54 protein-coding genes are annotated in these 41,051 nt (G+C 72.4%); 5 read left to right on the top strand and 49 right to left on the bottom strand.

Annotation, left to right across the window (positions count from 1 at the left end; all coding sequences use genetic code 11):
* Positions 1–322 precede the first annotated feature (322 nt).
* Both ABZ385_RS31985 and ABZ385_RS31980 read right to left on the bottom strand, forming a co-directional pair.
* Positions 323–787 carry a hypothetical protein gene (locus tag ABZ385_RS31985; RefSeq protein ID WP_358914082.1) on the bottom strand — a complete coding sequence of 155 codons (465 nt, stop codon included), beginning with the start codon at positions 785–787 and terminating at the stop codon, positions 323–325.
* Entirely contained in the window at positions 784–1,227 is a 444-nt protein-coding gene (locus ABZ385_RS31980) for an ATP-binding protein (protein WP_358914084.1), read from the bottom strand. Before ABZ385_RS31980 ends, ABZ385_RS31985 begins: the two co-directional genes overlap by 4 nt.
* Before the next feature lie 244 nt (positions 1,228–1,471).
* Here ABZ385_RS31980 and ABZ385_RS31975 point away from each other — a divergent pair, with 244 nt between their 5' ends.
* Complete coding sequence (locus ABZ385_RS31975) at positions 1,472–2,335, top strand: Scr1 family TA system antitoxin-like transcriptional regulator (protein ID WP_358914083.1); 864 nt, start codon at positions 1,472–1,474, stop codon at positions 2,333–2,335.
* Positions 2,332–2,550: a DUF397 domain-containing protein gene (locus ABZ385_RS31970; RefSeq protein WP_358914081.1), complete on the top strand. Its 219-nt coding sequence runs from the start codon at positions 2,332–2,334 to the stop codon at positions 2,548–2,550. The genes ABZ385_RS31975 and ABZ385_RS31970 overlap by 4 nt, the downstream gene beginning before the upstream one ends.
* Positions 2,551–2,706: 156 nt before the next feature.
* Here ABZ385_RS31970 and ABZ385_RS31965 read toward each other — a convergent pair whose 3' ends face one another.
* From ABZ385_RS31965 to ABZ385_RS31735, 47 genes are all read right to left on the bottom strand, one after another.
* On the bottom strand, positions 2,707–3,048 hold the full coding sequence (locus tag ABZ385_RS31965) for a hypothetical protein (RefSeq protein WP_358914080.1): 342 nt from the start codon (positions 3,046–3,048) through the stop codon (positions 2,707–2,709).
* Positions 3,045–3,290 (bottom strand): hypothetical protein, encoded by a 246-nt coding sequence (locus tag ABZ385_RS31960; protein ID WP_358914079.1) that lies wholly within the window; start codon positions 3,288–3,290, stop codon positions 3,045–3,047. The genes ABZ385_RS31965 and ABZ385_RS31960 overlap by 4 nt, the downstream gene beginning before the upstream one ends.
* A gap of 68 nt (positions 3,291–3,358) precedes the next feature.
* Positions 3,359–4,435, bottom strand: coding sequence for a peptidoglycan-binding protein (locus ABZ385_RS31955; RefSeq protein WP_358914078.1), 1,077 nt, complete (start codon positions 4,433–4,435; stop codon positions 3,359–3,361).
* Between the two features lie 81 nt (positions 4,436–4,516).
* On the bottom strand, positions 4,517–6,298 hold the full coding sequence (locus tag ABZ385_RS31950; protein WP_358914077.1) for a hypothetical protein: 1,782 nt from the start codon (positions 6,296–6,298) through the stop codon (positions 4,517–4,519).
* Positions 6,298–7,131, bottom strand: coding sequence for a hypothetical protein (locus ABZ385_RS31945; RefSeq protein WP_358914076.1), 834 nt, complete (start codon positions 7,129–7,131; stop codon positions 6,298–6,300). Before ABZ385_RS31945 ends, ABZ385_RS31950 begins: the two co-directional genes overlap by 1 nt.
* Positions 7,131–8,246 (bottom strand): hypothetical protein, encoded by a 1,116-nt coding sequence (locus tag ABZ385_RS31940; RefSeq protein ID WP_358914075.1) that lies wholly within the window; start codon positions 8,244–8,246, stop codon positions 7,131–7,133. The genes ABZ385_RS31945 and ABZ385_RS31940 overlap by 1 nt, the downstream gene beginning before the upstream one ends.
* Entirely contained in the window at positions 8,243–9,244 is a 1,002-nt protein-coding gene (locus ABZ385_RS31935; RefSeq protein ID WP_358914074.1) for a hypothetical protein, read from the bottom strand. Before ABZ385_RS31935 ends, ABZ385_RS31940 begins: the two co-directional genes overlap by 4 nt.
* A 13-nt stretch (positions 9,245–9,257) precedes the next feature.
* Positions 9,258–10,568 carry a hypothetical protein gene (locus ABZ385_RS31930; protein ID WP_358914073.1) on the bottom strand — a complete coding sequence of 437 codons (1,311 nt, stop codon included), beginning with the start codon at positions 10,566–10,568 and terminating at the stop codon, positions 9,258–9,260.
* Positions 10,569–10,570: 2 nt separating this feature from the next.
* Positions 10,571–12,793: a hypothetical protein gene (locus ABZ385_RS31925; RefSeq protein WP_358914072.1), complete on the bottom strand. Its 2,223-nt coding sequence runs from the start codon at positions 12,791–12,793 to the stop codon at positions 10,571–10,573.
* A gap of 249 nt (positions 12,794–13,042) precedes the next feature.
* Entirely contained in the window at positions 13,043–13,513 is a 471-nt protein-coding gene (locus tag ABZ385_RS31920) for a hypothetical protein (RefSeq protein ID WP_358914071.1), read from the bottom strand.
* A complete protein-coding gene (locus ABZ385_RS31915) occupies positions 13,510–13,965 on the bottom strand; it encodes a hypothetical protein (protein ID WP_358914070.1) in 456 nt (151 codons plus the stop codon). Before ABZ385_RS31915 ends, ABZ385_RS31920 begins: the two co-directional genes overlap by 4 nt.
* An 11-nt stretch (positions 13,966–13,976) precedes the next feature.
* Positions 13,977–14,405: a minor capsid protein gene (locus ABZ385_RS31910; RefSeq protein ID WP_358914069.1), complete on the bottom strand. Its 429-nt coding sequence runs from the start codon at positions 14,403–14,405 to the stop codon at positions 13,977–13,979.
* Positions 14,398–14,751, bottom strand: coding sequence for a hypothetical protein (locus ABZ385_RS31905; protein WP_358914068.1), 354 nt, complete (start codon positions 14,749–14,751; stop codon positions 14,398–14,400). The genes ABZ385_RS31910 and ABZ385_RS31905 overlap by 8 nt, the downstream gene beginning before the upstream one ends.
* Positions 14,748–15,065 carry a hypothetical protein gene (locus tag ABZ385_RS31900; RefSeq protein ID WP_358914067.1) on the bottom strand — a complete coding sequence of 106 codons (318 nt, stop codon included), beginning with the start codon at positions 15,063–15,065 and terminating at the stop codon, positions 14,748–14,750. Before ABZ385_RS31900 ends, ABZ385_RS31905 begins: the two co-directional genes overlap by 4 nt.
* On the bottom strand, positions 15,062–15,451 hold the full coding sequence (locus tag ABZ385_RS31895; protein ID WP_358914066.1) for a hypothetical protein: 390 nt from the start codon (positions 15,449–15,451) through the stop codon (positions 15,062–15,064). The genes ABZ385_RS31900 and ABZ385_RS31895 overlap by 4 nt, the downstream gene beginning before the upstream one ends.
* A gap of 3 nt (positions 15,452–15,454) precedes the next feature.
* Entirely contained in the window at positions 15,455–15,853 is a 399-nt protein-coding gene (locus tag ABZ385_RS31890) for a hypothetical protein (protein ID WP_358914065.1), read from the bottom strand.
* A gap of 2 nt (positions 15,854–15,855) precedes the next feature.
* Positions 15,856–16,818 carry a major capsid protein gene (locus tag ABZ385_RS31885; protein ID WP_358914064.1) on the bottom strand — a complete coding sequence of 321 codons (963 nt, stop codon included), beginning with the start codon at positions 16,816–16,818 and terminating at the stop codon, positions 15,856–15,858.
* A gap of 20 nt (positions 16,819–16,838) precedes the next feature.
* Positions 16,839–17,594, bottom strand: coding sequence for a hypothetical protein (locus ABZ385_RS31880; RefSeq protein ID WP_358914063.1), 756 nt, complete (start codon positions 17,592–17,594; stop codon positions 16,839–16,841).
* A 106-nt stretch (positions 17,595–17,700) separates the two neighbouring features.
* Complete coding sequence (locus ABZ385_RS31875) at positions 17,701–17,871, bottom strand: Rmf/CrpP fold protein (protein WP_358914062.1); 171 nt, start codon at positions 17,869–17,871, stop codon at positions 17,701–17,703.
* A gap of 9 nt (positions 17,872–17,880) precedes the next feature.
* Positions 17,881–20,124, bottom strand: a complete 2,244-nt coding sequence (locus ABZ385_RS31870; protein ID WP_358914061.1) for a phage minor capsid protein — start codon at positions 20,122–20,124, stop codon at positions 17,881–17,883.
* A gap of 18 nt (positions 20,125–20,142) precedes the next feature.
* Positions 20,143–21,630, bottom strand: a complete 1,488-nt coding sequence (locus tag ABZ385_RS31865) for a phage portal protein (RefSeq protein WP_358914060.1) — start codon at positions 21,628–21,630, stop codon at positions 20,143–20,145.
* Positions 21,617–21,793: a hypothetical protein gene (locus ABZ385_RS31860; RefSeq protein WP_358914059.1), complete on the bottom strand. Its 177-nt coding sequence runs from the start codon at positions 21,791–21,793 to the stop codon at positions 21,617–21,619. The genes ABZ385_RS31865 and ABZ385_RS31860 overlap by 14 nt, the downstream gene beginning before the upstream one ends.
* Positions 21,790–23,043 (bottom strand): PBSX family phage terminase large subunit, encoded by a 1,254-nt coding sequence (locus tag ABZ385_RS31855; RefSeq protein WP_358914058.1) that lies wholly within the window; start codon positions 23,041–23,043, stop codon positions 21,790–21,792. The genes ABZ385_RS31860 and ABZ385_RS31855 overlap by 4 nt, the downstream gene beginning before the upstream one ends.
* Before the next feature lie 4 nt (positions 23,044–23,047).
* Entirely contained in the window at positions 23,048–23,578 is a 531-nt protein-coding gene (locus ABZ385_RS31850) for a helix-turn-helix domain-containing protein (RefSeq protein ID WP_358914057.1), read from the bottom strand.
* A 148-nt stretch (positions 23,579–23,726) separates the two neighbouring features.
* A complete protein-coding gene (locus ABZ385_RS31845) occupies positions 23,727–24,131 on the bottom strand; it encodes a hypothetical protein (protein WP_358914056.1) in 405 nt (134 codons plus the stop codon).
* 83 nt (positions 24,132–24,214) lie between these two features.
* Positions 24,215–24,934 carry a hypothetical protein gene (locus tag ABZ385_RS31840; RefSeq protein ID WP_358914055.1) on the bottom strand — a complete coding sequence of 240 codons (720 nt, stop codon included), beginning with the start codon at positions 24,932–24,934 and terminating at the stop codon, positions 24,215–24,217.
* 57 nt (positions 24,935–24,991) lie between these two features.
* Positions 24,992–25,318, bottom strand: a complete 327-nt coding sequence (locus tag ABZ385_RS31835) for a hypothetical protein (RefSeq protein ID WP_358914054.1) — start codon at positions 25,316–25,318, stop codon at positions 24,992–24,994.
* Between the two features lie 56 nt (positions 25,319–25,374).
* The gene (locus tag ABZ385_RS31830; RefSeq protein WP_358914053.1) at positions 25,375–25,728 is read right to left on the bottom strand and encodes a hypothetical protein; all 354 of its coding nucleotides are present in this window, start codon (positions 25,726–25,728) and stop codon (positions 25,375–25,377) included.
* Between the two features lie 55 nt (positions 25,729–25,783).
* Entirely contained in the window at positions 25,784–26,644 is an 861-nt protein-coding gene (locus tag ABZ385_RS31825) for a hypothetical protein (protein ID WP_358914052.1), read from the bottom strand.
* Between the two features lie 165 nt (positions 26,645–26,809).
* The gene (locus tag ABZ385_RS31820; RefSeq protein ID WP_358914051.1) at positions 26,810–27,628 is read right to left on the bottom strand and encodes a hypothetical protein; all 819 of its coding nucleotides are present in this window, start codon (positions 27,626–27,628) and stop codon (positions 26,810–26,812) included.
* A 17-nt stretch (positions 27,629–27,645) separates the two neighbouring features.
* Positions 27,646–27,918 (bottom strand): hypothetical protein, encoded by a 273-nt coding sequence (locus ABZ385_RS31815; protein WP_358914050.1) that lies wholly within the window; start codon positions 27,916–27,918, stop codon positions 27,646–27,648.
* Positions 27,915–28,709 carry a hypothetical protein gene (locus ABZ385_RS31810; RefSeq protein ID WP_358914049.1) on the bottom strand — a complete coding sequence of 265 codons (795 nt, stop codon included), beginning with the start codon at positions 28,707–28,709 and terminating at the stop codon, positions 27,915–27,917. The genes ABZ385_RS31815 and ABZ385_RS31810 overlap by 4 nt, the downstream gene beginning before the upstream one ends.
* Entirely contained in the window at positions 28,706–29,035 is a 330-nt protein-coding gene (locus tag ABZ385_RS31805) for a hypothetical protein (RefSeq protein ID WP_358914048.1), read from the bottom strand. The genes ABZ385_RS31810 and ABZ385_RS31805 overlap by 4 nt, the downstream gene beginning before the upstream one ends.
* A complete protein-coding gene (locus tag ABZ385_RS31800; protein ID WP_358914047.1) occupies positions 29,032–29,691 on the bottom strand; it encodes a hypothetical protein in 660 nt (219 codons plus the stop codon). Before ABZ385_RS31800 ends, ABZ385_RS31805 begins: the two co-directional genes overlap by 4 nt.
* Positions 29,692–29,786: 95 nt before the next feature.
* Positions 29,787–30,284, bottom strand: coding sequence for a single-stranded DNA-binding protein (locus ABZ385_RS31795; RefSeq protein WP_358914046.1), 498 nt, complete (start codon positions 30,282–30,284; stop codon positions 29,787–29,789).
* Positions 30,285–30,286: 2 nt separating this feature from the next.
* Positions 30,287–30,802 carry an HNH endonuclease signature motif containing protein gene (locus tag ABZ385_RS31790; protein ID WP_358914045.1) on the bottom strand — a complete coding sequence of 172 codons (516 nt, stop codon included), beginning with the start codon at positions 30,800–30,802 and terminating at the stop codon, positions 30,287–30,289.
* 118 nt (positions 30,803–30,920) lie between these two features.
* Positions 30,921–31,091, bottom strand: coding sequence for a hypothetical protein (locus ABZ385_RS31785; protein ID WP_358914044.1), 171 nt, complete (start codon positions 31,089–31,091; stop codon positions 30,921–30,923).
* Complete coding sequence (locus ABZ385_RS31780; RefSeq protein ID WP_358914043.1) at positions 31,088–31,567, bottom strand: hypothetical protein; 480 nt, start codon at positions 31,565–31,567, stop codon at positions 31,088–31,090. The genes ABZ385_RS31785 and ABZ385_RS31780 overlap by 4 nt, the downstream gene beginning before the upstream one ends.
* The gene (locus ABZ385_RS31775; protein WP_358914042.1) at positions 31,564–32,271 is read right to left on the bottom strand and encodes a cell surface glycoprotein; all 708 of its coding nucleotides are present in this window, start codon (positions 32,269–32,271) and stop codon (positions 31,564–31,566) included. Before ABZ385_RS31775 ends, ABZ385_RS31780 begins: the two co-directional genes overlap by 4 nt.
* Positions 32,268–33,218 (bottom strand): mucin-2, encoded by a 951-nt coding sequence (locus tag ABZ385_RS31770; protein ID WP_358914041.1) that lies wholly within the window; start codon positions 33,216–33,218, stop codon positions 32,268–32,270. The genes ABZ385_RS31775 and ABZ385_RS31770 overlap by 4 nt, the downstream gene beginning before the upstream one ends.
* Positions 33,219–33,443: 225 nt before the next feature.
* Positions 33,444–35,138 (bottom strand): DNA cytosine methyltransferase, encoded by a 1,695-nt coding sequence (locus ABZ385_RS31765; protein ID WP_358914040.1) that lies wholly within the window; start codon positions 35,136–35,138, stop codon positions 33,444–33,446.
* Positions 35,135–35,839: a hypothetical protein gene (locus ABZ385_RS31760; RefSeq protein WP_358914039.1), complete on the bottom strand. Its 705-nt coding sequence runs from the start codon at positions 35,837–35,839 to the stop codon at positions 35,135–35,137. Before ABZ385_RS31760 ends, ABZ385_RS31765 begins: the two co-directional genes overlap by 4 nt.
* On the bottom strand, positions 35,836–36,909 hold the full coding sequence (locus ABZ385_RS31755) for an ERF family protein (RefSeq protein ID WP_358914038.1): 1,074 nt from the start codon (positions 36,907–36,909) through the stop codon (positions 35,836–35,838). The genes ABZ385_RS31760 and ABZ385_RS31755 overlap by 4 nt, the downstream gene beginning before the upstream one ends.
* On the bottom strand, positions 36,906–37,280 hold the full coding sequence (locus tag ABZ385_RS31750; RefSeq protein WP_358914037.1) for a hypothetical protein: 375 nt from the start codon (positions 37,278–37,280) through the stop codon (positions 36,906–36,908). The genes ABZ385_RS31755 and ABZ385_RS31750 overlap by 4 nt, the downstream gene beginning before the upstream one ends.
* On the bottom strand, positions 37,277–37,651 hold the full coding sequence (locus ABZ385_RS31745) for a hypothetical protein (RefSeq protein ID WP_358914036.1): 375 nt from the start codon (positions 37,649–37,651) through the stop codon (positions 37,277–37,279). Before ABZ385_RS31745 ends, ABZ385_RS31750 begins: the two co-directional genes overlap by 4 nt.
* A gap of 67 nt (positions 37,652–37,718) precedes the next feature.
* Positions 37,719–37,922 (bottom strand): hypothetical protein, encoded by a 204-nt coding sequence (locus tag ABZ385_RS31740; RefSeq protein ID WP_358914035.1) that lies wholly within the window; start codon positions 37,920–37,922, stop codon positions 37,719–37,721.
* Positions 37,919–38,143, bottom strand: a complete 225-nt coding sequence (locus tag ABZ385_RS31735; RefSeq protein WP_358914034.1) for an XRE family transcriptional regulator — start codon at positions 38,141–38,143, stop codon at positions 37,919–37,921. Before ABZ385_RS31735 ends, ABZ385_RS31740 begins: the two co-directional genes overlap by 4 nt.
* A 276-nt stretch (positions 38,144–38,419) precedes the next feature.
* On the opposite strand from ABZ385_RS31735, the gene ABZ385_RS31730 reads away from it, so the two are divergent.
* From ABZ385_RS31730 to ABZ385_RS31720, 3 genes are read left to right on the top strand one after another with little or no spacing between them, the layout of a single operon-like run.
* Entirely contained in the window at positions 38,420–38,866 is a 447-nt protein-coding gene (locus tag ABZ385_RS31730) for a helix-turn-helix transcriptional regulator (protein WP_358914033.1), read from the top strand.
* 16 nt (positions 38,867–38,882) lie between these two features.
* Positions 38,883–39,302, top strand: a complete 420-nt coding sequence (locus ABZ385_RS31725; protein WP_358914032.1) for a hypothetical protein — start codon at positions 38,883–38,885, stop codon at positions 39,300–39,302.
* Entirely contained in the window at positions 39,299–41,011 is a 1,713-nt protein-coding gene (locus tag ABZ385_RS31720) for a recombinase family protein (protein WP_358914031.1), read from the top strand. The genes ABZ385_RS31725 and ABZ385_RS31720 overlap by 4 nt, the downstream gene beginning before the upstream one ends.
* Positions 41,012–41,051 lie beyond the last annotated feature (40 nt).

Raw genomic sequence — 41,051 nt, 5'->3', positions numbered from 1 at the left:
TTCCACGACTGTGAGCCTAAAGGGGCATCCCCACCCGGAAGGCGGCGACGACCTCGCCGAGCAGGACGCGGCCCCGGTACCTGACTAGGTACCGGGGCCGTTCTGGTTCCGGCCCGCCGCGCCGCTCGGGGGAAACGGCGACGGCGGGCCTCCCCGCTACCGTCTCACCGGGTCCGGTAGCGGGGGGCGTCGGACGCGCGCCACGGGACGCGCGCCGCAGGTGGCTGAACCCCTATGGAGGGCCGGGGGGTGCCTTGTACGCTCGGCGGGATGGGTCGGCCCGGGGTATGCATCACTCCGGGACGGCCCATCTTCCCGCCGGTCATACGTGGTACGTCGTGCCCCAGCGCATCGCGCCGCGGTTGTAGCAGTCGGTCGCGTGCGCGGCGGTCGCGGCCTGGTCGGCCCCGGCGTCGAGCGGGTCGAACAGCACGTACACGCGGACCGGCGTACCGGCGGCGACCAGGCGCACCCAGTCGTACGACGCGACCACGCGTACCCGGTACTCGTCGTCGCCGTAGTCGAGCCACGGGGCACCGGCCCGTATGCGGATGCGGTGCCCGATGTACGGGGCGTGGGCGTCGTGGGGGCCGAGGTGCATCGCGCCGGCGAGCGCGCGCATTCCCTCGCCGATGCGCTCGACGCTCTCGTGTGGGAGCCGCGGCGGGACGTGGTAGGCGAGCAGCTGCGCGACCGTGAACGCCTCGGTGCGCTGTAGGCCGGTCGCGAACCGAACGCCCGCGATGAAGCCGGGGCCGGGCGGGGCGATCGTCTCGGGTGTGGTCACGACCCCTTCACCTCCGCCCACACCGACTTGCCCATCGGGATGTCGTCGACTCCCCACGCGCCGGGGCAAAGGGCGTTGAGGATGATCAACCCTCGCCCGCGGTCGCGGTGTTCGGACTCGGGCCGGGTCCGGGGCATCCGGCGCACGGGGTCGTGTACCTCGATCCGTGTCCGGCTGTCGTCGGCGTCGAGTACGACGCGTACGGAGTCCTCGGGTTCGGTGCCGTACCGGATGGAGTTGGTGACCAGTTCGCACGTGACCAGTACGGCGGTGTCGAGGTAGTCCTCGGATGCGCCCGGAACGTGGTACGTCACGAACTCGCGTACGAACTCACGGGCCGCTTTGGCAGATTGCGGCTCGCCGGCCAGTAACAGAATCGGCGGCGGGCCGACAGCGGGTGTGCAGCAAGCGGGCAGTCCGGCCCGCCGTTGTTCGATCATGCTTGTCCCCTCACGGGTGAGCGCCACAGCGCGCAAGGTATTTCGTAGCACGCTCCGGGCAGCTTTGACCTTTCGTCACACAACATTGCTCCCCCAACTCTCCCTAGTGCAAGCCCTAACGTGGGACGGTAGAAATTTGCATATGCCGGTAGGAGGGGAGCGCGGTGTGTTAAGTACGCAGGTGACAGCCGATGACGGGGCCGGGCAGACTGTCGAGCAAGCCACCGAAGGGGAGGGCAAGGGAATGAGTGCGCCTACAGTGCGCCGTCGGCGCCTCGGGACGAAGCTGCGCGCGCTGCGTGCCGAACTCACCCTCGAAGAGGTAGCCGAGCGGTCCGAGGGCCGGTTCGTGTACTCGAAGCTGTCGAGGATCGAGACGGCGAAGAGTCCGGCCAAGGCAAAGGACATCGACGCCCTGCTCGATCTGTACGTCGCGCTTGGCCGGGAGGTGAGCGACGAACTGCGCGCGGCGCTGCTCACGCTCACCAAGGAAGGCGCGCAGCGTGGTTGGTGGCATTCGTACCGGGGCGTCCTCACGCCCGTGTACGAGGATCTGATCAGCCTTGAGGCCGAGGCCGAATCGGTCTCGTCGTGGCAGCTGGGCGTGATCCCTGGCCTGCTCCAGACCGGCGAGTACGCCCGCGAGATCATCCGAGCAACGGCTATGTCAGAGGCGGTCGAGGCTCGCGTCGATGCCCTGGTCGAGGTGCGCCTCGCGCGTCAAGCGGTGTTGAGCCGCGAGGACCCGCTCACCCTGTGGGCCATCGTTGCCGAGCAGGCCCTACGCTCGACATCCGAGGGCGACGGCGTGATGCATGAACAGCTGGGCCGGTTGCTGTCCATGGGGAAGCGGCCGAACGTGAACGTACAGGTGCTGCCTGCCAACGCGCCGTTGCACGTCGGACAGCTGGGCAGCTTCACCATTCTGGGCTTCGGCCCCCATGCTGACCTCGACGTGGTCCACACGGAGGGGTTGACCTCGGCTCTCTACGTCGAGGAACGCGAGCAGGTCGCCGCTCATCGCGATGCCTGGCAACGGCTCACGTCCGCCGCGCTCTCGGTCGAGGCGTCGGCGGAACTGATCACAGAGATAAGGAAGAACGCATGACACATGTTGACGACGCCTCCACCCTGCCTGTCACGTGGTGGAAGTCCACGTACAGCGACAGCGGGGCGCAGTGCGTCGAGTGCGGCATCGTGAATGCCGAGACGGTGGCCGTTCGGGACAGCAAGGACCCGCACGGGCCCGCGCTGCTCGTCGGCCGCGCCGCGCTGTCGTCGTTCGCCGCGGCGGCGGCGGCCGGTCAGTTCGGCCAGATGTAAGGGAGCCAGACACGCAACGACGGCCCGCCCCCGCGGCATTCGGGGGCGGGCCGTCCGTCGTGTGGAACCTGGGCGCGAGCCTACGGCGAGCAGGCCGCCGGGGGAACAAGACAATGCCCCCCGCACGGCCATACGCGGCCGTACGGGGGGCGTTGCTCATGTGCGGGTGGCGAACTGCCACAGGGTGAGTGCGAGGCCGACCAGGCCGACCAGGGCGGCGATGCTCGGCAGGGGCCACCGGGCGCGTTCGAGGGCGTCGAGCCGGGCAAGGTCGCGCTTTTGGCGCTCGGTCTCGCCGCGCTCGACGATGTCGAGGCGTACGTCGTGGTCGTCGAGTCGCCGGGTGTGTTCCTTGATCTGCTCGTCGGTCTGGTCGTGGCGCTGCATGAGCAGCGCGAGGGCGCCGTCGGTGCGGGTGAATCCGACCTCGATCGTGCGTCTGATCCTCTCCAGCTCGACGGCTACCGCTGCGGGGTCGGACGGCGAGGGGCTGGTCACTTCGGGGTGCCCCCGGCGTCCGGCGCGGTGTCGACCAGGCCGAGGCCGAACCGGTCGAGCAGGGCCTCGACGGACGGCAGGGCCATGACGCGGGCGAGGCCGCCGGCTGCGGCGAGACCGGCGGCGACCCACGGCAGGGACTCGGGCACGCCGGACGCGTCCACGATGGCGGGCAGGGCGACGGCGAACCCGACGATGCCCTGTATGACGGTCCGTACGGTGCGCTTGTTGGCGTCGGTCATGGGGTGGTGCTCCTGTTCGGAGAGGGCCCGCCCCGCGCGTGGCGGGGCGGGCGGGGGGAGGGGGCCGGTCAGGCGGTGACGGTGAACCCGTGCCGCTTCGCGAGGGCGTCGAGCGAGGCGCGGCCGGGCAGGCCGTCGGCGGCGGCACCGGAGTACCCGCAACGGCGCTGCCACGCGGCGTACGCGGCCTTGGTCTGGGTGCCGAAATGACCGTCGGCGTACTTCTTGGCGAGCAGTCCCTCGGCGGCGAGGGCGTCCTCGACGATCCGGGCGCCCGCGTAGGAGACCGGCGTACCGGCCTTGGCCGGGTCGGTCCGGGCGGCGGCGAGCAGCTTGGACAGGTCGACGACCTTCGCCGCCGGCGTCGGCGCGGTGGGCAGGGTGCCGAGCAGCTTCCGCAGAGTCGTTTCCCCCGGCACGCCGTCGGCGTCCGACCCGCTGTACCCCAACGACCGCTGGTAGTCGGCGTAGTTCTCGGTATCGGCGTCCGACCAGGTCGGGCCGGGCCCCTCGGCGTAGTGCTTCCCGAACCCCTTCGCGACCAGGGCGCGGCCGACCTTGGTCACGTGGTCGCCCTTGGCGCCGTACCCGTAGGCGAGGCCGCCGATCGTGACCCGGTAGCGGGCGACGCCGGTCGGCTCGCTCGGCGCGGTGCTGCCGGTGAGCTTCTTCGCGCGGCGGACGATCTCGGGCAGCTGCGCGACGATCCGGGAGCCGGGGCACGACGTGTGCCCGCCCCACGCGCTACCGCCGAGGCCGTGGTACGCGAGGCCGCGGTCGCTGGTCGACGTGGCGACCTTGAGCGGCACGCCGTAGGTCACGTGGGCCCACGCCAGTACCTCGGCGTTCCGGTCGAGCTGGTCGTCGGTGAGGGTGTCGCCGCCCTGTCCCTCGTTCTCGACGGACAGCCACGCGGAGTTGCCCGCGGCCTGGGCCCACGCGCGGTCGCTCGTGTCGACCCACTGATACAGGGCGCCGCCCTTGCCGGTGCCGAAGTGACTCGACGCCTGGGCCTTGCTGTTCCTGAACCACGAGTCGGTGCCGCTGAGTGTTCCGGCCATGATGTGCACGACGACGCCGCGTACCTCGGCCTGTCCGCCGTCGGTGTAGTTGATCGGGATCGGGCGCCATGTGGCGCCGGGCATACGTGCCACGGTGGGTGTCTCCAGACATGAAAAAACGCCCGGCGCGGTGCGCGCGGGCGTGCGGTGAGTGAGGGGTGCGGGTTACACCAGGGCGACCCAAAAGCGGTTGGCGCCGTTCTCCATGGACGCGAGGGTGATCGAGGCGGGGGCCGTGGTGCCGCCGGTCGCGTAGACGCCGAACCGGCGCACCATCGAGTAGCCGAACTGGTTGGGCGGCGCGCCGGCTCCGGACTCGGCGGCGAGCAACATCGGGCCGTCACCAGTCGTCGCGTTGTAGACCATGCGCCACGCCACGTAGTAGACGCCGGCCGCTGCGGAGTACGCGGCCGTGAGCGGGCTCGTGATCGTGCCGCCCCCGGCGTCGTGCTCCTCGGGCGGCTCGTAGGTGGCCGTCGACAGGTCGCCGGTCGCTGCAACACGCGTGCCGCTGCTGTTGTAGATGGCGGCCCACGACCCCGATTGCAGCCCTCCCGCGTAGCCGGTGGCGAACCACGCAATGCGCGTGATGCTCGTCGTGGCGCGGAGGATCACGGCCGTTACGCGGATCGGGCCCGACCCCGGGTAGAGCGCGGTCGACTGGCCGAGGGCGGGGTCGAACGCCCACGCGGCGAAACCGTGGTCGCCGGGCGCCCACTGGCCGGGCGGGGGGACGGCGTCAACGTAGGACTTGCGGGCGAGGTGGTTCGCCGTAGTCGGCGCGACGCTGCTCGACGGCACGGCGCTGAACGTCTTCGTTCCGGTGATCGTCTGCGTTCCGGCGAGCAGGACGGCCGAACCGGCGGCCTCGGCTCCCACGTCGGTTGCCGTGAGCACTACGTCGCCGGTCTTGGTGTTGACCGAGGACACGGCGCCCCCGCCGCTGCTGGTCGGCAGCTGGGCGGCGGGTACCTTCCCGTCCGTGCCCAGCTGCGCGACGCCGTTCACGGCACCGGCGGCGGTCGCCGGGATGGCGCCCACGTCGGCGGCGGAGAGGACGACCGCGGCGACGGACTGCCCGTTGACGGACTGCACGACGCCCGGTGCGCCGGCTGCGCCCGCTGTACCGGCCGCGCCCTGGTCGCCCTTGTCTCCCTTGGGCCCCTTGAGGTTGCCGACGGCCGTCCCCCACCCGCTCGCGTTGCGCTGCCACACGTCGCCCGTGTCGGTCCTGAGCAGCAGGTCGCCGGGCTTGGTGTCGGCGCTCGGCGTCGAGGTCGTGTTCACGTACCAGGCGGCGCCGCGCACGTTCGGCACCCGCTGCGCCCACGCCCCGGCGGTCTTCTGCCACATGGTCACGGTCTGGCTGGTGACGCCGAGGACCGTTGTCGACTCGCTCTGTACGTACAGGTCGTTGTCGACGCCGAGGGCGGCCGTCGGCGCGGTGGTGCCGGTGTAGATGCGGCTTCCGACTGGGCCTGTGTCGCCCTTGACGCCCTGGGGGCCGACCAGCGATGCGAGCCACTGGGACACGGTGCCGGTGAACCCCTGCTCGACGGCGACCTCGTACGCGCTGTCGCCGCGTACGGCGACGTAGGACGGTGTCGAGGGGTCGGTCGGCGCGATGTCGGCGAGGTCGACCTCGGGCGTCTCGGCGGGCAACAGGACTTGATAGACGCGGTTCACCGCGACGCCCGCGAGCTGTTCGGCGACCATGTACGACCAGTCGCTCGGGTTCATGCCGGGCGCGTCGTTGGCCGGTAGGACGACCTCGATCGCCCCCGTGGCGTCGAGCGGCGCGGTGACCGGCCCGCCGAGGATCACGTCGAACTCTCCGAAGGTGACCATGCCCGGCGCGCGGAAGATGACTTGCCCGGACAGGGGCTTGCCCTCGGGCGTGAGGAACCGGCCGGTTACCCGGACGGTCGGGATTCCCTCGGGCAGCATCACGCCTCCTGATCCGGCTTGTTGGGGTCGCCGGGCACGGCGCGGGCCTCGGCGGTCGCCGAGGCGGCGGCGAGGTTGGCGGGCGGGTCGGGGACTTCCGAGGCGCTGAACGTGTTCCGCGTGTAGCTGGTGAACACGCGGGTTTCGATCGCGCCTGTGCCGCTGTTGTTGCGGTGCTCAATCTGGAACGTGACCTCGTCGCCCCAGTCGGCGCCGTCGAGCGGTTGGGTGATGGTGCGGTTGACCCATGTCGAGCCGCTGGGGATGGACCAGGTGCCGAGGGTGCGGGCGTTCCCGTTCGGCGGTACGTAGTTGACGCGGACCTGTCCGCCGTTCGAGCTGATCGTCGAGAAGCTGATCACGGCTACGGGGTTCTGTACCGGGCCCCGGCCCACCCACGCGTAGTTCCAGTTCGAGTTGGCTTCCTGGCCTTGCATCATGGTCGGGTACAGGGGGAACGGAATCCACGGGCGGCCGAGCATCCAGTCGCACCACGCGTCATCCATGACGATCACTTCGCCGGACCGCGACCATGTGCGGATCATCTGGCCGGCGCCCGACCCGTTGTACTCGTCGCCGACGGTGAGGGCGGCCGTACCGGACACCGAGCGGGCCATGCCGACGGCCCAATCGCCTTCCGTGTCCTGGCCGGTCATGAAGACGCGGTTGCCGTTCGCGGCCTCGGCGATCAGCCGGCCCCCCTCGCCGATCCGCACGTCGCCGTTGAGGATCTGGTTAAGGGCGGGGCGCATCTGCGCGCGCCCGCGCAGCTGCCGTACCTCGCGTTCAAGGGCGGCGATGCGGTCGAGTACGTCCTGTGGGACGAACGGCATTACGGGGCCTCCAGGAAGAGTTGGGCGGTCTCGGGGCGCCCGCGCTCGGGCGGGCTCACGCTGATGCCGACCACGCGGTACCGGGCGTCGAGCGCGTCCAGGTGCCACAGGTCGCGGATGCGTAGGCGGATGGTCGAGCCGACCAGGCCGGGCGTGATCGCGCCGCCGAGCCGGACCGTGATTTCCGGGATGGTCACCGGGTTGCGGGCGGCGGTGTGGTCGGCGCGGGCGTAGGCGTCGAGGGTGTCCTGTCGCTCTACGGTGGTGTAGTCGCTCGATCCGTCGAGGCGCGGCCACCCGGCGGCGAGGTCGTCGTCGGCGATCAGGACCGGCGAGGTAAGCGGGTAGGAGTCGGCGGCCTGGTTGTCGTTGATGGACGCGCCGCGCGTCTGCCACGCGTTCGCCTTCCGGGTGGCGTCGACTGGCCACGTGTAGGACATGACCGGCCCCGGATGGTCGAGGACGACCTCGGACGCGCCCGTACGGATCGTGGGGTGTCCCAGCTGCAACCGCTTGATCCGGCGGCCGTCGCTGTCGCGGAAGCTCGCGATGCGCCACTCGAACCCGTTCTCGACGGCGGCGAGGTCGTCGAGCAGGTCGCCGATGCTGGGCAGGTCGTACCGCAGGAACGTACGGTCACGCGCGACGCCGGACGGGTCGCCGTCGTACGTGATGCCGATGTCGCCGCCGGTCGCGCTCTGCGCGTAGTCGACCAGGCCGCGCGCTATGTCGAACTGGTCGACCTGCTGCGCGATCTGCGTGTCGTACAGAAGCCGGCGGTACAGGTAGCTTTCCCACCCGCCGGCCTGAATCTGGGCCCCGAGGCGCCCGCGGTCGTCCGAGTCGAGGGCGAGCGTCCACAGGACGCCGCCCCACCACAGGTCGCGCCCGCGCTCGACCCATATCCCCGTACGGCCCGGCAGGATCGCCCGGCGGGCCCGCTCGGCCATGGCCCGGTTGGGGATCGGCACGGTGCCGGTGAACCTGCCGGTCTTGCCGATGTAGTCATCGAGGGCGACGCCCTGTACGGGCAGGGCGTCGAGCAGCTGGTCGCTGCGTAGGTCGCAGAACAGGACCCGGTACGGGGGCGCGGCGCGCACGGCACCCCCCGTCACGGCAGCAGGAACGTGTGAGAGACCCTGATGTTCCGGTCGCTGCGCAGCGCGCCGTTTCCGGTCCACGTGCGCAGCGTGAGCACACCGGACGCGGACACGCGGGCGGACCCCTCGCCGTATCCGTCGGACACGGATATGTCGGCGTCGATGCTCGGGCGCCACCCGCTCGGCAGGGTGCCGATCGTCTCGTCGTTGATGTTGCCCGCGGCCGGTACGTCCAGCTGCGCGCCCTTGCGGCTCACCTCGGCCACGAACGAGCACACGCCCGCATCCGGGTTGCGGCGGGCGGCGAAGCTGCTCAGCGTGTACCCGGACGAGACGACGAACCCGGTCGCGGTCGACTCGGTCCGGCGCGGTGCGCGGTAGACCTGCCACTCACCGGCCGTCGCGTTCCAGCGCTCCAACTCGCCGCCGTTGTCCCGGTACTGGCCGTCGTACGAGCCGTCGAAACCGAGTCCCCACCCGCGCGGGATGATGCCCCCGGCGGCCGTGGTGAAGCGCCGCCGGTCGGCGAGGGCGGACCCCCAGTTGATACCGCCCACGCCCGCCGAGGTGCCCGCGGGTACGGTCACGTCCCACAGGCGCAGACTGGCCGGCTCAAGCGTCGGCGCGGTCGGCGTCGCGTCCGGCTCCCCCTCGACGACCTCGATACGGGCAAGGTTCTGCCCTTCCTGGTCGAACAGGGCGTCGAGGACGCGCAGGGCGACGGTGTCGATACGGCCGAACTGCGCGTCGCCGTCGGTGAATGTGAGGGTGACCGGCCCGTCGTTGGCGATCGGGTACGCGCCCTGGGCGTCGGTGCCCTGTACGTACGCGCGCCCGGCACCGATCTGTAGTTGCATTGCGGCGACACCGGTCGCGGCGAACGGGTCGCCGCCCGGTAGGACGCCGTCGCGGACCCTGATCGGCGACTCGTGGGCGACGGGCGATACGGGGGCGAGGCGGGTGTCTTCACGGGTCTGCGCCTTGGGCAGCAGCCATGCGGAACGCACGGTCACGGGGGGTGTCTCCTTACCAGTAGGCCGGGCGAAACCGCACGGTCGCGGTCGCGGCGGGGTCGCCGGACGCGGCGCGGAATTGCAGCTGTGAGGCGCCCGGCGGAAGGGTCCATGTCTGCTCGGGCACCGAGCGCGAGGTCGCGGTGTAGATCCGCGAGGCGGTCGCGTTGAGCGTGACCGTGCCCGCCGCGGTGTCGATGGCGAGCAGGTCCTCGGCGGCGAGGGGGAGGTCGTATTCGAGTACGTCGCCCGTGTCCACGTTGGTGAGCGAGGGCCGTTCCATCGGGCCCCGGAACTCGATCACGGGATGGGTCGAGGCGTCCCCGGCGTTGACGACCGACAACGTGCCGGTGCTGCCGGGGGTGCCGAAGTCGAGCGGCCACGACAGGCCGCCGGACGGCGAGCCGATCAGCAGCGACGACGTGCCGATCGGGACGGGCGCGGCGAGGGCGGCCGGGAGGAGTACGACCGGCTGCACCCATGCGGCCCCGGCGGGAGCGGGCGCGGCGAACGTTCCGTCGCCCTGGTCGCCGGTCGAGTCGGCGAGGTACGCGCCGGACGCGTCCCACCACCGCAGGATGATCGTCGCGCCCCGGGCGGCGGCGAGTGCCGACGTGAACGCGACCTCGGCGCCGACGGACACCGGCCACCCGTAGTCGCTCGCTTCGGCCGACCAGACCAGTTCACCGCCGGGTGTCTTCGGGTGCACGCTCACCGTGCCGACGCCGTCGCCGGCGAGGACGGGGTCGCCGTTCGTCCACCAGCGCCAGAGTTCGCCGACGCCGGCGGCCTGGTCGGCGTCGAGGGCCTGCTCGGGGTCGGTGTCCCACACCAGGCCGCTTTCCGGGGCGGGCAGGGTCGCGGGTGTCACCTGCTCGACCAGGCCGTACCGGCGCGGGTCGGTGGCGACGAACTCGACCGCGCCGCCCGTGATGGTGCCGAGCCGGTAGCCGAGGCTCGCCGGTATCGCCCGGCGGGTCGCGCGGGCCCACGCGAGCAGGGGCCCGCGCTCGTCGAGCCACGCGACGAGAGGTAGTTCGTCCTCGACCGGCACCGTGCCCCGGTTGAGGGCGGCGACGACCGCGCCGACGGACGCCCGCGGGGCCCGGATGACCAACCCTTCGAGACCGATCGTCCGGGCCTGTGCGAGCAGGCCGCCGGGGAACGCGCCGTGCGCGTCGCTGCGCGGCACCGTTCCGGAGTCAAGGGCGGGCAGTTCCTCCCACCCCGTGATGCCGCGCCACCGGTACGGGGTGCCCGCGCCGAGCAGCAGGTCGCCGTACTGGACCTGTCCGGGCCGGGTGACCTGGTCGCCGACAGCCATCGTCACCCCCTCGCTTTGGCCAGCCACGCGAGCGCGCGGGCGTTGTCGTCGGGGCTGCCGTTCTCGGCGGCGTGCCAGTGCTCGACGTGCACGGTCGCGCCGGACGCCGAGGCGGCGAAGGGGTTCCCGTACGCGCCCGCGCCCGCGAGGGCGGGTGAGAGCGACGGGACGGCGGGCGGGGTCACCAGGTTGCGCATGGTGCGATCGAGCGCGCCCGCGCCGCCCTCGATGCCCTTGACCAGACCGGCGGGAATCCACCGGCCGACCTGCCGGGCCATGACCTTGGACGGCGACGCGATGCCGAGGGCTTTCGCGATCGGGCCGGGGATCATGTTCTTCGCGAAGCTGATCAGCTGCGATTTCAGCCAACTGCCCATGGACTTGACGCCGGACAGCAGGCCGCGAACGATGTCCTTCCCCTTGTCGACCAGCAGCGAGCCAAGGTTCCCGATCGCCGAGCCGATACGGCCGGGCAGTCCTCGGGCCCACGCGATTGCCTCGCCGGCCTTGGACACGATCGAGTCTTTGAAGCTGCGCAGCGCCGATACCGCGCGGTCCCGGAGCTGTCCCGCGAGCGGGGCGAGGGCCGAGTACGCGCGGCCGGGCAGGCCCTTGATCCAGTCGACGGCGGCCGATATGCCCTTGCCGACCCACTCGCCGACCTTGGTCGCGGCCTCGCCGATCAGCCGGCCCGCGTTGGATACGGCCGTCTTGGCCAACTCCCACGCCTTGCCGAAGTCGCCCGACAGCAGCGCCACGATGGCGCCGATGACCGGTACGACCACCTGCTCGATCACGGCGGCGAGGCCGTTCGCGAGGATGCCCGCGAGCTGTCCCACCAGGCCGATCAACGGCTCGATGATCGGCATCAGGGCGTTGAGGGCGCCGATCAGCAGCTCGCCGATGGCGGGCAGCAGCGGGGCGAGGGCGACCAGGATTTGCCCGAACGCCTGCCCGATCGTGGCGAGGGCCGGCGTCAGGGCGACGATCAGCCGGGCCAGAATCGGCAGGATCGTTTCTGCGAGATCCCCCAGGGTCGCCGCGAACGGGGCGATCAGGCCCGGCAGCTGCGCGATGATCGGGCGCAACGCCCCCGCGAGGGCGTTGACCAGCAGCATTACGACCGGCGCCGCCTGGGCGATTACGTCGCCGACGGCCGTCAACAGGGGCGTGACGGCGGGCAGCAGTGACGCGACCAGCTCGCCGATGACGGGCAGGATCGGCGACAGGGCGTCGATCAGGACGCCGAACGCGTCAGCCGCGGCGGCGAGCACCGGGCCGAGCGCATCGACGATGGGCTGTAGGCCCTTGCCCAGCGCCGCGACCAGCCGCGCGAGCGGCGGGCCGAGCGAGGCGAGCGCGGGGCCGAGCGCGCCCGCGAGGGACTGCACCAGGGGGCCGAGCGCGCCCGCGAGGGCGGACAGGACCGGCCCGCCCGCCTCGGCGAGGGCACCGATCAGGCCGCCGAGCGCGGGCAGGATCTCGCCCACCGCGCCGAACAGGCCGCCCAGTCCCTCGGCCGCGCCGCCCGCGCCGGTCGCGACGCCCTCGAAGAACCCGCCGAGGCCGTCGCCGACCGCGCCGAGGCCGGTCGACAGCGCGTCGATGACGGGCCCGGCGGCCTCGACGGCGGCGACCAGGCCGGGCATTGCGCCCTTGGCCAGTGCGCCGATGCCCTCGACCAGCGGCTCGACCAGCGGGGCGACGCCCTCGAACAGGGCGCCGATCTGCGGGGCGAGGTCGTCGAAGATGCCGCCCAGCTGGTCAGCAGCGGCAACGAAGGGTTTGACCAGGGGCTCGGCAAGCTCCTGCATCTTGCCCTTGACGTGCTCGGACAGGTCCGAGAACGCGCCCTTTACCTGCTCGTTCTCGGCGAGCACCTTCGCGCCGAGGCCGATCACGGCGAGCGGAACGGCGGCGAGCGCGCCCGCCGCGACCACGGCGCCGCCGGCGAGCAGCTTGGTACTCGTCGCCGCCGCGCCGATCAGGGGGCCGATTCCGGCGAGGCCGCGCCCCGCTTCCTCGGCGCCCCCGCCGATGCCGTCGCCGAGGGCGCCGCCCATCTCCGCACCGGCTACGGCGAACCGGCCGCGCATGTCGCGCAACCGGCCGTCCGCGTCCCGCTGCAACCCCTGTAGGGCGGCCTCGGTCCGGTCGACTCCTCGCTGTGCCCCGGAGTCGTCGAGGTCGATGTAACCGACCAGTTCGCCGATGGTGAGGGACAAGGTGCACCCCCCAACACGGCGCGCGCCGCGCGCTATTCAGTTGTTGTGCTGATCACCGCCCAGTGAGCCGGGCGATTTCGTCGGGGTCCGACACCACGCGGGGCGTGCTGCGCCACGCGTGCGCGAACCGTGACTCGGCGGGCAGGCCCGACAGGCGGACCAGGAACGCGCGCGTGGACAGGCGCGCGATGTCCTCGGCCGACAGGCCGTAGGTCTGGGCGAGGTCGGACTCGACCGCGCCCCAGTTGGTCAGGACTGCTTGCCAGAACTCCGCGGCTTGGCCTTGCCCTTGGCCTTGGGCCGGGGCTTGGCCGGGGCCCGCCGCGGTGCCGCTTTTCCCTTGGCGGCCTCGCGCTCGTCGTACAGCTGCGCGGCGCGTTCCATGGACACGGTGCCCGGCTCGGCGACGTTGGCGGTCGACCACAGCAGGACGATGCCGAGGTGACGGTCGGACATGCCCGCCTCGGTCCAGTGGTCGACGGCGTCCGGACCGAACATCGAGCCGAGCAGCCGGCGGATGTCCTCGGGCCGGGCGGAGTGCTGCACGCGGTGCAGCTGGAGAGTGAACAGGGCGGGCAGGGTGGCGGGCAGGGTGTACGTGCGCCCGTACAGGCGCAGCGGTACGCCCTTGGGCTCGGGCTCGGCCTGCTCGGCGAAGAACGCGTCAAAGTCGGCGACCTCGACGGCGTCCTCGGCCTGGTCGATGGGCTGCTCGGTCACGGGGTCGTCACCACCGCAGCGGTAGTCGGCGCGCCGCACCGGGTGAACGTGGCGCCCCAACTGGTCTTGGCGTTGGTCTCGCCGCCCTGCTCGCCGGGCGTGACGGTGCACTCCCACACGGTCCACTCGTCCTGTGACACGTGCCGGTAGCGCAGCGTTCCGCGCGACTCCTCGCCGAACCGGAACGCCCACGTCTTGTCGATGTAGTCCTGTCCGGCGTCGGGGGTGCCGGACAGGGCCGCGTACAGGCCGCTGACCTCGATGGTCGCGCCCCTCTGCATCACGTCCTGTTCGTAAAATCCCTCGCTGTCGAACGTGGTCGTGTCGGCGGTCTCTTCGTTCTCGCCGGGGTTGTGGGTCCAGCTGGTGAGCTTGCCGAGGCGTACGAAGGTGTCCGGCGTCGCCGTCTCGACCTCGAATTCCCAGCCTCGGGCGTCGATGGGCCGTCCCATGCGGGGGCCTCCTATTCGGTGCGGTGGTCAGTGGGGGCCGACACGTCGAGGTCGAAATTGACGACGTGCTCGTGTCGGCCGGAGGAATCGGGGCCCATCGGGGCCGGGGTGGCTCGCGCGACGGCGAGCACAAGCCACGTGCCGTCGGGCAGTTCCACGCCCGCGAGGCCGTGCAACGCGCTGTAGATCCGCCAGCAGCGGCGGCGCGATACGCGCGGGTCGGGCCCGCCGCGTACGCGCACCTGCAACCGGGGCCGGTCGTAGGCGTTGAGAGGGTCGGGGGCCTCGCCGTCGTACAGCCACAGGGCGACCGCGGCATCGGGGGTGGGCGGCATGGTCTCGATGAACAGGTCGCCGGTCGTGCCGTCCGGGTCGTAGGTGACCAGGCCGAGGCCGTCGAGCAGCCGGGCGACGCCGTCGAGCGGGTCGAGGTCAGCCACGGAGCGACCTCCGCAGCTGCGCCGCGATGATCTCGGCGACCGCGTCGGCCTGCTCGGTGAGGGGGCGTTCGAGGTACTTCGCCGTCCGGCCCGGGTCGTGCCGGAAATTCAGCTCCTCGTGTTGCCTGACCGCGTACACGGTGTCGTAGGACACGGCGGCCGTGAGGCGGGTCTCGTCGACCGTGGCGACGCCCGAACGTTCGAGGGTGGCCTCTTCGATCGGGACGACCTTCCGCGACTCGGTGAGGACGTGCTCGGCGGCGATCCGCAGACCTCGCACGGCCCCGGCGCGGGTGCCGCGCAGGGCGGCGGCCCCGTTCCAGTTGAGGCGGGAACGTTGGGTCACTCGGCGCTCACCTCCGTGCACTGCGGCACCGGCAGGCCCGGCGCGGTGTGGTGAGCGACGGCTATCGCCTTGGTGATCCGGCCGTCGGGGAGGGTGATCCGCGACTCGGCCGGGCAGTCGAGGCCGGGCTCGGCGACGATCTGCGCGGTGCTCGTGACCTCGCGCCCCTCGCGGTCGCGGACAAGCCGGATCGTTTCTGCGACCAGGGCGGGCACGTCCTCGACCGGCGGCCCGTACTTCAGGCCGTACGCGGTGTCGCCGAGGTACGGCTCGACCGTGATCCGGTGGCGCAGCAGGTAGCGGGGGACGTTCACCAGATCACCCCCGGCAGCAGTCCCGCGCGCGTGAGGGCGCGGTGCGCGCGCGGCGCGAGGTCCACGTCGCCGGCTGCCTGGGGGCTGTCGCGCCGGTCGCCGAGCGAGACAGGGCCGATGGAGACGCTTCCCCAACGGCCCGCCGCGCCCGTGCCGTCGTCGCCCGTGGCGAGCTGGTACTCGACCTGGGCACAGGCGGCATCGGCGAGGACGCCCGCGACGGCCGGATCGGTCGGCAGACCGGCGGCGTCGACCGCGTACACGCTGGTGAGTAGGGCGTCGTCGATGTCCTCGGACGCCCGCGCGAGCAGCCGCTCGGCGCCCGGCGGGGCCGGGGTGCCGGTCCACGCGGCCAGTTGTTCGGGGGTGGCGTAGACATGGCCCACCGGTCACCCCCCGTCGGTCGTGCCCTGCTCGGCCTTGCGGCGCGGTGCGGGACGCTTGCGCTTGGGTGCCTCGACCGGCTCGGCCGCGATGCCCGGGGCGACGGACTCGGGCCCGTGCGGGTTGACCTCGCCGGCTCCGGACGGTGCGCCCGTGTCGCTCGGCCGTGGGTCGACCGCGGCATCGCGCAGCGTGGTGCCGACCTGCTCGACCTCGACCTCGCGCGGGTCGACCGGCTCGACCGGCTCGGGCTGGACCGGCGCGGACTTGTCGACGCCGTACCCCCGGCGGCGCGCGTACGCGATGACCGCCGGGTCGTCCGTGGTGGCCTTGCCGTTGCGGAACTGGAGACCAGCGGGACCGTCGCCTGTGAACCCGTCAACGGGGCTGTGAAGGGTCGCCATGGTCAGGCCACCTTCACGCCGCGCAGAACCGCGGCGGCCTTGGTCGCCTTGAGCGCGACGCCCACCGGTCCCATTTCGACCTCGCCGGTCTTGACGGCGCCCGCGCTGTTGAAGTCGGGGAGCCACTGACGGACCAGGGCGCCGCCCGTGGTGCTGATGCCGTGGAAACCGTCGAGGCCGATCCGCACGGCGTAGATGTCCGTCGTACCGGCCGTGGTGTCGGTCGGGATCACGGGGTCGTTGCTGCCCGCCTTGGCGCCGAGGTCGACCAGCGGCACGCCGCGCCACGTGGTGATAGTGCGGCCGAACGCGTCGAGGGTGCCCAGCTGCGACACGAAGTCGCCGATGGTCTCCAGCGCCGCGAGGGCGTCCGCGTTCATCAGGAGCGCGCTCGGGGCACCGTCCAGCTTGGCGTACAGCCGGCGCAGGTGCTTGAGCGCGGCAATGCCGGTCACCTGCGAGTTGACGGCCGACCAGTCGTAGCCGGTCGCGGTGCCGAGGTTGAGTTCGGTCGTCGAGCCGGCGAGGGCCTTGTCGAGGCCGTCGAACGAGTCGGCATCGACCGCCGAATCGCCGTTGATCACGGCGTCGCTGAAGGTGGCGTTCGCGGCCTTGATCTTCTGCGACATCTGGAGGCTGACCTCACCGGATGCGGCCGGGCCCATGTTCGCGAGCACGCGGTCGATCTGGAACGCGCCGCCCAGAACCTTGAGGTCCGTGGTGTACCGCTGGCGCGTGACTTCGGTCTTCTCGTACTCGCTGTTGATCGCGCGGAACGCTGCGGTGGGCTGCGTGATCAGCCGGGTGTATCCGTAGGTGAGCGTCGCGCCGCCCCCCGCGGGGTTGACCACGTCGTCGAACGGCAGGTTGTCGAGCAGCCACGACGACTTGCGGAATTCGTCGATGACCATCAGGTCGACGTCATCCTGTGTGTTGAGCTTCGCCTGAGCGAGGGTCACGGCCATGTGCGGTTACTCCTGGGGTGTCAGCCGCCCAGACGGGCGGCGATTGCGTCGGTGAGGTTGGCGGGCTTCCGGTCGCCGGTCGGTGCGCCCTGGAACTCGGCGCCGCCGCGCGGGGGCCCGGCGGGCGCGGCGCGGTACAGGTCGGGGTCGGTGGCGACCTCGTCCGTGATCGCCTTGCGCAGCTGCTCGGCGAACCCCTCGGCCGTGGGGTCGAGGGCGGCGAGCTTTTCCACGAAGGAACGGGAGTTAAGCAGGCGCGCGGCGTTGGCGCCCTCGGTCCCGGCGGCGCGGTACGCGGCGAGTTCCGAGCGGGCGGCGCGCAGCTGCCCGGAGAGGTCGGCGACCTGCTCGGTCAGCTTCGCCGGGTCCGGCGGGCCGTCGTCCTGGACCAGGCCGAGGGCCTTCCCGATCTGCTGGGCGATCTCCTGCCGGGCGTCGTCGGCGGCCTTCTGCTTCGCCGTGATCCGGCCCTTACCGGCCTCGGCTCGGGCGTCGCTGAGGGCCTTCTGTGCCCACGCGGGGAGAGTCGTTTCGTCACCCTCGGCCGGCTGCTGCTGCGGCGGCGCGGCGGGCTTCTGCTGGGGCGGGACCTGCCCGCCCGGCTCGCCTGCCGGGTCGCCCTGCTGGCCGGTGCCCGTGCCGCCCTGCCCGCCGTCGCCGCCCCCGCCGTCGCCCCCGCCGTCGGCGTACAGGACCGGAGAGAACGGGTTCACCGGGTAGGGGTGGGACCACCCGGCACCGTCGAGGCGCGGGCGGGGGAGGGTGCGCGTGTTCATGGGGTGCACTCCTGGTGCGTTGGGCCCGCTCCTGGCGGGCGCGTTCGGACATGCGAAAGGGGCCCGCACCAGGCGGGCCCCTCGGTCGTGCTGTCGGTGGTGTGTGCTACTCGGCGGCGCTGCTCTCTCGCGCGCGGCGGGCGGGCGCGTATCCCTTGATCCACGCCCTCATGAGGATGGAGCCGACGGGGTACGGGCAGGCGGTCGGCTCCTGGCCGGTCTCGCCTGCTGCCGTGCCCTTGGTGATCGCCTCGACGATCTGCTCGCGCGTGCCCACGCCGTCCCCCTATCTGCGCTGCTGCTCCTTGGCCTCATTGAACCGGGCCGCGCCCGCCCAGCGCTGGGGCTTGCCGGTCGCCTGCTCGACGAACTCAGCTTGCGTGAGGCGTCCATGGATGCCCCACCACTCCTTGAGTTCGTCCGACGCGTAGGCGTACGCGATGCGCGCGGGCCCGCTGAACAACGCTTGCGGGGAGCGGCCGGCGGCCTTGCCCTTCTTGTTGAGCAAGTAGCCGTTGCAGTCGTGTTCCGCCTTGAGGAACTGCATGTACACGTATTCGTCGTACATCTCCCTCGCCTGTCGGCGGGTGATGCGCGGCTCGTCGTCGTGGTCGTCGTCCGTATCTGCCTGGTCGTCGCCGACCATGGCGGCCCACACGGCGTCGTCGGCGAGGGCTCCCCACCCGTCGGGGTTCGGGGCGGGGTCGAGGGCGTCGGCGAGGGCGTCCCGGTCGGCGAGCAGGTCGGCGACCGCATCGCCGGTATCCGCCGGCTGCGGCATGTCGACGGTGTCGCGCCGGTCCATCTCGGCGGCGATCCTGAGCAGTTCCTCGCTGGTCGCGTACTGCATCGCCCATGCGAGTTCGTCGTCGGACACGTCGGACAGGTCGGCGCGAAGCTGTCCGCCGGGGAACAGGCGGGCGAGCAGGTCGCGCCGTCCGGCCTCGGCGGCGAGCAGCGCGAGCGTGTCGGCGTCCGCCCCGCGGGCGCGGGCGGCGAGGTCGTGGTCGGACAGGCCGACCAGGTCCGGGGACACCCCCGGCAGGCGGCCCGCGAGGTCGCGCCGGTCCATCTCGGCCATGACGCGCAGTGCGTCGCCGTCGTCGAGGTGGGGGAAGACGCGGGCGAGTTCCTGGTCGCCGAACCCGGTCAGGTCGTCGGCGAGGGTGCCGCCCGGCGCGATGCGGCCGAGCAGGTCGTCGAGGTCGCGGCGATCGGCCTCGGCCTCGATCCTCGCGCGGGCGCGGTCGTCGAGCAGGTTCGAGCGCATGGCGGCGGCGAGCTGGTCGTCGCTCATCTCTCGTACGGCCTGGTCGTCGCCCGACCACACGCGCGCGGCGTCGACCTGCTCGGGCGTGGGCGGGCCGGGCGGCTTGGGCGCTCCCGGCTTGCGGGGGCGCTGCTCGGGCGGGAGGTTCGAGGCGCCCGGCTGCTCGCGCTTGGGGTTGCGCCGTAGGCCGGGGTGCGCGGCGAGGTGCGACCTCATGGCGCCCTGCCACTGCCTGACCTTGAGCCGTGCGGCGCGCTGCGCCTCGGGCGTGACGGCGGCGGCCTCGCGCTTCTTGTGCTTCCTGATGTTCCGCTCGATCGCCCGCTGTCGCTGCCCGGCTTCGTACCCCTCGGGGTCGCTCTCGGCCTGCTCGATCGTTGTCAGACCTGGGGTGTATGCGGATACGGAGTGCCTACAGTTCGGGTGCTGGAACCCGGCGAGGCGTGCCTCGTCGAGCGTCCCGGCGACCCGTACGGGGATCATGCGGCCGTCCTCGGTCGCGTGCTCGACCTCGACCGTGCGCTCGCCGGTCGGGCCGTCGATGGCCAGTACCCGGCCCTCCCACGGGCGGCAGAGCGGGCACTCGCGCGGCGCGTCGGACACGTACACCAGGTCGATACCGGCGTCGGACAGGGTGCGCATGTGCGCTTCCGTCGCGGCGCGGGCAACGCTGGTGCGCACGGCCATTTCCGCATAGCTGGTCAGCTGCCATCGGCGACCGGCGCGGTCGACGAACGACCGTATGCCCTCGTCGGCGAACTTCCGCATGGCGTCCTGTGTGGCCTGCCGACGGGTGCCGGTGCCCAGTAGGGGCGTGGCGGTGACCTCGGCGACGATCGCCCGGAAGCGGTCGACCACGGCGCGCAGAATCGAGCGGTGCGTCGAGGTGACCAGGTCGACCGTTTCCTGTGCGAGCCGGTCGACGGCCTGCGCGTTCGGGGTCACGTCGTCGACCAGGGCCCGCGCGTCGTCGGACAGTGCGCCGATCTCGGCAACCGCGGCGCGGTGCCCCTCGTTGTACGCCTCGGCGACCGCGTCGAACACTTCGAGGTTGACGGCCTTGCCCAGTTCATCGACCACGGCCTGTGAGGCGCGGCGTAGCTGCTGGATGGCGGCGAGCTTGCGCTCGGCCCACCCCGGCGCGTCGAGGCCGGCGGCGAGCTGCCGGGCGACGATGGCAAGTAGGCGTTCCTCGGCCCCCGCGTACAGGTCGCGGGTGCGCTCGGCGAGGGGTTCGACCATGCCCGGGTGGATGGGCACCGACTCACCCCCCGTCGGTCACGCGGCCATGGGGAAGTTGCCGACGGGGTCCGGCGCGGCTGCTCCGGTCTCGGCGAGGATCGCGGCGACCTCGGCTTTGACCGCGGTGTCGTCCCACGTCGGGTTGAGGATCTTCACCTTCGTTGCGGTCGACACGGCGCCCGCGCGGGCGAGCAGGTCGAGCGTGGTCGCGGTGGCCTGCTCGCTCTCGGCGACGCCGTCGCCGAACTCCACCCGTGGGCGGGCGGGCGTGATGCGGCTCCCGAACAGCTTCGCGTCGAGCTGCAACATGACGTGGCTCATGTCGGCCACGCCGTGTCGCCAGTACCCGGCCTTTTTCCGCCGGGTGACCATGCTCCGTTGGTCTTTGCTGTCGACCTCGGTCGCGGTGACCGGCTGTCCGTCGCCGTCGAGGCCGAACGACTGGGGCGAGTAGCCGGCGGCCTGGGCGGCCTGCCGCATGATCGCTTCCGCCGTGCCTCGGTGCTCCTCGACCCGGATATCGAACTGATTCAGGGTGATGCCCGCGCCCTCGTTGGGCGGCATCTTGAGGCTGTGCCAGACCTCGCGGTCGTCGTCGAACGACGCTCCCCGGCCTGCTCCCTCGTTGCGCATGTAGCCATCGGGGATGATCAGCCGGGCGCGGGCGAGGCGGATGTCGCGCATCCAACTGGTCCACGTCTCGTCGAGGGCGTCGAACATGTCGTAGATCGGCGCGGCGTAGTCGCTGCGCCCGATCGGCGAACCGCGGTGCAGCCGGTTGGGCAGCATGTTGGGGATGTACGCGGCGGTCAGGTCCCGGATGCCGGTCGCGATGCTGTCGCCCTCGCCGTCGGCGTCGAGCGAGCCGACCAGGTCGGCCGTGTCGGGGTGCTCGGTGAGCGGCACCCGGCGGCCCACCTTGTCGCCGCTCCCCTCGTACAGCGCGTGCACGATGCGACCGGATTCGTGCCGCTCGAAGTGCCGCCATACGGTCGCCTCGGTCGAGCCGTCCAGCTCGCGCCAGAACGACACGGCGCGCAGCATCCCGAACCGGAACTCGGGTAGGGCGCCGTCGGGCTGCATGACGGTCAACAGCGGCCGGTCGGCCAACTCCCGATCCCACGTCACCCGGAGGAAAACGCCGGACAGGGCGGCGGCCTGCTCGGCCGCGCCGAGGAACGTCTGTTGCGCGCGGCCCTCGTCGAGCAGCAGGTCGAGGCGGTCCTGTGTGGCCGTGTCCTCGACCTTGATCGTCGGCATGTCCGCGAACAGCAAGTCGGCCGAGGTCGACGCGATGTCACCAGGCAAGGGGACGTGTAGGCGGTTGTCGCGCCGGTCGAGGCGGTGCTCGAACGACTTTCGCCCCCACAGCCGGCGGCGCTCGGTCGGCCGCTTGTGGTTCGTGTAGACACGTGCGAGGCGCTGCCGGTCGCCGCTGTACCACGCGTCGTCGATGCGCATCGCGTCGTACAGCGGGGCCCATGCCGGGGGCGGCCACGCTGCGCCCTGGTCAGGGAGTGCCATCGTCGCCCCCTTCCTCGCCGGCCTCGATCGCGTCGGCGGCCTCGCGGAACATGGCGGCGAGGGCGGGGCGCAGCTGCTCGCCGGGGGCGAGGGTGAGTTCGCCTACCTCGACGGTGTGCTCGCCGACGGAGAAACGTACGGGCAGGGTGAACGATCCGGTCATGGGGCGGCGGCCTCCCTGGGCGCGGTGAGCAGGTGCCGCCACTCGTGCGCCGTCGAGTGGACGGCGTAGCGCAGTGCGTCGGCGCTGTGGTCGTCCACCTTCAACGGGGCGTCCTCGCCGCGCTCGGTGGCCTTGGGGTCCCAGCTGTAGCCGGGCAGTTCGGCGAGCAGTCCCTCGCACGACTCGTGTACGAGCAGCCGGTCGGCGGCGAGCAGGCTCGACACGGACCGGATTCCGTCGGCGACCTCGTTCGAGGCGCGCGCGAGGCCGGGGTGTCCGTCCTGCCACATCTGGGTTGAGAAAGAGGCGGCGCTCGGGTCGATGAACGTCCACTCGGGCGTGATGCCGAGGCCGTCGAGCCACGCCCGCACGGCGGCGCTGTACTGCGCGTCGGTCATGCTGCGGTGCGTGGCGCGGGAGTCGTGGCGCCACTCGGCAGCGGCGTACAGCCGGCCGTCGACACCCTCGCCGAGCAGGATCGCCGAGAACGGGTTCGTGGTGCCGTAGTCGCACCCAAGCCAATACCGGCGCATGTCCGGCAGCTGGGTGACGACGTGGCGACCCTCGTCCCACATGTCGAAGATCGCGCCCTCGGCGACAACCCACGCGCCCTCGATCATCCGGCGGCGCCAGAGACCGACGTACTCGGCGGCGAGGCTCGCCACGTACTCGGCACTCAATGACGGGTTGTCGGACAGCTTGAAGTGCCACGACGCGAGGTTCAGGTCGGCGGCGCGGTCGAGATAGCCGGTCTTGAGCCAGTGCCGCGGGCTGTCCGGGTTGGTGGTCAGGTACAGGCGCGCGCCCGGCACGGACAGGCGGGCGAGCAGCTGCACGAAAAAGCCCTCGGGCAAGAGGGTGCCCTCGTCCACGTACGCGAGCTGCGCCGTCAAGCCACGTAGGCGGCCCTCGGCGCGGGCGTCGGCGGCGCCGATCAGGTGGACGGTGCGGCCGAGGATCGTCGCCGTGGTCGCCCCGCGGGTGTGCACGATGTGCCGGGCGAGGGGCCCGAACAACGCGCGGTCCTGTAGGGGTTCGAGGCAGTTCCGTTCGATGGTCTGGAGCGACCGGCCACAGATGATGATCAGGCCGGACGGGCCCGCAGTGGCGACGGCGATCACGAACGCGAGCAGGCTCGCGATGGTCTTCCCGGACCGAACCGACCCGTGCCAAATGTTGATACGGCGGGTGGCCTGTCCGATGCTGCGCAGCTGCTTACGGGACAGGGGCAGACGGTCGAGGTCGAGCACCGGCTCACCCCCCGTCGGCGCCCCCGTCGTCGTCGGCGTCGTCGTCGCCGGCTGCGCGCGTCAGAGCGTCGCCGAGGGCTCCCAACATGCTTTTGACCTGCTCGACGCCCTCGCCGCCCTCGACCGGCGCGAGCTTGAGCGACTTCTCAATCGCCGTGCCGGTCGCCGCGAGGATCGCGCGTTGGTCCTGGAAGGTGGGCCGGTCGAGCCTGGTGTCGTTCCATACGTTGTCCTTGCCGCCGAACGCCCCGATGGTGCACGGCTCCCACAACTGCGCGCGCAGCTGCTCGGCGTCGGATTGCAGGGTGAGGGCGAGGGCGGTCCGCCGTGCGGCGAGGTCGGCCCGGCGTACCTCGGTGGCGACCGCGACCTCGCCCGCGCGGTCGAACGTGAGCGGGGGATCGAACTTGGCGGCGATCTTGGAAACGGTCGAGGGCGACCGGCGGATCGCTTTCGCGATGTGGTTCCGGCTCTTGCCCTGGGCGTGAAGGGTGCGCACCTGCTCGCGGTCGTTGTCGTCGATGGGTCGAGCCACGCGCGGTCACCCCCTCGCCCGGACATGCGAACGCCCCGCCGCTGGTGTGCGCTGCGGCGGGGCGTTCGGGTGGGGCGTCCGTTTCCGGGCACGCCGAGGTCGGTCCCGACTTTAGGTCACGAACCGATAACGGCGCAACCCGGAACGATCACGCGCGCGCGGGGCGCTCCGCGTCCGGACGCACGGGCGGCGTCGGACCGCCGAGCAGCGTCTCGGCGAACAGGGGGCGCAGCTGCTGAGCAGGCGGCGGCGGGGGCATCCGTCGGCCGACCGGCCGTGTCCGACGCATCGTCGCCGGGTTGGTCAGCTGGTAGGCGAGCAGGACCGGCGCAGTGTCCGGCGGGCACACCTTGTTCGCCCACGCGGTCCGGTACTGCATCGCGAGCTGTCCGACGGCCTGTCGGACAGCGTCGGCGAACGTGGGGTGCACGCGCATGATCTCGGCGAGGTCGGCGGCGAGGTCGTCGTCGATGCGCAGCGACGGCCGGTCGCCGGCTGCGGGCGGGCCCGACTTCTTGGCCGGTCGCCGGTCGGTAGGGTTGTTGGTAGCCATCGGTTGGGGTCGCTCCAATTCGGTGGTTAGGGCCCGCCCATACGGTTTGTGAGGAACCGGGCGGGCCCGCTCTGCGTGCGGGGTTACTGCTGGCCGGTGGTGACCTCGGCGAGAGGCGGGGCCGTGTCGCTCGTGCCGAACTTCCAGACACGTACGCGCAACTGCACGCCGGCGGGCTGCTCGTGCTGCTCACGGGCGAGCAGGTACCGCGCGAGCACGTCGGGCCGGTCCTTCCTCTTGCTGCTCTGCGCGGCCAGTTCGTGCCACTCGCCGTCGTCGCGCCGCTCGATGGTCCAGAACGCATCCCACCGGTTGAGGCCGTCGGGGTCGGCGGCGCGCTGCTCGCGCAGAATCGCGTACACCCTGGACTCGGTGAGGCCGACCTCGCCCGCGATCTGCGGAACCTCCTTGCCGCGGCTGCTCTCGGCCAAGACGACCAACGGCGTCGCTGCCTTGGCGGCCTCCCCGGCGAGGCGCAGCGCGCGCACGTCGTCGAGGGTGAGTTCGTCGGCGAGCTGTGCGAGGTAGCCCGGCCGCCCCTCGCTCTGGGCGTAGTGCTCGGCGATCTCGTAGACGTATTCGAGGGGGTCGGCGTCGGTCGGGTTCGGGTCGCCCGCGAGGGCACGCTCGGCCACGACCTGTCGCTCGTGCTCCGTGATCAGGTCGAGCAGCTGCTCGCGGAACTTCTCGGCGGCGGGCCGGTCGATCGCCGCACGGTGGCGCCGCGCGCGTCGGCTGGTCTCGACGGACGAAAGCGGCTCGCCCTCGTCCGGGCCGGGCTGCTGGGCGTCGCTGGTGCTCATGTGGTGGTGCTCCTGTCGGTGGTCGGGCCCGCCCTCGGGCGAGGGCGGGCGAGGCGGTCAGGCGGCGAACAGGGCGACCTGTTCGGGCTTGTGGGGCAGGCCGTCGAGGGCGAGCTGTACGGGGCGGAGAGGGGCCGTCACGGGGGCGGTGGGGCGCGGGGCGAGCGGGGCCTCGGTGCGCCACTGGGCGGCGACGGCGACGGCCTCGGCGCGGTCGCGGGCCTCGGCCCGTACGCACCGCTTGCACAGGTGCCACCCGCGCACGGCGGCGAAGATCGCGTTTCGCCCGCCCGCCGGTCGACCGCAGAACAGCTCTCGGGTTCCGGGGCGGCGGTAGTGGCCCGTGGTCTTGAGGGCGGCGCCGCGCACTGCGTAGGTCTCCACTGGGGGTGTCTCCCTTGGCGGGGCCCGCCCTCGGTGGGCGGGCCCCTTCGGCGGTGTCAGGCGGCGGGGACGATCAGGACCAGGTCAGCAGCGGGCCACGGGTCGCACACGTCCCACGGGTTGTCGTCGCCGAGGTCGACGACGGGCCCCTCGTGGTCGGTCATCGTGGCGCACGACCCACACCCGCACGTCGGGTCGTACGGCTTGGGGCGGGCGGTGTACTGGTCGTTGAAGTAGTCGGCGACGGGCATCCGGGCCCCGTACGCCCCGAACGACGCGAGGACGGTGTCGCCCTCGACGATCTGCTCGGCGCGCACGATGCGGGCGGCGGCGGGGTCGACCAGCAGGGGGGCGTGATCCTCGTCGGCGGGGAGCGCCGTCACGACCACAGGGAAGAACTCGACGAACATCGTGTGTCCCTTCGGGGTTGGGGGCGCCCGCGCGGGGCGCCCCCTCGGTGGTCGGTCAGGCGCGGTTGTCGATGACGTGGGCGCGGACGGCGGCGGCGGCCTGCTCCCAGAACTTCCACTCGCCGTCGAACTCGACCCAACGGCCGTCCTTGCCCGTGATGTGCGCCTCGATCGGGCGTCCGGGCCACACGATGCCGCGCTCGGTGCCGTCCTCGAACACGACGACGTATCCGGCGGTCGACCACGCGCAGACCCACCCGTCGCGCGTCACCTCGGGGTACTCGGTCATGTCCTGGTCTTCCTGCGACATGCACACGTCGCGGTAGCGCTGCGGCAGGAAGGTGATCACGCCGTACGGGCGCAGCTTCTCGACGGCGCGGGCGAACGCGCCCTCGCGGGTCTGCTGGCCGCAGAACACGTACTCGCGCGGGCCCAGCTGCGAGCCGTCGGCGGCGACGCGCTCGACGGTCCAGTACCCGTCAAGGGGCGTGCTGGCCGTGTTGAACACTCGGTACTCGGTGCCGTGCATCTGGAAGGCGGAACGGCCCTGCTCGTCGGGCTCGCCGAGGGTGGGCTCGGGCGCGGCCTCGCGGCTGTGGGTGCCGTTGCACTCGTCGGCGCGGCCCGTCTCGGCGCAGTCGCACGGGCAAGCGCAGTCCTCGACGGCGCGCACCCAGAACACGTACGCGTCACACGTCCACTCGCCGACGATCTCGGCGTCGGGCAGCTGGGCGAGCTTGTCGAGCAGGGCGTCGAACTCGGTCTCGTCCTCGGCGTCCTCGGCCGTGTTCTCGATGTCGGCCGTGAGCCACGCGCGGGCGCCGTCGAGGTCAGGCAGGCACTCGATCCGGTACTCGGGGTCGAGGCCGATCTCGTTCATGCCGACGTGGTAGCGGGTCCGGCTGCTGGCGTTCATTGGGGGTCGCTCCCTTGGTTGGTGTGGCGGGTGAGGGCCGCCGTTGTGTTGTTGTGGGAGCACTGTAACCACTTCTGAAGTGACTTCACAAGTGGGTTCAGAAGTCGGATCACAAAGGGGGTGCCGAGCAACTGCCCGGCACCCCCGGCCCGTTGGGCCCGGCCCCTACGCGGCAGGCTGCTGCCGGGCCTCGGCGAGGGCGACCCACAGGGCGACCAGGTCGGCCCCCCGCCACTCTCCGGACCGGCGGCCGTCGGCGGGCGCGGTGCACGCTGCGCCGGTCGAGCACACGACGACCGGCTCGCCGCCCGGACGGGTCCGGCCGGTCAGGCACCCCCCGCACCACGGGCACGGCTCGGCGAGGGTCGTCGACCGGCCGTCGCGGCCGAGGGCGCGCTCGACGGCCCGGCGGGCCCGGCTCGCGGTCGCCGCGAGGTGGTCGAGCAGGCGGACCGGCATCGGCTCGAACAGGTCGCCCGCCGGTTCGTCGAGGGCCCGCCCCTCAAGCCACACGGCGGCCCAGTGCAGACCGAACGCCCGGCTACCGGCCGAGGTCTGCGCCTGGTAGTGCCATCGGGCCGGGTCGGCGGCGTCGGCCTGGTCCGTGATGAACCGGCCGCGGCTGTCGCGCGCCGGTCGTATGGGGCGCTGCACGTACTCGGCGACTGCGTCGGCGAGGTCGAACAGCTCGCGCTCGACCTCGGTCGCGGCGTCGAGGGCGTCGAGGTTGAGCGGGGCCGGGTGCTCGCGCAGCAGCAGGGGGAGCCGGCCGACGGTCGCCGCCGGCTGCTCGTCCTCGACGGTGTCGGCCTGCTCGGCGAGGTGTCCGTCGATGTACGCGCGGGAGTCGCGCGGCGGCCACTCGGCGGCCGGTCGGCGGCCGATCGCGGCGAGCAGGTCGCCCCACTGCTCGCGCACGGCGGCGAGGTCGACGGCGGCGCGGCGGGCGACCGGCGGCGCGGTGTGGTCGAGGGGGGTCGTCATGGGGGCTGCTCCTGTGCTCAGTGCTTGCGACGGCGGGTGTGGGCGGGCCCGTATCGGGACTGCCACGCGGGGCGGTCGCGCGGTGCGACCGGCGGCGGGGCGAGGGCGTAGTCGTCCTGTCGGGCGTTGCGGGCGGCCTCGGCGGCCTGGGCGAGGGCCTGGGCCATGGCGCGCACGGCCGGGGCGACGGCCTCGGCCCACGCGCGCAGTGCCTTGCCCAGCTGCTCGACGGCGGCACGCAGCTGCTCGGGGTCGATGTCCGGCGGCGTGGCCGGTCGCTGCTCGGTCATGCCGTGGCCGGGTCGAGGGCGTACCGGATGCGCTCGGCGAGGTCGTGGCGGCCGTTGGCGTACGCGAGGTCGTTCGGCAGGCCGAGGCGCGGCCGGGGCTCGTCGGGCAGGGCGGCCCGGACGGCGGCGAGCAGCCGCTCGGCGGCCCTGGCCTGCTCCCGGTAGTGGTCCACGGTGCCTTGCATGGCGGCGCCGAGGCGGCGGGCCCGCTCCTCGACGGTGGCGAGCGCGATGTCGTGGTCGCGCTTCTGCTCGGCGAGGCGGGCCTCGGTCGATTCGGCGGCCTCGGCGAACGCTGCGTGCATGGCGGTCTGCCCGGCGTCGAGGGCGTCGCGGTCGCCGTCGAGGGCCTGCTCGATGCGCTCGGCGTAGACGGCGGCGGCGCCCATGGGGGAACCGGCGCGCATCCGGTGTGCGAGGTCGCGCACGCGGTCGAGGGTGCGCTCGGCGGCGGCACGGTGGCGCTCGGCGTCGTTGCTGCACTGGTGCGCGGCGCGGGCTATCTCCTCGGCCTGGGCGGCGCGCTGCTCGGCCTCGACGATGGCGGCCTCGGCGGCGGCGCGGTGCCGGTCGAGGGCGCGCGTCGACCCGGCGTTCGCCTTGCGCGACTCGTCGGCGGTGCGCTGCTCCTCGGTGACGTACTCGCGCAACAGGGCGGCCTCGGTGCGGGAGAGGCGGCCTCGGTCGGCGCGGGCGAGCAGGATGTCGAGACCGGCCCGCCGGTCGCTGCGCTCGTGGTCGCGTCCCCTGGTGCGGGAGTGCCGCCGGCGGCGCGGCTCGGTGCTGGTCATCGGTCGTTCTCCTCGGTACGTGCGGTGAGCACTCGGCATGTGGTGCAGCTCTGGGGGCAGGCCCGGCCCTCGCCGCGCGCGAGGCGGGCGAGGGCGCGGTCGGCGCGGCGGCGGCGCTGTCGGGCGGTCCCGAACGGCACGCCGAGGTAGAGCAGGCTCGGGGAGGGCAGCAGCCCGGCGCGGTGGGCGTAGTAGCGCCACCCCTGCCCGCGGGCCATGCACGGGCGGGCGAGGGGGCCGGGGTCGCGTCGGCACGCCCACCGGCCGAGGGGTACCCCGGACGCGAGCAGCAGGGCGACGGCGACCCCCCACGCCGTGCCGCTCACTCGGTGACCTGTGCGTCGAGGCCGGTCGCGTGCCGGTCGAGCAGCTTCCGCGTGTGGTCCATGCCGGTGAGCAGGCCGCGCGTGCTGCGGTTGACCCCGTGCTCGTCGCGGTACTCGTCGGCGTCGCGGCGGGCGAGGGCGGACAGCTCGCGCGTGTGCGCGGCGAGCAGGACCAGGGCGGCGGCGAGGGCCTGCTCGGGCGACCGGCGGGCGTCGTCGAGCAGCACGTCGCGCAGCGTGATGACCACGGGGTGACTGGCCTTGGCGTTGAACGCGAGGGCGCTCCGTACGTCGGCGACCCAATCCGTCGCCGGCTGCTGCGCCTGCTCGGGCGTGGCCATGGCGGCGAGGCCGAGGGCGGCGAGGTCGGGGTCGTCGGCGGGCAGCTGGTCGGCGACGGCGGCGAGCAGGGCGTCGAGACCGGCGGGGCGCGGTACGGGGGCGTCGTGAAGGGGGCACGGTGCGCCGGTCGCGTACGCCGTGTCGCACGCTCCGGCGGGCCCCTCAAGGGAGTTGGCGAGCTGTCGCAGGATGTCGGCGGCCACGGGGCGGGGGAGGTTGCACGCCACGTCGGCCGGTCCCTCGTTCGGCACGGTGACGATCAGGCGGTGAGTGTCGAGCGAGGCGAACGCGACGGCGTCGGGGATACGGCTCATGGGGTTGTGCTCCTGTCTCGGGTCCGAGGGGGTCGAGGTGGTGCTCACGCGCGCGGGAGGGCCCGCGTCCGGACGCGCGGCCCGGACGGGGTGCCTTAGAACGGGGGCTCGGGGCTTCCCTGGGTCGCCCACGGGTCGCCCTGGGGCTGCTGGCCGTACCCCTGCTGCTGGCCGTACGACTGCTGTCCGTACGCCTGCTGGGCGGGCTGCTGGCCTCGCTGGGCGTTGCCGGTCGCCTTGGTGACAGCCGCGGTTGCGCGGAGCAGCGACGGCGCGACCTCGTCGGCCTGTATCTCGTAGCTGCTGCGCTTGCTGCCGTCGGTGGCTTCGTACTGGCGTTGGGTGAGGCGGCCGACGACGATCACGCGGTCGCCGCGCTTGATGGACTCGGCGACGTGCTCGGCCTGCTGGCGCCACACGGCCACGCCGAGGAACACCGGCTCGCCGTCTTCCCACTCGTTCGTCTGGCGGTTGAACTTGCGGGGGGTGTTGGCCATGCGGAAGTTGGCGACGGCGGCGCCGCCGGGCGTGAACCTGAGTTCGGGGTCGGCAACCAGGTTGCCCGTGAACGTGATGACGGTGTCGCCACTCATGGTTATGCGGCCCTTTCGAGGGTGCGGGCGGTGCGGGGGCGTAGGGGCGCGACGGGGGCGAGGCGGCCCTCGCGGGCGCGGGCTCGGGCGGCTCGGGCGGCGGCGTTCTTGCACGCCCGGCACTTCCGCGTTCCGTCCTTCGCGCGGATGGTGTTCGCCTGGTCGTAGGGGTGACCGGCGGGGCAGTGCGTGACCGCGGCTCGCTGCGCGACGTGGTTGGTCGAGCGGAGCACGTTCACGCGGTGCGTGACGGCCTCAAGGTGGCCGGGGGCGACGCACTCACGGCGGCGGCACCGGTGGTCGACCTCAAGGCCGGCGGGTATCGGACCGAGTGCCTGCTCGTAGGCGTAGCGGTGGGCTTTGACGGTGCGGCCGGCGACCCAAAAGGTCCCGTAACCCTTCTCGTTCTGGGCGCCGTCCCACAGGTGGCAGGGGCCGGGGCAGTCCCGGCGGAGTGACCAGGGGCCCGCGGGGTTCACCTTCGCGGCGAACCGGGCGGCCGGGGAGGGCCGTTCCATGGATGTACCTCCGTCGGGATGTAGTGGCCTTGCCAGACAGACAGGCTATCTGTCTGGACAGAAAGCTAGCAGACAGGGGGGCGCGCCGGTCATGGGGAAACGCCCCCCTGTTCTGCGGCTATGCGGCGGCCTGGGCGTCGCTCTCGGGCTCGTCGAGGGTGAGCGTCCACCCCACGGCCGTGAGTTCGCCGGCGACGGCCTCGGCCACGTCCTCGGCGTCCTGTAGGCCGTTGCCGTGGGCGACCTCGACGGCGGCACGGATGGCGGCGAGGGCCGCGTCGGGCATCATCGCTGCGCGCCGGTCACGTGCCGTGCCTCGCGTCGTCCGCACTGCTCGCGGGCGACCGGCGGGCGCACCATCATGCGGGCGAGGGCGTCAAGGTCGCGCTCGGCCTGCTCGGCGGCGGCGCGGCGGGCGGCGGCGGCCTGCTCGGCGGCGCGGCGCTGCTCCTCGGCGCGGGCGCGGGCCTCGGCCTCGGCGGCGAGGCGTTCGGCGAGCCGGGCGGGCCCGTCGACCTCGAACCACGTCGACCAGCGGCCGTACCCGTGGTGCTCCTCGACGATCACGTACGCCCCCTGGTCGGCCATGTCGCGCGCGATGCGCCGGGCGGCCTTGCGGTCGCTGGTCGGCTTCACGGCGGGCCGGTCGGGCCGCTGGTCCCACGATCCGGTGATCCGGAACCCGGCCGTGTTCTTCGTGCGGTCGCTCGCCTTGGCGCGGCGGCGGTGCGCGGCGCGCTCGGGGTGCTTCTTGTTCCGGTTCATGCGGCCGGCTCCCTCGGGGCGTAGTGCTGGGCGGTGGCGAGGTCGAGGCGGGACGGGTGCGGCTCGGTGCGGTCCCGGCGGCGCTTCCCGCCCTGCTGGCACGGCTGGCCGGGCCGGGCGCGGCACGTCACGTACGGGCACGTCACGTCGAGAGGGTCGGGCAGGCCGTCGGCGGCGCGGCGCTCGCGCTCGGCTCGCGTCTTGCGGAAGTCGGCGAGGGCGTCGGCGACGGTGCGCGGCATGTAGTCGGCGCCGAGGGCGGCGAGGCGGGCGGCGGCGAACTCGTTCCGCTCGTCGCGGGTGCTTCCGCCGGTCAGTTCGCGGTACACCGACGGGGCGGCCTGTCCGGTGGCTATGGCGGTCCGGGTGTCGGCGAGGGCGGCGCGGTACGCGGTCTGGTCGTCGGGGTCGACCGGCGGCACGGGGTCGGTGTGGCGGCCGAGTACGTCGGCCTTGAATGCGTGCCACGGGCGCGAAACGTCGCTCGGCTGGATGCGGTACGGGCTGGTCGCGATGTGGTGGCGGACGACGTGCCCGGCGTGCCAGTCGCGGCCGTCGGGGTGCGGGGCCGTCGTCGGCACGTCGGCGAGCAGGTCGAACCACTGGTCGAGGCGTTCGTCGGCCTCGGCCTGGTCGGCGGGGGCGAGGCGGGGGTCGAGGCGCACGGCGTAGGCGAGCAGCGCGGCCACTTCTTCGACCATCATCGGGCGTTCTCCTGGGGGTTGAGGGCGGCGGCGAACATGTCGGCGGCGCGGGCGACACGGCCGGGGCGGGCGGCATCGAGGGGGATCACGTCGGCACCGGGCGAGGTCGGGGCGCCGTCGGGGACGGGCGGGAGCGCGGTCCAGCCGGGCAGGAAGTACCGGACGGAGCGCGGGCGGGAGCGGGCGCGGCCGAACTGCCCGCGGGCGTGCTCGACCAGGGCGGCGACGGATGTCCTCGCGACGATCGCCTCAAGGCGGAACCACTCGGCCGTTTCGAGGGACCACTCGACGACGATCCCGGCGGCGGTGAGCGCGTCGCGCAAGGGGACGACGTTCGGGGGCACGGCCGGGGTCGAGGCGTAGCTAGCTTGCTGTACCTCCGTAGGAGGTACAGCGGGACGGGTCGGGTCGGGTCGGGGGGACCGTGACTGTTCCTCGCCGTCACGGTGTGACCCGTGGCCCTGACCTGCGATGTCGTCGGGAAACTCGATCTGATTCGCGAGCGGTTCGCGATTTTCGCCCGACGGATCGTCGTCGATTCGCGGACGATTCGCCGACGAATCGCGCGGATTACGCTCCTGGTTCCGCTGCTCGGCGGCCCTTTCGCGTGCCCGCTTCTGGCGCTCGGCGGCGGCGGCGCGGTCGTCCTCGACGCGCGCGCGGGTCGGGTTGTAGGTCAGGAAGTCGTGCATCACGTAGTCGCCGGCGGGCGGCTGCTGGCACCGGTCGCAGCTGTGACCGTGGGCGTGCCACAGGCCGGACGCGACCAGCTTCCGGGCCTGGGGCGCGGTGCCGTACAGCTGGGCGACGACACCCGGTATCACGCCCTCGGTGAGGTGCTGCGCGGCGTACGCGCCCGCGCGGACCCACAGGCCGAGGGCGGCGTTACCGGCCTTGAGTAGCTTCGGGTTCGTGTGCGCCGTGTCGTCGACTTTGAACCAGGTCACGGGGGTGGTGCTCCTGTCGGGGATGGGGCACCCGGGGCGAGGGGCCGGTCGGCTCGTCCTCGCCCCGGGGCGTTCACTGGGCGCGCTGGCGCTGGAAGTACGGGCGGGTCCGGGCGGGCTGGTGCTCCTCGCATCGCCACCCGCACACGTACGGGCGGACCGGCCGCGCGCCGCATCGGGGGTTGCCGTGGTCGCACGCGGGCGGCGGCGGGGGCTCGGCGGGGCTCATGCGGCGAGGCCGAACCGCTCGGCGATTCCGGCGCGGTGCAGCAGGAACCGGATCGCGTGGGCGGCCTGCTGGGGCACGACGCCGTTCCCCAACGCCTTGAGCTGGGCCGGGCGGGACAGGCCCGGTACGCCCGTCACGTGGCCGTGGGGGAGACCCATCATCCACTCGACGAACTCGGCGGTCAGGCGGCCTCGATCGTCAGTTGGCCGGGGTGCCGGTCGGCCCGTCGCCGCTTCCCACCGCTCGACGGCGGGCGCGTAGGTCCCCCAATCGAGGCCGCCGCGTTCGCCAGTGTCGGCGTCCCGTCCCCGTACTTCTGGTTCGGGCTCGCCTTGGTGCCGTCGCTCGCCCTCGGCGTCGGGAACATCGGCAACACGACCTCCGACAGCGGCGGCCGAAACCCCTCGCTCGACCGGCGTCCCGGCGTCCCCGTGTCGCTCGCCCTCGGCGTCGGCAGCAGCGGCGCGGCGTCCGTCAACGTCTCCCCGTACCCCTGCCCGTACGGCGTCCCGTCCTCCCGCCGGTTCCTCGACCCGCGCGAGTCGGCGGCCGTCGGCGTCGGCAACAGGTGCTCCACCTCGTCCGCGAGCGTCGGACCGTGCCCGCCCCGCTTCCTCTTCTCCGGGTGCTGCGACCCCCCGTTCACCGCGAGTTGAGCCGTTGGTGTCTTGAGCAGCCGCACGACCGCCGGTAGGCCGTCCTCGAACCCCACGCCCTTGCTGTCCCTCGCCCTGGGCGTCGGCAGCTGCGCGATGCGCGCCCGCAACGTGTCGTTGCGGTTCCCGTCCGGGGCGCCCGGCCCGTTCCACTCGCTCGTGGTCGGCGTCGGCAGCAGGCCACGCGATGATGAAAACGCGCTCACGCTGGTGCGGGGCCCCGACTTCGGATGCGCGCTGCACGTGCCATTCCGCATCGAACCCGAGGTCGGCCAAGTCGCCGAGAACGGCGCCGACAGCTCGAAGAGTGTCGGCGTCTCCGCCGTCCTCATCCACAGGCGCGCCGTCGAGTCCCAGACTGCGAACGGCCTTGGCGGAGAGGAGTCCGCGAACATTCTCGATCACTACCAATCGGGGTCGGAGGATGGCTATCGCGCGGGCCACGTGGAACCACAGGCCGGACCTGGTGCCCCTGATCACGCGCTCGGGCGGCGGGCCCGCCGGGTCGGCGAGGTCGCGGGCGTTGAGTTCGGCAACCGCGGCGGCGGCGGCCATGCCGGACAGGCGCGACGGCACGGCACCGGACGGCGAGGCGGCCTCACACGTCGCGTGGTCGTGGTCGCCCCACCGGCAGTTGCCGCAGAGCAGGGCGCCCGCGGGTACGACCGTGTCGCCGATGACGCCCGCCCGCTTGCCGGCGAGGCTCACGTCTTGGCACGGGAAACCGGCGCACAGGATGTCGACCGGCTCGACGGCCGACCAGTCGACGGCCGTCACGTCGCCGTGGTTGGGCACGTCCGGCCAGTGGTGCGCGAGGATGCGCGCGGCGTACTGGTGCTTGTCGTCGGGGTCGTACTGGCAGTGCCACGCCACGGTTGCGCCGAGCAGGTTCATGACGGCCATGTCGAGGCCGCCGTATCCGCTGCACAGGGAACCGATCCGCAACCCGTCGGACACGTCGAGGGCGAGCTGTCCGGGCACGTCGGTGAACCGCTCGGCGATCAGCTGCTCGGCGCGGTCGAGGGTGCGCGTCATGCGGCCTCGCCCCCCGCCGTGATCGCGGCGAGCTGCTGCGCGAGGGCACCGGAACGCCACGCCTCGGCGGTCGTGTCCTTCCCGCCCTTGCGCCACGTGATCGCGTACGTCCTCGCCCTGGTCGGCTTGATGACGACGCCGGGCACGTCGAGCACTTCGCCCGTGGTCTTGTCGACCAGCTTCGCGGCCTCGGCGGCGTCCATCTCGGCGAGCAGTTCCGCGAGCTTCCACGGCTTGACCTCGCGCACGATCCGCGTCGTGGTCCACTCCTCGTCGGGCCACTGCTTCCGGACCCACCGGGCGAGGGCTTCCTCGTCGGTGACGACCGGCCCCGTCTCGCCCTTGCGCAGCGAGATCGTGGCGACCTGCTCGCCGGTCGGCAGGGACGCGACGACGCGCTCGGTCCCGTCGCGCTTCTCGGCGGCGTCGAGGGCCCGCTGTGTGCGCGCCTTCACGTCCTTCTGCGCGGCGGCCACCCGCTCGGCGAGCAGCTTCAACACGGCGGCCTCGGTGGCAAGGTCACGCAGCGACTCGGCCGGCTGCGCGACGGCGGGCTCGGCGTCGAGCGGCTGCTCGCCGAACGTCGGCTCGCGACCGGCGGCGGCGTCGGCCTCGACCTTGAGCCGCTGCACGCCGAGCGCTTCCGTGATCGTGTCGTAGTGGTGCTGGGCGATCGGGTCGTCGAACGTCGGCTCGCTCATGCGCTCGCCGCCTTCGCGGCATCGAGCAGGTCGTCGCGCATCTCGCGCAGCTGCTCGACGGTGCCCTCGGCCGACGTGCGGCCGTACTTCGAGCTGAACAGCTGCTCGACCTCGGCGCGGTCGGTCACGCCCGCGCTGCGGGCGGCGTCGAACAGCTCGCCCACGGCGGCGGCCTGCTCCTCGTTCACCTGCTGCGGGCGCGGCTGCTGGTGACCGGCGGGCGCCTGCTGCGACTTCTGGGCGGCCTGCCTCTTCGCGGCGTCGACCTGGTCCAGCTGGGCGACGAACTCGGGCGGGGCCCCCGCCGCGACGGCGGCGGCGCGCACCTTCGCGAACGCCTCGGGGTTCTGCGCCTTCCGGGCCTGGGCGAGGTAGTCGGGGCGCTGCTGGCGCTGCTGCTGAGCGGGGGCCTGCTGCTCCCACGGGCCCGCCTCGGCGCGGTTGCTGCGGCGCGGCTGCTGCCCGCCCTGCTGGCGCTGCTGCTGCCCGCCCCGGCGCTGCTGCTGGCGCTGCCCGCCCTGCTGGCGCTGCTGCGGCGCGGCGCTCGGCGCGGTGTCCTGGTCGCTGTCGTCGATCGACCGGGAGTCGACCGGGATCATGAACACCCAGAACAACATGTACTTGAGGGCGGCGCTCATGGCCTTGTTGGTGCTCTTGTCGCCGCTGTCCATGGCTTCGCCGGGCAGGGTCACGAGCAGGCAGTCGCCGGCGGGCCCGTAGATGCGGTACAGCATCTTGAGGACCGTGTGCGTGCCCTTCTCGCCGCGCGGGCGCTGCCGGTGCTCGACGACCTCGGGCGCGATGAAACAGCCGTGGTTCCGCATCGGGCCCGCCATGGCCGACATGGCGTCGTCGACACCCCGGAAGCTGTAGTTCTGCTGCGTGTTCTGCTTGTCCTTGCTGACCGGCATCACGTCTTGCATCACGCCGTGGATGACCTGGAACACGCGCGGGGCGTCGGCGGGCGACCCGGGCGGCGCGGGCTCGTACGCCGTCCGGATGGACGGGGCACCCTCGACGGCCACGGGGGCCGGGGCGGGCTGGTTCGGGTGCAGCTGGGTGACGGTCACGGGCGCGGGCTCCTGGTCGTGCTGTGCCGGATGCGACCGGCGAGGCGGGTGATACGGCCGGCGAGGGTGATCGCCGAATCGGGGTCGAGCAGGTCGTCGAGGTCGGCGGCGATCGGGGCCTCGGCGGCCAGTCCCTCGCGGCTCGCGTCGGCGGCGGCGGCGCGCATCGCCCGCTCGTACTCGGGCACGTCGTGCCCGTAGATCGCTCGGTCGAGGGCGGCGACGTTCTCGCCGTGGTGGGCGAGCAGGGCGCCGAGGGTGCCGGGGTCCTCGGCGTACGCGAGGGCGAGGTCGTCGAGCAGGTGCTCGGCGCGGGCGGCGATCGGCAGGCGGACGGCGAGGCCGTCGGCGGACAACTGGGGGCGGATCATCGGTGCAGCTCCTCGGGCAGGGTCGGCGCGTCGAGGGCGAGGTCGCCCGTCGCTGCGTCGTAGGCGTGCGCGCGGGTCCAGTCGGCGGCGGGGAACGCCCGGCGCAGCAGGCCGAGGGCGGCGCGGTGCGCGAGCCGGTCGGCCTTGAGCGGCAGGCCGAGGGCGTCGTCGAGGGCGACCCACATCGCGACGCGCTGCTCGCCGTCGCGGTCGGTGCTCACGGGGACGATTCGCACTCGGGCGGTACCGGGGGCGATCTGTTCGAGCTGCCGGGCGAGTACGCCGGTCAGGGCGAGTCGCTTCCGTGCGGCGAGGGCGCCCTCGACGGCCTCGGCGGCGCGGGGGCGGGCGGTACACTGGGCGGTGTTCACGATCGGTGCCTCTCGGGGTTCGGTCGGGGAGGGCCGTCCGGGTCGCGACCGGGCGGCCTTTCGTCGTTCAGGCGGCGGCGCGGTTGGGGGCGTCCTGCTCGGCCTGCTGGGTGCGGTGCGCACGCTCGGCGCGGCGTAGGGCGAGTTCGGCCTCGGGCGCGAGGCGACCGGCGGCGCGGTCGCGGGCGATCCGGTCGAGGGCACGGTCGAGAACACGCCGCGCGTTGGCGAACGCGACCTCGCGCGGGATGACGGTCGAGGGGCCGGTCATGCGGCAGCCTGGGTGCTCGGCTCGCGCAGTTTCAGCAGGCGAGAGGCGGGGATGCCGTACTCGTCCTGTACGGCGGCGGCGAGGCGGGCACTCGGCGCGGTCTTGCCGGTCCACAAACGCCACGCCGTTACGGGGGCAACTTTCAGCCGGGCTGCGAGGTCTGTGTAATGCCGGTCGCCTTTGTCGGTGGCAACTGCCACAAGGTGCGCACGGTCGTACATGGGCCGTTCCTTTCCGGTCAGACAGGATGCCTGTCTGGACAGAAAGTAACACCTATCTTTCAGGAGTGAAAGTTAGGGCAGGGTGTCACGGCCTGTGACGGTGGGTGTTATGGCGTTGACAGGGGGGTACGTCCGATACAGAATCGGACGTACGTTCGAGGCAAGAGGGCAGGTCACGGCCTGTGCTCGCGCTGCAAGGGGGTGGGGTGGTGCGACGGCGCGCCAAGGCTGGAACGCTATGTATCGCGCGAGACAGCTACGCGCTACATTTCACCCATGAAAAACAGAAAGCGCGGCGAGACCGACCGCGCCCAGCAGTTCGCCGACTGGCTTCACGAGCAGCTGACGGCCAGGGGCTACGACCTATCGGGGGCGCGCAGCGGGGGCAAAAGCCGCTTCGCCGAAGACTCGGGCATTAGCCCATCAACCGTCGGCCGGCTGCTCGACGGCAAGCGAGTCACGGACATGGACGTACTCGCCCGGCTCGCCGACCAACTCGGCATCACCCTGGGCACGGTCCTGCTCCGCGCGGGCATCGTCGACCGCGACGACCTGATCGCCATACAGGAGCCGGAGACCGGCCCCAACGCGATGACTCCCGAGCAGGCAGCGACGGCCCTCAACATCACAGAACCGACTAAGCGTGCCGTCTTTGTGTCCATGGCGGAGACGCTGCAACAGCCACCCCCCGACACAGGCGAGGAACGACTCGCAGAGCACTAAACGCACGGAGGCACCGTTGAACGGCCGCAGGATGTACGCCCCCACTGTCGCGATTCTCGTAGCCGGCATCGTCATCGGCCTGCTCGGAATCTTCCAGGACGGGGGCGACATGTCCCGCGCCGGAATCCTGCTGGCATTCGCCAGCCTCCCCCCACTCTGCTACTGGCAGACGCAGCGCGCCCACGACGCCGTAGAGGACCAGGTCGCCGACGCCCACGAAGCCGGCTACCGCCTCGCCCTCGAACACGTCGCTAAGGGCCTGCTCAGCAGGAAACCCGCACCGACGGACGGTGGGACGCACGTCGAGGCCATCGACGACCGCGCCACCACCAACGACGACCGCGCCGCCGAGGAAACCACGGGCACCGTTGCCCCCAGCAACGTGCGCCCGCTGCGACTCGTCCGGCACGACCACGACGAACGGAAGATCGTATGACCCTTCCCGACATCCCAACCACGTTCCACGGCTCGGCGCACGCCGGCGAGCCGTGGATCGGCTATATCCGCGTGTCGACGTGGAAAGAGGAGAAGATCAGCCCCGAACTGCAACGCACTGCCATCGAGCAGTGGGCCGAGCGCACCGGCCGCCGCATAGTCGACTGGATCATCGACCTCGACGAGTCCGGCCGCCACTTCAAACGCAAGATCATGGGCGGCATCGAGCGCATCGAGCGCCGCGAGGTGCGCGGCATCGCGGTGTGGCGCTACAGCAGGTTCGGACGCAACCGGACCGGCAACGCTGCCAACCTCGCCCGCGTCGAGGCCGTCGGCGGCCTGCTCGAATCGGCAACCGAACCGATCGACGCCTCGACCGCCATCGGCCGACTGGCACGCGGCATGTACATGGAGTTCGCCGCGTTCGAGAGCGACCGCGCCGGCGAGCAGTGGAAGGAGACACACGAGCACCGGCTCGCCGCCAAGCTGCCCGCGACCGGCCGCCCGCGGTTCGGGTACATCTGGCACCGGCGGCGCATCCCGGACCCCACCGCGCCGGACGGCATCCGGCTGCAACAGGAGCGGTACGCGCTGCACCCCGACCACGCGTCAGTGGTTGAGGAACTGTACGAGCGCAAGATCGAGGAACACGACGGCTTCAACTCCCTGGCGCACTGGCTCAACGAAGAGTTGGTCATCCCCACCATGCGCGGGAAGGCGTGGGGCGTGAGCAGCGTCTCGCGGTACCTCGACTCAGGGTTCGCCGCCGGTCTCCTCCGCACGCACGACAAGACGTGCCCGTGCGGGTACAGCAGCGGCACCAAGAGCAGCTGCCCCGACAACCGGTTCATCTACCTGCCCGGCGCACAGCCGCGCATCATCACCCCCGACCAGTGGGAGGCGTACAAGGAACACCGGAAGCTGATCAAGTCGACGCCCCCGCGCGCCCGGAAGGCGACCTATCCCCTTACCGGCCTGCTCCGTCACGGGTACTGCCGGTTCCACATGAGCGCCGCGTCGTACACCAGCCACGGCGAGCAGCTGCGCGGGCATCTCCTGGTGTGCAGCCGACACAAGTACGCGAACCGGATTGACTGCCCCAAGGGCATCAGCGTGAAGCGCGAGTTCGTCGAGGGCGAGGTGTTGACGTGGCTCAAGCGCGAGGCCGCGCCGGGCATCGACGCCACGCCGTCCGTGCCCGCGCAACGGGGCGAGCTGGTCGAGGACCCGCGCGCCCGCGCGCAGCGCGAGCGGGCCCGGCTGCAAGTCGAGTTGACCAAGGTTGAGGGCGCCCTCGACCGGTTGGTCATGGACAACGCCATGAACCCGGAGAAGTACCCGGCGGACAGCTTCGCGCGCGTGCGCGACCAGTTCGCCGGACAGCGGGGGACGATCATCAAGGCCATGGCCGAACTGGGGGAGGCCGAGGCGACGCCGACCCGCGAGGAGTTCGTACCCCTGATGCTCGGCCTGGTCGAGGCGTGGGAGCACATGCAGCCGATCGAGAAGAACGCACTTCTTCGGCAGCTGGTACGGCGCGTCGTGTGCCACGACATCCGTACGGAAGGGTCGCGCTGGATCGAGACGCGGGTCGAGGTACATCCGGTGTTCGAGCCGGACCCGTGGGCCCCGATCATGGGCGAGGTCGTCGCCCGCAAGGACGAGCCGACCGAGGTCAACGACCGCGCCGACGCCGTAACCCTGTTCTGACCAGCAGTTTTTTATTTGCCCCTTTAGGCGCACTGTTCCA

This window comes from Streptomyces sp. NPDC005898 (assembly GCF_040629635.1).
Classification (GTDB): domain Bacteria; phylum Actinomycetota; class Actinomycetes; order Streptomycetales; family Streptomycetaceae; genus Streptomyces.
Note: the sequence above shows the minus strand (reverse complement) of the source record. Positions and strands in the feature narration are given on the sequence as shown.

Excerpts from the sequence above, each read along its gene's own strand:
- ABZ385_RS31785 (WP_358914044.1), bottom strand. The coding sequence starts at position 31,091 with ATGATGCCCGACGCGGCCCTCGCCGCCATCCGTGCCGCCGTCGAGGTC.
- ABZ385_RS31865 (WP_358914060.1), bottom strand. The coding sequence starts at position 21,630 with ATGGCACTCCCTGACCAGGGCGCAGCGTGGCCGCCCCCGGCATGGGCC.
- ABZ385_RS31955 (WP_358914078.1), bottom strand. The coding sequence starts at position 4,435 with ATGCCCGGCGCCACATGGCGCCCGATCCCGATCAACTACACCGACGGC.
- ABZ385_RS31730 (WP_358914033.1), top strand. The coding sequence starts at position 38,420 with ATGAAAAACAGAAAGCGCGGCGAGACCGACCGCGCCCAGCAGTTCGCC.
- ABZ385_RS31830 (WP_358914053.1), bottom strand. The coding sequence starts at position 25,728 with ATGTTCGTCGAGTTCTTCCCTGTGGTCGTGACGGCGCTCCCCGCCGAC.
- ABZ385_RS31795 (WP_358914046.1), bottom strand. The coding sequence starts at position 30,284 with ATGAGTGGCGACACCGTCATCACGTTCACGGGCAACCTGGTTGCCGAC.
- ABZ385_RS31750 (WP_358914037.1), bottom strand. The coding sequence starts at position 37,280 with ATGATCCGCCCCCAGTTGTCCGCCGACGGCCTCGCCGTCCGCCTGCCG.
- ABZ385_RS31890 (WP_358914065.1), bottom strand. The coding sequence starts at position 15,853 with ATGGCGACCCTTCACAGCCCCGTTGACGGGTTCACAGGCGACGGTCCC.
- ABZ385_RS31740 (WP_358914035.1), bottom strand. The coding sequence starts at position 37,922 with ATGACCGGCCCCTCGACCGTCATCCCGCGCGAGGTCGCGTTCGCCAAC.
- ABZ385_RS31885 (WP_358914064.1), bottom strand. The coding sequence starts at position 16,818 with ATGGCCGTGACCCTCGCTCAGGCGAAGCTCAACACACAGGATGACGTC.
- ABZ385_RS31980 (WP_358914084.1), bottom strand. The coding sequence starts at position 1,227 with ATGATCGAACAACGGCGGGCCGGACTGCCCGCTTGCTGCACACCCGCT.
- ABZ385_RS31760 (WP_358914039.1), bottom strand. The coding sequence starts at position 35,839 with ATGAGCGAGCCGACGTTCGACGACCCGATCGCCCAGCACCACTACGAC.
- ABZ385_RS31915 (WP_358914070.1), bottom strand. The coding sequence starts at position 13,965 with ATGGGACGGCCCATCGACGCCCGAGGCTGGGAATTCGAGGTCGAGACG.
- ABZ385_RS31860 (WP_358914059.1), bottom strand. The coding sequence starts at position 21,793 with ATGACCGGATCGTTCACCCTGCCCGTACGTTTCTCCGTCGGCGAGCAC.
- ABZ385_RS31780 (WP_358914043.1), bottom strand. The coding sequence starts at position 31,567 with ATGAACCGGAACAAGAAGCACCCCGAGCGCGCCGCGCACCGCCGCCGC.
- ABZ385_RS31930 (WP_358914073.1), bottom strand. The coding sequence starts at position 10,568 with ATGGCTGTCGGCGACCAGGTCACCCGGCCCGGACAGGTCCAGTACGGC.
- ABZ385_RS31810 (WP_358914049.1), bottom strand. The coding sequence starts at position 28,709 with ATGACCAGCACCGAGCCGCGCCGCCGGCGGCACTCCCGCACCAGGGGA.
- ABZ385_RS31720 (WP_358914031.1), top strand. The coding sequence starts at position 39,299 with ATGACCCTTCCCGACATCCCAACCACGTTCCACGGCTCGGCGCACGCC.
- ABZ385_RS31765 (WP_358914040.1), bottom strand. The coding sequence starts at position 35,138 with ATGACGCGCACCCTCGACCGCGCCGAGCAGCTGATCGCCGAGCGGTTC.
- ABZ385_RS31880 (WP_358914063.1), bottom strand. The coding sequence starts at position 17,594 with ATGAACACGCGCACCCTCCCCCGCCCGCGCCTCGACGGTGCCGGGTGG.
- ABZ385_RS31815 (WP_358914050.1), bottom strand. The coding sequence starts at position 27,918 with ATGACCGAGCAGCGACCGGCCACGCCGCCGGACATCGACCCCGAGCAG.
- ABZ385_RS31960 (WP_358914079.1), bottom strand. The coding sequence starts at position 3,290 with ATGACCGACGCCAACAAGCGCACCGTACGGACCGTCATACAGGGCATC.
- ABZ385_RS31775 (WP_358914042.1), bottom strand. The coding sequence starts at position 32,271 with ATGATGGTCGAAGAAGTGGCCGCGCTGCTCGCCTACGCCGTGCGCCTC.
- ABZ385_RS31800 (WP_358914047.1), bottom strand. The coding sequence starts at position 29,691 with ATGAGCCGTATCCCCGACGCCGTCGCGTTCGCCTCGCTCGACACTCAC.
- ABZ385_RS31820 (WP_358914051.1), bottom strand. The coding sequence starts at position 27,628 with ATGACGACCCCCCTCGACCACACCGCGCCGCCGGTCGCCCGCCGCGCC.
- ABZ385_RS31840 (WP_358914055.1), bottom strand. The coding sequence starts at position 24,934 with ATGAGCACCAGCGACGCCCAGCAGCCCGGCCCGGACGAGGGCGAGCCG.
- ABZ385_RS31950 (WP_358914077.1), bottom strand. The coding sequence starts at position 6,298 with ATGCTGCCCGAGGGAATCCCGACCGTCCGGGTAACCGGCCGGTTCCTC.
- ABZ385_RS31790 (WP_358914045.1), bottom strand. The coding sequence starts at position 30,802 with ATGGAACGGCCCTCCCCGGCCGCCCGGTTCGCCGCGAAGGTGAACCCC.
- ABZ385_RS31825 (WP_358914052.1), bottom strand. The coding sequence starts at position 26,644 with ATGAACGCCAGCAGCCGGACCCGCTACCACGTCGGCATGAACGAGATC.
- ABZ385_RS31845 (WP_358914056.1), bottom strand. The coding sequence starts at position 24,131 with ATGGCTACCAACAACCCTACCGACCGGCGACCGGCCAAGAAGTCGGGC.
- ABZ385_RS31970 (WP_358914081.1), top strand. The coding sequence starts at position 2,332 with ATGACACATGTTGACGACGCCTCCACCCTGCCTGTCACGTGGTGGAAG.
- ABZ385_RS31975 (WP_358914083.1), top strand. The coding sequence starts at position 1,472 with ATGAGTGCGCCTACAGTGCGCCGTCGGCGCCTCGGGACGAAGCTGCGC.
- ABZ385_RS31945 (WP_358914076.1), bottom strand. The coding sequence starts at position 7,131 with ATGCCGTTCGTCCCACAGGACGTACTCGACCGCATCGCCGCCCTTGAA.
- ABZ385_RS31735 (WP_358914034.1), bottom strand. The coding sequence starts at position 38,143 with ATGTACGACCGTGCGCACCTTGTGGCAGTTGCCACCGACAAAGGCGAC.